Below are 55,305 nucleotides of genomic sequence, written 5' to 3' on the forward strand. Positions count from 1 at the left end.
GCATCGCCGTAAATGACATTGGTATCTGCGGGAGTCGATACAATACGCGAACCTACCACGCTCGGGGTGACCTGCATGCGGCTTTACTATCTAACTGCAGAAAAGTGGGCGCAGAAGACTATCGAAGAACGCCGGATGAAAATCTCGCTCTTCGAGGAACTCAATGATCCATTCGAGCTATTACCTCATATTCTGCCGAGCCGCCAGCATCGAAAGGTTGCCGAGGTATTGCGCATGCACCTGTCTAAGCAGCGTGGAGTGATCTGCTTTTCGACTGATTGGCAAAATCCGGTCATGTGGGCGCATTACGGCGCGAAACACTATGGCATCTGTCTCGGGTTCGACATTCCCGACGAACTCGCAATGCGGGTTGGCTATGAGCCGAACCGGCTGGACTTCAACATTGATCTTTCGGCGCACAACGCTGGCGTCACTCCCGAGATAGTGAAGACCATGCTGCTCACGAAATTCGAAGCGTGGCGATACGAGAACGAATACCGGGTGATGGCGGAACTGCAAGATAAAGACGAGGATGGACACTACTACGCCGACTTTGGCGAGCTTTTGATGCTGCGTGAAGTGGTCATTGGGGTGCGCTGCGAAACCTCACAGCGAGAAGTTGCGGAGTGGATCGGAGAACTAGGCCATAACGTTGACATCCGCAAGGCACGGCTGGCGTTCAAGCAGTTCAAGATTACCGAACAGCTCATGCAGCCCGTCCTCGTAGCGGGTCATAGCAAAGCTAAGTAACGATATACCATGTCCTCGCTATTCCATTACACCTCAAACGTGACGTAGAAACGTCCGATCGTCGCAGCTCGTTGGGGATCGTGCCGATCAATGCTGGTGGCTTTGGTGCGACCAACACGGCCGCCGAGGTGTTCGGGGCGCAATGAAATCGAGCCGTTGTAACGGCGATTCGCGCAGCTCTACGACTGGATCGGCGATGAGGTTGCGCACTTCAATCCATATTCGATCAAGACGCCGAAGACGCCGCGTAGGCGACCGACACTTCGCCCCAAGGGGACATGTCACGAACGGCAATTGTGCGCGCCAAGCGCGTTGCAATGCATGCGGTCGAATGACTTTGATCATCCACTACGGTCGTTCGTTACGAGACCATGCCAATGGTCCTTCGAGGTACAACGGCCGTCGATGTCGACGCCGAGACAGCTGGCAGTTTGGCCAACACAGACAGATAATTGAGCAAACAGGTGAGACAAATATTTCGCCAAACGCCTATATTGGCTACTTCGGGCAAAGGGACCTGCTAACCCTACCCCGTTACTTCAACCAGTAGGTGACCTTTGGAACGCGATCAACCACACTACGTCCGGCGCTACATGGCTGCTCTTGCAACGCCAGCCATCGATCGGTGGCAAAACGATGAGGCTCATCGGGAGTTGGCCAAGAAGCGCAGCATGCAGGTGATTCAGACGCCCTCGGATACCGAACTTTCACTTTCCCCAGTCGGGGTGTCTCGGGAATTTGGATTTTTGCGCGACTTTTGGAATCTGTTTTACGAGTGCATTCAGTCATGTCAGGCTCTCGATCTCATTCGAGACCTTGCATCCAACTCCGTAGACGTCATCGAGCCGAAACGACATACTGCAACGGTAACTTTTTGGATGGAGAGCTATCTAAATGAGGTATATATCTTTCAGTGCAGGTTGCTTGATCTCATCAAATTCATCCAGCGCCGCTACAAGAGTGATGCCGACTTCACGGATTTCGTCGTAACAGTAGGAGACTCTCTCGCAGAGTTCGTGCAGGAGCAATTGGCTCCCCTGATTAAGGATCGCGGTACGCACGTTCACAAGAGACGCCATCGGCGGGCGGATCCTGAACTGGCAAAGCTAACGCTCCTAGACAAGATGATCGACGTTCTTGGTCACACAGAGCTCAACGCAACGCGGGAGCAATCGCGAAAGGATACGGCGTCTTGGCTGTCCACCCAAGTGCGACATTACTCCGACTTGGCGTGGCACCTCTTCGATGAGGTGTGCCGGGGTTTCGCTGATGGAATCCTTCTTGATATCGACAGGATCATCGTGCCCCTTCATCTCAAGGACAATCCACGTGCTTTACTTGAAATACTACGACCTGACACTTAACAATCATTCCAGCGGGCTACCTTCGCCGGTCGCTGAATCCACGCTTCAATGCCCGCATCGCGTCGTGAAGCGGCAGTAGATCTCCAGGGTAGTGAGCTTCGGCTTTGGCCGATAACGAATGCACATTACCTGCGCTCAACCGGCGGCTTTCAGAGCGAAGCAGTCGCACCGATGTCCATGCGGCAAACTTGCCAAATGACGCTTCCTGGCAGAACTCGGAAGTTTGATGAAGGACCGATCCGAAGCAGACGGTTATTTGTCCGATAGACCGCCATGCGGGCGGCTTCGGACATGGGAGCACAACAACTGGCAGTATCCGCCGGATACCGAGCACGATCAGATTGATACCTACCTGTATATCTGGATGCTCGGCAGATGCTACGCCCATAGGCCATCGGCGTGGAAACGATATCCATCCGAAAAGCTGGATTTCTGCTACCGCCCAACCGTTTCGTCCGAGCTTCTCGCTTTGTTCTGGCACAGCAGTTCAATGCTGACCGGTGCAGCATCCGCCGCGTATCCAAGAGGGTAATTCCCAATACGCATGACGACTACCGGGGCCGTTAGTACGTGTTGGGCGGCGACTGTCCGAGCGGTTGTTTCAGCAGAAAAGAACAAGGCGGAGAGGCGGTATGAGAAAGATTATTGTCCTGGGGCTCGTAGCTGGACTACTTGCCGGCTGCACAACGGAAGCGCAAAAAGAAGCTCAGGAAGACCGGCAAGCCTTCTTGCAGTGCAAGAAGGCGAACCCGACTAGTTGGGGCGACAAATGCAACGCGGAAATGAATATGTATTACACCACCGCAGGAGCAGCCCAGGCCGATTCCGCCCGCCGAGCGCAGACAGCGAATGCGATTGCATCGGGTCTCCTCGCGGGCGCGGCAGCCGTAGCGGCGGGAGCGGCAGCAGCGGAAGCAAGTCGGCCTGTCTATTATGTTCAACCAGTCGTTGTTCAGCCGGTCGTAGTTTGTCGGTGGGGTTGCTACTGACACGTTACCGTAGACGCCGCACCCTGCATTCGCCATACATGACTGCAATCAATTGAAATTGACCGGATGGCCTTAACGACGAGCGCGGCGGCTTGGGTCGCGCTGGCTTGGGTCTACGCCGAGTTCCTTCAACCGCGTCCGTAGTCGCTGGTTATCGGCAAACAACCCGCCAAACGCCAAAACGAACAGCAGCAGATAGAACCACTCGCCGCTGTAGTGAATCAGCCCCCACGCGGCACCAGCACACGCGATGGCAGCGAGCAGAAGCGCCGCTTTATCGAGTAGCCAGTTCATGCCGCCGCCCGCTGGCGAGACGCCAGAAACGCGTAGTTTCCGCGTGACGGACTATCCATCAGCACTTCGGGGTGGCGCTGAATAAACGCCAGCATCGTATCGGGAATCACCAGCCCAACGCGGGCTGCTGTAGTCCGTGCAGTAGCGGCAGCAGTAGCACCGCTAGTGCATTTCATGGCGGCGTTCGCGGCGACGACAAGCGAGCCAATGCACGCGCCTACATAGAACGATGCGCTCAATGCACCGACGACCGATAGCGCCTCAAGTGCTGTTGTCGCGCCGATCAACTCTGCGACGGTTGCGCCCGGTCCCAGCGTCTTGAGTGCGCCCAGCATCGTGGCGACATTCGAAGCCGCCGCCTGAATGGAGCCAAACAGGCTAGTGGGAGCAGGCAGGCCCAACGCACTCATGTTTTCTGTAAATGTCTTGCCGAAATCGCCGCAAGTCGCCATAGCGTGCTCTGTAATTCAACTAGGGAACGCCAATTTTAACCGACAAATAAAGCGAATTATCCAGCTCGCCGTAGTTGATGCGTCATGCATGGGCGAACCGGCGCGGGCTTATGCATTTGACTGGACGACTCACCGCGCACCGCCGCCAATTGCGCGAACTCTGCTGCTATGATCGTCAGCTGCAGTCGTTTGCAGGGATATCGCTATCAGAGCGAAACTTGGCCTCCGTTAAATTTTCGACCTGACTGGAAATGTAATGCACCCTTGGGAACGCCGACTGCGGGATCTTTCCGGACTTCTAAAAAATTGCGGGGATGCCTATTTTTCTCCCGACCTCTTTCGGCGAAACACCAATCAATTTCTTCAGACTTCCCGGACAGTTACCTTCATTATTCAAAAGAATAAAAAGGAGATTCCTGATTACGCAAGCTGGTACGAAAGCAACGTAGTAGCTCCGTGGTCGGCAGATACCGCGATGAAATGGGCGAAAGACGCGAGAAATGTCATTGAGAAAGAAGGTGATCTAGATCTTGCTAGCGCCCTTCATGTCGATCTTGTGATCTCACACAATGCATCCGAAGACATAGAAATATCGACGACCAAGGCAGAATTGCTAAAGGCCGATACGGGAAAGTTGCTCCGTCATGCCTTGGCCGCGCTTCCCGCTGCTACTCTCGATGTGGCGGTGTTGAAGATCGAGCGGCGGTGGGTAGCTAACTCCTTTCCTGCTGTTGAGTTAATCTACGTGATGACCTACGTGTATAGCCGAGTTTACGAGGTGTGCCGTGATCTTGCGATTCATCTAGGTGGCGAACTGGACACGTCAATTCCTCATCCTACGGCGCTTGATCCAACTTCGAACGATGTGTCGCGCACGAGATACATCAAGATGGGGCAATCCGGGCTTGGCAAGCTGGAGACCATCCGGATGGATGCAGACCCACATTTTAAGGCTTCACCGGAATTATTGAAAATAAAAGATGAATTCGAAAAAACCGGGAATCCGGGGAATGTGCGTGAAACAGTGGAGCTAATCGCAAAATTGGCGAAGGCTACGTTCGATCAATATAGAAATCATGTTCCCATGCTCTTTCTTTTTGACGAAAAATGGAAGCAGATTGATTTTATATCCGCCGCTTTTGCCGATCAGGCAGACAAATTTATATTTTGGCGTAACGCAGCTGATCGGGCAAATTACCTAAAGGCCTTCGGTTTTGTATGGGTTTGTGAATTCTGGATTCGTGACCTTAAAGGTAGAGGGGATGTTCCGTTCCGGCAACTGCCAATTGTCGGCGAAAGGCTGCATGTAATCGGAGGCGATGTGAGAGACGAACTATCGGCAATTACTTGGAATATTCGTCGGACGACTGCCGATGCGAAGCCCATTCTGGAAGAAGTCGAGCCGGATGATGAGTTTGCTGCCGATGGCGCGTTCTTGTTTTTGCATCCGATGGTCACCGCGATGAAAGCTGCGCGGAGAACGGGAGCCTAGGACCGCCTTTCCGCGCCCCACATCGCACAGCCCGTGGGTTTGTCTAATGGTGTTGCGCCAATGCAATTGATACAACGTCGGTCCAGCCTAACCTCAATCTACTAGCATAATCTCATCGTTTAGAAATTCCGTTAGTTCGGCTGGCGTCGGATGGCGGGGTTGGTCTGCACCTTGAAATGGGCTTACCCGCTGGTACAGCCCCTCCAGATCAACCCATATCGTTGAGTCGCGGTTACGTACTTCCGCACGGTATGTCTTGGTGAGGTGGTAGTAAGGCGAAAACCATTCGTAAAAGTCATGCCACACGAATTCGGTTTCGATTACGCCCCGCCGCTCAAAAAGCGCGACCCCTTCGATAAAATCCAGTACTGCATCGATATCTGCTGTCCCTTCTCCGGGGTGGTCCTTCAATGATTTGGCAGCGAGCGCTCGTTTGGTTCGCATACGCTGGCTGTCGAAATCATCGTTGAGCTTCATCAGCACTTCTACGCCGAGCGTGATCTTGCTTTGCTGTACCTGTGAGTGAAAACTCCACACCGCGACCCATACGGCGCATGCAGCAAACAAGGCGCTGGCACAGGTAGCGAAAGACCCCCAAAGAGACCATCTTTGAACCGCGTTAGCGACCTTGAGAAAGGTTCCGGTCTGGTAGACCGTAGCCAGATAGAAACCAATCGCAGCGGCTAGGACCAGGAACACGGCGAGGGAGTATTTGTCTTTAGTCATGGCGTTGGTTTTGGCGGTAAGCCGGGTTCAAGCGCCGTGTGATCATACTTCAGTTGCTTCCAGTGGTACCCCCGTCGCCTGACAGAAACGCCCTGATCGTCCAGTATCGCCGTCCATCGTTTCCGACTGAATTCGGGATCGTCCCGGCGTTCACCCGCTGGTATGACGTAGCCCCAGTGTCGTTGTCTGCCCCGCTAATTTCAAAGCATTGCGCAAAGTTGCGCTCCCCCCACTAGGATTGGCGCGTGTTTCGACCATCTGCTCAAGCGGGTTTCGACCGTCTGCTCAAAATTGAGCCGATGGTGTTCGCGGATTTCCGCGTGCTCGCTGTCGCGCATCGCGTGGATATCGCACAAAACGTTGTCGTGACGTTTGCCGAACGCGACCGCGACCGCGACGCGCGAAGCTGGGTTGCAAGGGCGTTGCAAATTGCGCCCCCCCTTGAACAGCAAACCTCACGCAAAGGGTCCATCATTTTGATGCCCCCTTTTACGGCAACGCTCACGAAAAGGAGGGGCAGTTTGGTCACCCCCTTTGCCGTACAGCGCGACGGCAATCTCGCTAAGCGTCAAGTGCGGCTGCCCGTTTTGCGGATCGGCGTAGGAGGTGTCGCCAAAATTGGCGACACCCCGTTCGCCCGCCTCTTTGCCCGTAAAGCCCATGGCGAGGAACATAAAGCCGTCTTTGGTCATGCGGCAAAAGGGGCGCGGTTTGCCTGTTCGTCCACGTATTTCGCTGGCGCAAAATTGCGTCGGCTGAAATCGTTGGGGCATTCGAGCCGGTCAAACACCTGCAGCACTTCGGTATGACCTCTGCCGAAATGGGCCGCAAGTCGGTTACGGGCGCGTAGCCCACTCTCAAAAATTTCGGGCGACGCGTTGACCGGAAATGCCTACATGGTGCCTACACGGACTCCAGAAAGCAAAAAGCCCAGTCGCAATGACTGGGCTAAGCGCTTGATTCTTTTGGGGTGGCTGATGGGGCTCGAACCCACGACAACAGGAATCACAATCCTGGACTCTACCAACTGAGCTACAGCCACCACTGACATCTGCTTGACTTGCCGGCAACTCATTGCTGAGAAACTTGGCTCGTCGATGAAGAAACGAGATTATACGAACAAGAATCCCGTTTGCCTAGTCCTTTATTCAAAAATTTCGACGGGCTCACGCAGATGCTGTCTTGCCTCATCGAAGATGGTCAGATCGCGCGCCGCAAGACGCTTGCTATCGGACAACACGCGACGCCATCCACGTGCCCCGGCTTCACCACGATAGAGGCCAAGCGCGTGACGCGTGATGGAACCAAGGTACGTGCCGCTTGCCATTTCAGCCGCGCAATATTCGATCAGCTTTGCCTCGATCTGCTCGCGCGTGAGCGGTGCATCTGTCGAACCATAGAAGCGTGCATCTACATCTGCGAGTACATAAGGATTGTGATATGCCTCACGCCCAAGCATCACGCCATCGATATGCTGAAGATGCGTCTCTACCTCATCAAGCGTTTTGATGCCGCCATTGATGATGATCTCCAGATGCGGGAAGTCGCGCTTCAACTGATACGCGTAGTCGTACTTAAGCGGCGGAATCTCGCGGTTCTCTTTCGGGCTCAGGCCCTTGAGAATCGCATTGCGCGCGTGCACGACGAATACGTTGCAACCGGCATCCGCGATCGTGCCGACGAAGTCGCGCACGAAGCTATATTCCTCGACCGCATCGACACCGATTCTGTGCTTGACAGTCACCGGTACTGACACCGCGTCGCGCATCGCCTTCACGCAATCGGCGACGAGTTTCGGCTCGTTCATCAGGCAAGCGCCGAACGCACCGCGCTGCACGCGCTCGGACGGACAGCCGCAATTCAGATTGATCTCGTCATAGCCCCATTGCTCACCGAGCTTGGCCGAGCGCGCAAGGTCGTCAGGCTCACTGCCACCGAGTTGCAAGGCGACCGGCGCTTCTTCGGGCGTAAACGCCAGATGGCGCGGCACATCGCCGTGCAGCAACGCGCCGGTGGTGACCATTTCGGTGTAAAGCCACGTATGACGCGATATCACGCGATGCAGCGAGCGGCAGTGGCGATCGGTCCAGTCCATCATGGGCGCGACGGAAACGCGGCGTGGACTGGGAGTTTGAGCTGAAGACATGGGGCGGACGGACGGCATCAATCAAAACCCGATTTTACCGCAAGGCATAAAATCTCCCGTTCGGTCCGCAGATTGGGCAAGGCGAGGGCAGGTCAACTGCCGCTCACCGCATCAATGCCCATGCCCTCCACTATGGCCGCCGCTGCTCCACGAACTGCCCCCGCTGCCGCCGTGGGAGCCCCCGCCGCCATGCCAGCCGCCGCCGCCGTGCCAACCCCCACCATGCCAGCCTCCGCCGTGCCAGCCTCCGCCATGCCCGTGGTAGTAACAGCACGAGCCACCCCAACCACCCCAGATGTCGACCGCACCGTAAGCCGGTCCATACGCCGGCCCGTAGGCATAACCGTAGCCGGGGTAATAGGGCTGCGCATAGGCATAGTCGTATCCTGGCGCGACCACGCACCCGGTGAGACTTGCCGCCACAGCTAACATCGCGATTGATGCAATAAGCCTGCTCACGATTTTCTCCCACGTATGTGAATGAGAAAAACGGCGCACCCGGGAGTTCAGCAGGATTTGTGTCCGCAAATTACTGCCCGCATTTACCGCCTGGCTTCCGCGACGCATGCACCGCAACCCAACGCCATAGCGGTCGCCCGTTACGCGATCCTTCCAGACTATGACGGATTCATCGTGCTGTAACAGTTGGTTAAATTTTCGCAACGTAACTGTAGGGCGCGCCTGATACTTTCCCGTCAGACAATTTCCCTTTGAATCCAGACTCATGCTGCTGCTGACGCTGGACGAAGAAGAACGCACTCCACATTGCCCGGGCCGCTTGATGCGAAGCCTGCAAGAACCTGGCCGTCAATGAAGCACGATCCACAGCCTGCGACCGCATCAGCATGGCGCGCCGAAGGCGACGCCTGTGCCGCTCGCGGCGATCTTGAGGCCGCACTCCAATGTTTCGACGCAGCGCGCTCGCTCGATCCCGCTGATGTCGTCGTGCTTGAGCGTCTCGCCGCGACGCTCGCTGCGCTGAACCGTTTTCCCGAAGCCGTCGTTCGCTATCACGAAGGGATCGGGCTCGATCCGCGCAACACCGATTTGCGTCACGGCCTCGGCTGGTCGCTCGAACAGATGCATCGACTCGAGCAGGCGGTAGACGCGTATCGCGAAGCAGTCCGGCTGAATCCCAAAGCCGATGGTTCGTACAACAACATGGGCAACTGCCTGCAGTCTCTCGGTCGTTTCGACGAGTCTCACGAAGTCTATCGCCGCGCGATCGAGGCCGCTCCGCGGGTGCCGCTGTACTACCGCAACTTCGTGCAGTCCAGACGCCTTGGCGCCGACGATCCGGTGTTCGCCGCGCTGGAGCAACTCGTCGGCGATGCCGCCTCGTTGACACCCGCCAATCAGGCGGAGATCCACTTCGCGTATGGTCAGGCGCTGTCTGATTTGGGGCGCAACGATGCGTCGTTCGAACACTTCCTGAAGGGCAACGCGCTGTACCGCACCGGCGTGCGTTATGACGAAGCCGCGTCGCTCGGTCTGTTCGCGCATTTGCCGGAACTCCTGACTTCAGAGGTGCTGGCGGCGAGGCGCGGTCAGGGCGATGCGTCGGACGCACCGATCTTTATCGTCGGCATGCCACGCTCGGGGTCGACACTGATCGAACAGATTCTCGCGAGTCATCCGCAGGTTTTCGGCGCGGGTGAGCGCACGGAATTCGGCGAGGCGTTGGTGAACTGCATCGGCCGCGATTTCGACGATCCCTTGCGTATCGATATCGAAGCCTTGCAGGGCGTCGGCCCAGCGCAATTGCGCACGCTCGGCGCCGACTATTTGCGCCGCATGCGGACGTCACTGCCGGAAATGCAAAACGCAACGCAAGGCTACGCACGCTTCACCGACAAATACCCGTTCAATTTCATCAACGTCGGGCTGATTCATCTGGCGTTGCCGAATGCGCGCTTCATTCATAGCAGCCGCTCGCCATTGCAAACTTGTCTGTCGATTTTTTCTCGAATTTTTCATGACGTGCCGTTCAGCTACGATCTTGGTGAACTGGGCCGCTACTATCGTGCGCACGGCGCGTTGATGGCCCATTGGCAACGCGTGTTACCCGAGGGCACGATGATCGAAGTCAAATACGAAGAATTGATCGACGATTTCGAAGGGAATGTCCGCCGCCTGCTCGCGCATTGCGGGCTCGACTGGGACGAGCGCTGTCTGGCGTTTCACGAGACTACGCGGCAGGTGAACACGGCAAGCGCGGCACAGGTGCGCCGTCCGCTCTACAGGACGTCGCTGCAGCGCTGGCAGCCGAAGCAGGCGCTGCTGCAGCCCTTGTTCGACGGTCTGGGGCCAGAGTTGGCGCCCGCCGGCAGCGTCAGCGGGCAGGGGCGGGCGCTTCTTGCAGATGCCGGGACAGCGGCCAACGGGACGGAGCGGAAATCGTGAGCGCAACGCGTGGAGCCGTCATCTGGATGACCGGCTTGTCCGGCGCCGGTAAATCGACCGTGGCCGAGGCCTTGCATCAACGTCTCAAGGAAGCCGGACACGCCTCGATCGTGCTCGACGGTGACGTGCTGCGGCGCGGCCTGACCGCAGGCCTCGGCTTCACTCCCGAAGACCGCGCCGAAAATCTGCGGCGGATCGCGCACGTCGCGGCGCTGGTCATGCAACAGGGCTTCATCGCGATTGCCGCGGTGATTTCGCCCGAGCATGAGAATCGGCGCATGGCTCGCGAGATCGTCGGCGCTGGTTTCGTCGAAGTGTTCGTGAATGCGCCGCTGACCGTGTGCGAAGTGCGCGATGTCAAAGGCCTCTACGTGCGTGCGCGGCGCGGTGAAATACCCAATTTCACGGGTGTTTCAGGACCGTACGATGTGCCGCTCGACCCCGATGTCATGATCGAAACCGATCGGATGTCGATCGAAGAGGCAGTAGGCCGTCTGCTGATGCATCTGAGCGCCATGGGTTGCCTGCCGAGGGAAGAAAGCGGGCTCGGCAGACCTCGTCTCGCGAAATAGTCGGCGCGTGGCATGCGTCTGTATTCGGCCGCGCAAATTTTCCACCCGGCGCGGCGCATTTCGCTATACCTTTTCGCCTACTCGTAGACAGAAAGGGTGATGCGTCGATGCCGACATTGTCGATACAAAAAATAAAGCCGAAAGTCGAAACGCTCGTTCTCGCGGCCGATCTGGCCGGCACGGTTGTTTTCGCAATCGAGGGCGCGGTGAGCGCGATGCGCGGCGGTCTCGATCTGCTGGGCGTGATGGTGATCTCGTTTGTCGCGGCGCTCGGCGGCGGGGTGATCCGCGACTTGTTGATCGGCGACTCACCGCCTAACGCGATACGCGACTGGCGTTATCCGGCCTTGACGTTCGCCACCGGTCTGCTCACGTTCATTTTCCATTCGACGGTGCAGCAGTTTCCTGTCGCGCTGATTACCGTGCTGGACGCCGCCGGCCTCGCGCTCTTTGCCGTCGCGGGCGTAGAGAAAGCGCTGCTGTTCGGAATCCGTCCGTTTATCGCGATGCTGATGGGCACCGTCACCGGTGTGGGCGGCGGCGTGATCCGCGACGTGCTGATGGCGCGCGTGCCGCTGGTGCTGCATGCCGACATCTATGCGACCGCTGCTTTTGCCGGCGCATTCGTTGTGGTGGTCGCGCGGCGAGCCGGCTTGTCGCCGGGCGTCGCGGCTTTAGCAGGCGGCGCGGCGTGCTTCGTCTTGCGCGTACTGGCAGTGACCTATGGCTGGCATTTGCCGAAGGTGTCGCTCTCAGCGCTTGCGTAACGGCTCGATCAGCGACGACAGACCGTTGTGATCGATCTCGTGCATCAATGCCAGCAGACGGCCGATTTCGCCCGTCGGAAAGCCCTGGCTCGCAAACCAGTTCAGATAGTGGCCGGGTAGGTCCGCGATCAGTCGGCCTTTGTATTTTCCGTAAGGCATCACGCGCGTGACCAGCAGTTCGAGGTGTTCGGGATTCATCGCAAGTGGGTCGACGGAAAGTTCATTGAGCGAGGTGGTGCGAGCGCCCGCTGAAGCAGCATTTTAGCTGCGCTGCAGGCATTGCGCCGGCATGGTAACGTCACCGTTTTCCGTTTTCACAATCAACAGGACAGGTTCGATGGAATACCGCAGACTCGGCGACTCGGATGTGAAGGTTAGCCTGATCGGTCTCGGCACCATGACATGGGGCGAGCAGAATACCGAGCAGGAAGCGCACGCGCAGATCGATTACGCGCTCGATCATGGCGTCAATCTGATCGACGCCGCGGAAATGTACCCGGTGCCGCCACGCCCCGAGACGCAAGGCTCGACCGAGCGCTATATCGGCACGTGGATCGCACAGCATCGCAGCGCGCGCGAGAAGATCGTGCTGGCCACCAAAATCGCCGGCCCGGCGCGTCAGCCGCACAATCCGCGTCATATTCGCGGCGAGGGCAACCAGTTCGACCGCAAGAACCTGACCGAAGCGCTCAACGATAGTCTGAAGCGTCTGCAAACGGACTACGTCGATCTGTATCAGTTGCACTGGCCGGATCGCAGCACGATGACGTTCGGCCGTCCGGCTTATCCGTGGGTCGATGACGAATATACGGTGCCGATCGAAGAAACGCTGTCGGTGCTCGCCGAATTCGTCAAGGCAGGCAAGATTCGCCATATCGGCGTGTCGAACGAAACGCCCTGGGGCGTCGCGCAGTTTTTGCGCGCGGCGGAAAAGCTCGGCTTGCCGCGCATCGTCAGTATCCAGAATCCGTATAGCCTGTTGAACCGCACGTACGAAGTGGGTCTGTCCGAATACGCGCATCGCGACAACATTGGTCTGCTTGCGTATTCGCCGCTGGCCTTCGGCTGGTTGTCGGGCAAGTATGAAGGCGGCGCGCGTCCGGACGGCGCCCGTATCACGCTGTTCGAGCGCTTTCAACGCTACAGCAAGCCGCAGGCGATTCAGGCAACCACGCGCTATGTGGAACTGGCGAAGCGTCACGGTTTGTCGCCCGCGCAGTTCGCGCTGGCCTTCGTCAATAGCCGGCCGTTCCTGACGAGCAATCTGATCGGCGCCACGTCGCTCGATCAGTTGAAGGAAAACATCGCCAGCGCCGAGGTGAAACTTTCGCCGGAAGTGCTCGCGGAGATCGATAAGCTGCATGAATTGCAGCCTAATCCGGCGCCTTGATGTAGCTGCTGGGGCGGCAAGGCGAGTCGATCCGCCTTGCTTGCCTCGAACTCAATCAACGTCGCCCAAGGCTCACCCAAGCTCGCTCAACGAATCTTCAGCGTCGAGCGCACTGCATTGAGCGCCAGCAAACTCACCACCGCGCAGAACATCAGATAGAAGCCGGGCGCGAGCTTGTTGCCGCTCGCGTCGATCAGCCACGTGATCACGAAGGGCGCAAAGCCGCCGAACACCGTCACGCCGATGTTATAGCTGACCGCGAGACCGGTTGCGCGTGTCTGCGTCGGGAAAATCTCCGACATCAGCGCAGGCAGTGCGCCGAAGTACGTCGCCTTCAATACGCCGATCCAGATCAACGCCAGCAGCATCGTGGCGAACGACGGATGCGCATTCATATACACGAAGGTCGGATAGACAGTCAGCAGCATCAACGTCGCGGCGACGGCCATGATGCGGATGCGTCCCAGGCTATCGGACAGGTGGCCGGCGAACGGTGTGAGCACCGTCAGCACGATTCCCGTTGCGAGCGTCGCTGAGAAGCCGGTCGAAGCGGGCAGATGCAGTTGCTTGATCGCATAGGTCGGCATGTACAGAATCATGTAATTGGCCGCGGTCGAAATAACCAGCGAGCCGACCGCGAGCAGCATGCGCACCTTCTGCGTGCCGAACAGATCGCGCAGCGGTGTGCGGGTTTTCGGCTCCGTGTTGAACTCGGCGCCTTCGTCCACGTAGCGGCGAATATAGAAGCCGACCGGGCCGATCGCGAGGCCGAACAGAAACGGAATACGCCAGCCCCACGATTCGAGTTGCGCCGATGTGAGCTGGCTCGTCAGCAACGCGCCGAAGCCGGAGGCGAGCAGCGTCGCCATGCCCTGACTGGCGAACTGCCAGCTACCCATGAAGCCGCGCCGCTCGGGTGCATGCTCGACCAGAAACGCGGTGGAAGCGCCGAACTCGCCACCCGCCGAGAAGCCTTGAACGAGTCGCGACAGCATGATGCCGGCTGGCGCCCATAGACCGATCGCGGCGTACGGCGGCATCACGGCGATCGTCAACGTGCCGATCATCATCAAGCCGATCGACAGCAGCAGCGACACCTTGCGCCCCGCACGATCCGCGAGCGAGCCGAGCACGAGTCCGCCGAGCGGCCGGATCATGTACGAGATGCCGAAGGTGCCGAGCGTGAGCATCAACGAAATTGCTTCGGTGCTCGCCGGGAAAAACAGCTTCGCGATCGTCACCGCGAAAAATCCATAGACGACGAGGTCGAACCATTCAAGCGCATTGCCGATCGACGCCGCGAGAATGATGCGATGGACCTTTGCGGCGGACGGCCGCGCGGCGCTGGCTTGCAAGGTGGACGTGCTCATCGTGGCGTGTCTCGTGGCGGATGCGGCTAACAGTTAACTGCGGGTTGGCGGCAGGCGTACTGCGTTGATCGCTCAGGCCGCGGCTTGTGGGGTCGTTGCGGTTGAATGCGGCGAGTTCTCGCCGAGATCCCAGAAGAGCCCAGCCATGATCTGCAGACCCTCGCGCACCACCGGTCCGAGCAGATGCTCGTTCGGCGCGTGCTGCGAGCAGGCCGGGTACGAATGCGGCACCCAGATGGTCGGCAGTCCGAGCGTGTCGGCGAACACTTCGTTGGGCAGCGTGCCGCCGAGGTTCGGCAGCACGGCCGTCTTCTTGCCGGTGGTCTGTTCGAGCGAAGCGATGGCCCACGTGACCCACGGGTCGTCGGGATTCAGACGCGTTGCCGGCGCACCACGCTCGACGCTGATCTCGACGAACGAGAAGCCATTCGCATCCAGATGCTTGCGCAGGTGCTGTTCCAGGTTTTCCCAGTCGGTGCCGACCACGAAGCGCAACTGGCAATGCGCGAACGCTGATGACGGGATGGCATTGACCGGGTTCTCGGGATTGCCAGCCTTGAACGCCAGCACTTCGAAGCTGTTCCAGCCGAACACACGTTCTGGCGGCGTGAGGCCGGGTTCGCCCCAGTTATCGTCGACGGCCGGATCGTTCGGACCGCCGCCTACCGTGATATCCGCCAATGCGCGACGCACCGCTTCCGGAATCGGCGGCGGACGCAAGCCGTCGACAGCGATTACGCCACGCGCATCGACGAGGCTTGCAAGTACGTTCGCCAGCACGGTGGCCGGGTTGCGCAACAAACCGCCCCAGTTGCCCGAGTGATGCGCGCCGTCGCGCAAATTCAGCGAGAGCTTGAAGTTCACCGAGCCGCGCGAACCGAGGAACACGGTGGGGCGGCGTGCGGCGAGACGGGGGCCATCGGAGGCTATCAGCACGTCCGCGGCCAGTTCTTCTTTATGTTTGTGGCAGATCGCGTCGAGCCCTGGCGAGCCGGTTTCCTCGCCCATCTCGATCAGCAGTTTTGCGTTGAAGCCGAGCTTGCCGTCGCGCGCGGCCAGCACGCTCGCTAGCGCCGCGAGATTGATGGTGTGCTGGCCTTTGTTGTCGGCGGTGCCGCGGCCATACCAGCGTTCGCCTTCGATCGTCACGGCCCAAGGTGTCAGCGGCGCGCGCCATTGACTGTCGTAGCCGCGCACGACGTCGCCGTGGCCGTAGATCAGTACGGTGGGCAGACTGTCGTCTTCGTGACGATTGGCGAACAGGAACGGCCCGAATCCTTCCGCCGGGTTATCGACGATGCGTGTGCTGAAGCCGAGCCCTTCGACTTCGGGCGTGATCTCATCGGTCAGATACGACAGCAACGTAGCCGCGCGATCGTTTTCCTGGCTTTCCGTGCGAAATCCGACGCGCCGGTTGAGGTTCTCGAGGAAAGCGCCTGATTCGAAATGATGCGTTGCGTGTTCGATGGCCTGGTTGCGGCTCATATCTGTCTCCGATGCGGGGTGCGGGGGATAGTGGCGACGCGGCGCCGGGCGTGGCACGTCCGGTTCGCGGCCATCAACTTCGAAACGATTCTAGGAGGCCGATATTTTTGTCACAATGATCGTCTTTCGAAGCTTCCGTTGCCGAAAAGGCAAAGCTCGATACATTGGCACACGGCCACATCCGCTTGCAAAAGGCGTCGCTCATGGCACTTTCATTACACGGCATCGCATTGCGCTATTTCGTCGAAGTGGCGCGCACCGGCTCGATTAGCGACGCGTCCGCGCGGCTGCATGTGGCCGTGTCGGCGATCAGCCGGCAGATCGCGCGGCTCGAAAGCGACCTCGGCGTCGCGCTGTTCGAGCGGCGGCCACGCGGCATGTCGCTCTCCGAAGCGGGCGAGCGTCTGCTCGCCTACGCACAGCGCAGCCTGCTCGAGGCGGAGCATGTGATGAAGGAGATCGGCGGCCTCGAGGCCTTGCATGGCAGCATGATCAAGGTCGCCAGTTCGGAGGGCTTCGCCGCGGATTTCCTGCCCAGCGCGATGGCGGCGTTCCGTCGCCACTACCCCGGGATCGACTTCACGCTCTCCGTGATGCCACCGGGCGAGGCCACTCGCCGGGTGCGCGATGGCGACGCCGATCTCGCGCTGACGTTCAGTCTCGCGCCGGAAAAGGGCGTCAAGGTTGAACACACCGAGCGCGCGCCGGTGCTGGCGTTGCTGCGCGCCGATCATCCGCTGGCCGGGCGCGCGAAGGTGTCGCTCGCCGACCTGCAGCGCTATCCATTGGTACTGCCGGAGCCTGGTACGACTATCCGGCAGCTGATCGACATCACCTGCGCGCTCGAAGGCGTGCTGCTCGAGCCCGATCTCACCTGCAACAATAGCGGCGCGATGTACCGTTACGCACAGAAGTCCGGCGCGATCATGTTCACGGGGCTGCTGTCGGTGCGCGACCGTTACGCCGGCGACGGCTTCGTCGCGATGCCGCTGACGCATCCGCAGTTGCGCCAGCGCAGCATCCAGGTTCAGACGATGGCTGGGCGGGAGTTGCCGCCGTCGGTGAAGGCGTTCCGCGACCACCTGATCGCAGAAATCGGCGGTGCCAGGCCCACGAATGCTGCAGTGCCAAAGCCAGGTCGAAAGCGCGGCGAAGCGCGTTGAAAGGCAAATCTCCCTGCCGGACGGCGAATCACGACCTAAACTGTGGGGACGGGGCGGGCTGGTCGGCCTCTGCTGCACGGCTGGCGGTGCTATGGCCCATACCAGTGGTAGGATTCAGCCCGAAAAATGGAGCACGGTGCGCGATGAATGGGCGTGCCGCCCACAACAGAGCGATAGGACTCAGGACATCGAATGGCGCAACAAAAAACAAACCCAAAACTTGAGCAGGCGCTGACGCGCGGGGATCTTGCAATTCGCCAGGCCAACTCGGCACGGGCGACGGCGTTGCTGCGCGCGTTGGGCAAGATGATCGTCGAGGCATCGGCGACGATTGGCGTAGAGGCATTCACGCTGATCCCGGACGGCGACAGGATTTACGATCCGACTGATGGGTTGTGGCCACAGGAATTGCAAGTGTCGCTTGATGGTCCTGTCGAGGAGCAGGACCCGGATGAGATTCGGACGGTGCGGTTGATCGCCGATGATCCGGCGACGGTCTTTAGAGTTGAATGGCAACGGGCTGATGGGAAGATCGGGCGGCAGGATGGGGGGCCGTTTGCGACGGTGGCTTTTATTTCTGATGTGGATATTCCTTGGACGGATGATGAGGATTGATGGTTGGGTTTTTTGTCTGCGCGACGCTTGTTGTCAGTGTGCTTAGGGCGTTGGCCTTTCCTTGTTTTGTTAGTGGTCTATTAGTGTTGCCCCTGTGCGGGGCGGCACTTACTTTCTTTGCCGCCGCAAAGAAAGATAAGCAAAGAAAGCGGCTAGAAGCCCCTGCTAAGTGGGCACCGTGGTTTGCCTGGGGTAGTGGTGCGACTGGAATCTGTGTTCGTGCCGCTGCTTAGGCTTGTGACAAGGGCGTCATACTTCCGGCGGCGCTGCGCGCGCCGAAGAGCCATTCATAAAACCGATCGCTGCGTTTTGGCGCTCATGCGTTGCCATCGAGCCGCGGCTCGTCATTGCACAGCCACTGTGATTGCAACCGCAACTGTGGCTGTGACTGCGATAGTGATCGTGCCCGCGATTGCGGCACACCGACATATGATTTTAAGTAGGGGTTCCCGGCCGAGTGCAGAGGCGCCTCGCCGAGGCGAAGCCGACGGCCCCCACAAAACTCAACCGAAGCCCGTGGTTTCCCATGCAGACCCGTCCGCGACGCACGCAGTGCGGAGTGGGAGCTGATGACTCCTTTGTCACTAGCGCGGAATGTGCGAGAACACGGATTCCAGTCGCACCACTACCCGCAGCAGACCACGGTGCCCACTTAGCATTAGCGGTTTGAGCCGCTTTCTTTGCTTATCTTTCTTTGCGGCGGCAAAGAAAGTAAGTGCCGCCCCGCACAGGGGCAACGCTAATAGACCACTACCAAATCAAGGAAAGGCACAACAGCCAGAACACAGACAAAAAGCGCCGCGCAGGCAAAAACCCGGCCGCAGGCCCCAGACCTTACTTCATCATCCTCCGCCGAAACAAAACCGCCGAAACAACAAACCCCCCTACCGCATAAACCACCAGCACGGCAACATGCAAAACCACACCATCAAAAGGCCGCTCCAGCATAGCCGGCCGAATCAGATCAACAGCATGCGCCAACGGCAAAAGCCCAGTCACTACCCGCGCCGCAGCAGGCAACTGTGAAACAGGAAAAAACACCCCAGACAACAGCAACATCGGCGTCAACACCAACGTCTGATAAAACATAAAAAAGTCATACGAGGGAGCCAGCGCCGTCACCACCATCGCCACACTCGCGAACGCGAGCCCCGTGAGCACAATCACCGGCAACGCCAGCAACATCGACGGAAAACTCGCGTAGCCGAGACCCCCCGCGACCAGCATGATCGCCGCGCCCGATAGCATCGACTTGCTGCCCGCCCACATCACTTCGCCAAGCACAATGTCGCCGAGCGTGAGCGGCGTATGCATGATCGCCTCCCACGTGCGCTGCACGTGCATGCGCGAAAAGCCCGAATACATCGACTCGAAACTCGCCGACATCATCACGCTCGATGCCACCGTGCCGGCAGCAAGAAACGCGATGTACGAGACGCCGTCGACATGCCCGACCATCAGCCCAAGCCCGAAACCCAGGCCGAACAGATAGATCATCGGATCGGCAAGATTGCCGAACATCGAAGCAATCGCGAGCTTGCGCCAGACCAGATAGTTGCGGCGCCACACCGCAATCCAGTTGACGGCGTTGGCCGGGAAAGCGGCGAAGGTCTCCTGCTTCGGCGGTGTCTCGCCGTGTGGTTCGTAAGTGCGTGCGTCCATTGCGTGTCTCTTGCCGTGTCGTTATAGCTGTAGAGGATTGCGAGCTGAGCCGATGTCGAGTCGCGTCAGTCCTGCATCTCGCGCCCAGTCAGACGCAGGAACACATCTTCCAGATTCGCCGGGCGATGCAGGTAGCGCAGATCGGCGCGTTGCTTGAGGCGGGCATGCACGGGTTGCGCGTCGTTCACATAGCAGAAGAGCGTCTCGCCACTGATCTCGGTGCGCTCGACAAGCGGCGCCAGTTCGTCGCGCAACGCAACCGGATCGGGTCCGAAGATTTCGATCACATCACAGCCGATCTCCGAAGCGATCAATGCACGCGGCGCGCCTTCGGCGATCTTGCGGCCTTCCTCGATCACGCACAGGCGGTGGCACAGTCGTTCGGCTTCTTCCATGAAGTGCGTGGTCAACAGAATGGTCTTGCCGCGTGCGAGCAGCGAGCGCAGCCGTTCCCAGATCAGGTGGCGCGCTTGCGGATCGAGGCCGGTGGTCGGTTCGTCCATGATCAGCACGTCGGGGTCGTTGACGAGCGCGCGAGCCAGCGTCAAGCGCCGCTTCATGCCGCCAGACAGTTCGCTCACACGTGCATCCGCCTTGCTCTCGAGACGCGCGAATTCGAGCAGCGACGGCACCATCGCGCGGCATTGCGCGGCGCTCAGACCGAAGTAACGGCCGAACACCAGCAGGTTTTCGCGGACCGTGAAATCGGGATCGAGATTGTCGAACTGAGGCACGACGCCGACACGCGCCCGGGCCACGCGCGCGCGGCCGGGAATCGGTTCGCCGCACAGGCGGATCGTGCCGGCATCCGGTGCAGCGATGCCGAGCAGCATGCGCAACGTGGTGGTCTTGCCCGCGCCATTCGGGCCGAGCAGACCGAAACATTCGCCGGCGTTGACATGAAACGACAGTCCGTCGACGACCGTCTTATCGCCGTAGCTTTTTTTAACCTGATGGAATTCAATGGCGGCTGCAGACATGGATCGATCGAGGCTCCGGGAAAAGACGCAAATGGCCGGCAAGGCCGCTCATTCTATGGCATCGGCAGCGAGGAATTGATCGCCACCGGATGCGCCGGTGGCGTTTCTTGCGCTGCGGCAAAAGCTCAGGAGTGACCCAAACCCAGCCCAAACCCGCCACAAATCCAGCACGCACCTATTTAGGGCGCACTTAGCGTTTTCCATCCCTTGCAACCTGAATTGCGGCGCACCATGATTCATTCAGACCGCGTTCCTCGCGGATGGGAGAAAAATCATGGCGAGCTACCAGAAAATCCTGCTGTGCTACGACGGCTCGCGCGAAGGCCGCAAAGCGTTACGTTGCGGCGCCGACCTGGCGTTGGATCTAAAGGCGGAAACGCACTTACTATCAGTGGTCGACATGCGCTCGAGCATTGCGCAAAGCGCGGGCCTGCTGACCGATGTGGCATGCGGCAGCTTCGAAAAAACAGCACGCGACATCCTGCAGGAAGGGGTGGACTGGCTCACCGAGCGCGGTGTGACCGCGCAAGGGCATTTTGCGTTTGGCCATCCGATCGACGAGATCGCCAATCTCGCTAACGAATTGCATGTCGACCTCGTGGTGGTCGGCCATCGTTGCCGCACCGGCCTGTCGCGATGGTGGATGGGCGCGGGCAATACTCCGCTGCTCGACCGGGTCTCTTGCAGCATTCTGGTGGCGTGCTCTTCCGCGCAGGAGCAGCAGCAAGCAGCGGCGGCCTGACACAAGGCGGGGCAAAGCACGTGGACCGGGCTGAATGAGTTGAATGATCTTAGTGAGCCACGTGACCGAACAGTCGCCGCGTTCGCGGCGATCGCTTCGGCCAAACCGCGATTCGCTCATACGCTCAAATCGATAGCGACCGCTGGGTGATCACTCGTTCAGATTGACCGCAGCCAGCTTCCATGTGAACAAACCTTCGCGCCGCAAGATCGCCGAGTAACGCGCGTCACCAGCACCATGCTGATAGCTGACGACGAACTCATTAAGGCCGCGGTAGCCCGCCGTGGTTTGCGGCGGTTGGGGTGGCGTGGCGCTGTTTCCATTATTGCCCGCAGCAGGAGGCGCCGGTTCGGGCGCCGCCGCCGGTGCGGTCGGCGGATTTCCGGCGCCAGCCGGAACAGGAGGGCGCTCACCCGGGTTGCCGCGCGGCGGCATCCCATTCAGCAATGCCGCGACGCCGTCGGGTGTTGCATAAGCGTCGACCAGCGGGCCGATCAAGGCCACGCCGATCATCGCGCCAATCGCCGCGAGCGGATTGCCATTGCCTTGGACGTCGAGCCGGCGCGTCAACAGGCCGGTGACCTGCTGCTTCAGGCTCTCGCGCAACGCGGGAAAATCGACGTATTCATTGACGGTTTGTGCATCACGCGCATCCGCCGCGCGTTTGAGGGTATTCAGCGCCATGTAAGGCGACGCGTAACAGAACCCCAACGCGGCAATCACCACAATCACAATCAAGGTGACGATCAGTGGCCGGGCGGCGCTGCGTTTCGTGCGTGTTGAAACTGCCATCGAGTGGGACTCTCCATCAGGTGTGATCTAACGTGGACCGCGACCACGCAAAAACGATCCCAGGCGATGCGATATCCGAGAGGGCGCGGCTAGGTGAACGACCTTACGCCGGGTGTCGCGCGTCGTACAGCCGCAATGGAATGCGATGCACGCGCAATGCAGCTTATGACTCGAACACCGCGCCGTGCACGTTGGCTTCATCTGCGATACAACGATCGATCATGCGGCACACGGCGTCTACCGTGCCGACCATGATCAGCCGCGACGGTCCGTGATACACGCGCACCGGCGCACGACGCGCGGGTTCAGCCGTATTCAGCCCCGAATTCAACGACACGCGAGCAAAAGCCGGCAACGAGGACGGCAAGCCCGGTACGCCGACGGGCGCGTCGAACAGCGATAGCGATGGAGAACTGGCCGGGGACGCCTCGATCAGCGAACACGGCACCAGCTTGCGCAGATGACGCAAACGACCGAACTGGCGAAAAGGCAGCAGGCGGGCAAGGCGTTCCATGAGTCTCTCCAGGCGATTCAACGTTGGGGCAGCTTTGGGTTTGGCGTACAAGTGGGCGGTTAGAACTCGCCCGGGCGGATCAGCCCGACGGCTATGCCCTCGAGCGCAAATTCCGCGCTGCCGGTTTCAACGAAGATGTTGTCGTAATCGGGGTTCTCGGCAATCAGCTCGATACCGTTCGGGCGGCGCTTCAAGCGCTTGACCGTCACGTCGTCGCCAAGGCGCGCGATGATGATCTGGCCGTCTTTGGCTTCGCTTTTCTTCTGCACCGCGAGCAGGTCGCCGTCGAAGATGCCTGCGTCGCGCATGGACAGCCCGCGCACCTTCAGCAGGTAGTCCGGCTTGCTCGAGAACAGCGCCGGGTCGCAGGCGTAGTGCTGCGAGATATGTTCCTGCGCGAGGATCGGGCTACCCGCTGCAACCCGGCCGATCAGCGGCAACGACAGTTGCATGATGCTGGCGTGCGGCAGCGTGAACTGGTACGGCGAATCTTCGGATCCGCCCAGCAGGCGAATGCCGCGCGATGCGCCGGCTGCCAGTTCGATCACGCCCTTGCGGGCGAGGGCGCGCAGATGCTCTTCTGCCGAATTGGCCGAGCTGAAACCCAGCTCGGCGGCGATCTCCGCGCGGGTGGGCGGAAAGCCGGTGCGTTCGATGGCCCGGCGGATCAGATCGAAAACCTGCTGCTGTCGTGCGGTGAGTTTGGTCATGGCGCCACTGTATGTATGAACAGGTGCCTGTATTTTTATACAGTATTCCGCGCAATTCAAGCTTTACTTTAAGTTCGCGGCCCGGGGTGGCGTTCCAGCGTCGTAAATAGACGCTTCAACACCCGTTTTCGTGCCGCAACGCCTTATCCGGCCGTCATTACCACTTTTGCGTATTAAAGAATGAAGAAACATTATTTTTAATGATGAAAGCTCTTCGATAGACTGCCCTTCGAGTTGGCGCTCATGTGCACGTGACCGCGACGCAAAACAACACCACACGCTGTTTCAGCGGACTACAACGCGGAGAAAGTTGGCATGAACCATCAGGGCACGGGGCTGGCAGGCAAGACCAGAAAACTTATCGCGGCGCTCGCATTCGGCGCAGTCGGTACGATCGCCGCGGTCGGCGTCACGGCGCCGGCACATGCAGCCGACACGACGCTGCTGAACGTGTCGTACGACCCGACACGTGAGTTGTACCAGGACGTCAACCAGGCATTCGGCAAGGAATGGAAGGCGAAAACGGGCGAGACGGTCACCTTCAAGCAGTCGCACGGCGGCTCGGGTGCGCAAGCACGCTCGGTGCTGGACGGTTTGCAGGCGGACGTCGTGACCCTGGCGCTTGCCTATGACATCGACGCGCTGGCCAACAAGGGTCTGCTCGACAAGGGCTGGCAAAAGCGGTTGCCGGACAACGCCTCGCCGTACACGTCGACGATCGTGTTTCTGGTGCGCAAGGGCAACCCGAAGCACATCAAGGATTGGGACGATCTGATCAAACCGGGTGTGTCGATCGTCACGCCGAATCCGAAGACCTCGGGAGGCGCGCGCTGGAACTACCTGGCCGCGTGGGCCTATGCTGAACATCAGCCGGGCGGCAACGACCAGAAGGCGAAGGAATTCGTCGGCAAGCTCTATAAGAATGCCGGCGTGCTGGATTCGGGCGCGCGTGGCGCGACCACCAGCTTCGTGCAACGCGGTATCGGCGACGTGCTGATTGCGTGGGAAAACGAGGCGTTCCTCTCGCTGAAGGAATTCGGTCCGGAGAAGTTTGAAATCGTCGTGCCGTCGGTGAGCATTCTGGCCGAGCCGCCGGTTGCGGTGGTGGACAAGGTGGTCGACAAGCACGGCACACGCAAGGTGGCGGAAGCGTATCTGAACTTCCTGTACAGCGAGGAAGGTCAGGAAATCGCCGCGAAGAACTTCTACCGTCCGCGTTCGAACAAGGTGCCGGCCGAGCTGACGTCGAAGTTCCCGAAGCTGAAGTTGTACACGGTGGACGATTCGTTCGGCGGCTGGGCGAACGCGCAGAAGACGCACTTTGCCGACGGCGGTGTGTTCGATTCGATCTACTCGCCGCAGTAACGGGTAGTCAACCGGACGAGATGCGCAGTTAGACGCCGCAGTTGAACGCGTAGTCACACTTCGCCAGAAAGCGCGCCCGCGAGGCGCGCTTTTTGGCCAGCCAGGCGGACGGAAAAAGAGCCGCCGGCCTCAACCCTGAAAGAGTACTGAGCATGACGACGTTGACCTTCCGAAAACCGAGCGCGTTGCCCGGTTTTGGCCTGACACTCGGCATCACGGTGGCTTATCTGAGCCTCGTGGTGCTGATTCCGCTTGCGGCGACCTTTCTCAAGACCGCGACGCTCGACTGGCCTCAGTTCGTGCGCGCGGTCAGCTCGCCGCGCGTGCTCGCGTCGTATCGCCTGACGTTTTTCTCGGCCCTTGGCGGCGCGCTGATCAACGCGGTGTTCGGCTTTCTGGTCGCGTGGGTGCTGGTGCGTTATACCTTCCCGTTCAAGCGTATCGTCGACGCGGTGGTCGATCTGCCGTTCGCTTTGCCGACTTCCGTGGCCGGTATTTCGCTCGCGGCGGTGTATGCGGGCAACGGCTGGATCGGACAGTTTCTCGAACCGCTCGGCATCAAGATCGCTTTCACGCCGGCCGGCGTGCTGATCGCGCTGACGTTTATCGGTTTGCCGTTCGTCGTGCGGACCGTGCAGCCGGTGCTCGAAGAGTTCGAGCGTGAACAGGAAGAGGCGGCTGCGTGCCTCGGCGCGTCGCGTTGGCTGACGTTTCGGCGCGTGGTGTTGCCCGCGGTGTTCCCGGCTTTGCTCACGGGTTTCGCGCTGGCGTTCGCGCGGGCGCTCGGCGAATACGGCTCAGTGATTTTCATTGCGGGTAACGTGCCGATGAAATCGGAAATCACCTCGCTGCTGATCATTACCAAACTCGAACAATACGATTACGCTGGCGCCACCGCGATTGCGGTCGTGATGCTGGTGGTGTCGTTCCTGATGCTCTTGTTGATCAATACGCTGCAGTGGTATCTGCAGCGCCGCACGGGCCGTGGCGGCGCAGGCCCGGCGCCTGCCGCCGCGAGTGTGGCGGCGATCGGTGTCGGCGGAGGTGTGCAATGAGCCGCAACTCTCTGAATGGCGCGGATGCCACGACCGTCGCCGTGGCGCCGCGCGCGCCGCTCAATATCGCGCGCCGGCCCGATCCCGTTACCGAGCCCCCCGTCGTGCGCTGGCTTCTGACCGGGATCGCGTTGCTGTTTCTCGCCTTGTTCCTCGTCGTGCCGCTCGTCGCCGTGTTCTATCAGGCCTTGAGCAAGGGCATTGGCTTCTATCTGGAATCGCTGGTCGATCCGGACGCGTTGTCGGCCATCAAACTCACCGTGATCACAGCCGCGATTGCGGTGCCGCTGAATCTCGTGTTCGGCCTCGCGGCGTCATGGTGTATCGCCAAGTTCGAGTTCCGTGGCAAGGCATTGTTGACCACGTTGATCGATCTGCCGTTCTCGGTCTCGCCGGTGATCTCCGGTTTGATCTACGTGCTGATGTTCGGCGCGCAGGGCTGGTTCGGTCCGTGGCTGCAGGACCACAACGTGCAGATCATCTTCGCGGTGCCGGGCATCGTGCTGGCGACGATCTTCGTCACGTTCCCGTTCGTCGCGCGTGAACTGATTCCGCTGATGCAGGCGCAAGGCAACGACGAAGAAGAAGCCGCTCACGTGCTTGGCGCATCGGGTTGGCAGATCTTCCGGCGCGTTACGCTGCCGAACGTGAAATGGGGCCTGCTGTACGGCGTGATTCTGTGTAACGCGCGGGCGATGGGCGAGTTCGGCGCGGTGTCGGTGGTGTCCGGCCACATTCGCGGTCAGACCGACACGATGCCGCTGCACGTCGAAATTCTCTATAACGAATACAACTTCTCGGCGGCGTTTGCCGTGGCGTCGGTGCTGGCCTTGCTCGCACTCGTCACGCTCGGCCTGAAGCTGCTCGCCGAGCGCCATATGTCGGCGGAACTGTCGGCCGCGCGCGATGTGCCGGCGTATGCAGGGCCGGTCACGCCGCCGTCCGCTTCACAGTCTGCTTCACAGTCCGTCAATGCAACGCATGCATCGCATCAACACGCGCTCAAGCAAGGAGAGCTGTAATGGGTATCACCGTTCGTAACCTGCAAAAGCGCTTCGGCGATTTCGTCGCGCTCGACAACGTTTCGCTCGACTTTCCCCCGGGCGAACTGGTTGCGCTGCTCGGGCCGTCGGGTTGTGGCAAGACCACCTTGCTGCGTGTGATTGCCGGGCTCGAATACGCGGATGCTGGCCAGGTCGTGCTGCAAGGCCAGGACGTGGCGACGGTTGGTGCGCGCGAGCGTGAAGTCGGCTTCGTGTTCCAGCATTACGCGCTGTTCCGTCATATGACGGTGTTCGAGAATGTCGCGTTCGGCTTGCGCGTGAAGCCGCGCAAGGAACGGCCTTCGGAAGCGGTGATTCGCGAGAAGGTGCATGAACTGCTGAAGCTCGTGCAACTCGACTGGCTCGCGCAACGCTACCCGTCGGAACTGTCGGGTGGTCAACGGCAGCGGATTGCGTTGGCGCGTGCGCTCGCTGTCGAGCCGAAGGTCCTGCTGCTCGACGAACCGTTCGGCGCGCTGGACGCGAAGGTGCGCAAGGAGTTGCGCAGCTGGCTGCGTCGTTTGCATGACGATCTGCATATCTCGACGATCTTCGTCACGCACGATCAGGAAGAGGCGCTCGAAGTGGCCGACCGTATCGTCGTGTTGAATCGCGGGCATGTGGAGCAGGTGGGCAGTCCGCAGGACGTGTACGACCATCCGCAAACTTCGTTCGTCTACGAGTTTCTCGGCGCGGCGAACCGTCTGCACGGCAACGTGGATGCAAGCGGCTTCGTGGTCGACGGCGCGGCGTTGCCGGTCGCGATCACGGCCGGTTTCAGCGGACCGGCGTTCGCCTATGTACGTCCGCACGATCTGCAGTTGTATCCGCAAGCGTCCGGCCATCGCGAAGGCATTGTGGTCGACGTGCGGCGCGTGGTGACGCTCGGCGGCTCGGTGCGTGTGGAACTGGCGGGCCGCGAAGGCAATGTGCTCGAGGCGGAACTCGATCGCGAATCGTGGCGCGATCTGCAACTGTCGATAGGCGACGGCGTGACGGCAGTGCCGCGCGCCTTGCGCGTATTTCCGGCGCAATAGGCGGCGCCACGAGCATCAACACAGGCAGCAACACAGGCAGCGCAACAACACTCGGCGTTTCAATCAAACTCTAATAACTCAACTCTGGCTCAACCGGAGACATACAGATGAACTTTCAGCAATTGCGCTTTGTGCGCGAGGCCGTGCGTCAGAACATGAATCTGACTGAGGTGGCGAACGTGTTGTACACGTCGCAGTCGGGTGTGTCGAAACAGATCAAGGATCTGGAAGACGAACTCGGCGTCGATATTTTCATCCGGCGCGGCAAGCGTCTGACGGGCCTCACCGAGCCGGGCAAGGCTGTGCATCAGTTGATCGAGCGGATGTTGCTCGATGCGGAGAATCTGCGCCGCGTCGCGCGTCAATATGCCGATCAGGACAGCGGCCACCTGGTCGTGGCGACGACTCACACCCAGGCGCGTTACGCGCTGCCGAAGGTGATCCGTCAATTCACCGAGGTGTTCCCGAAGGTGCATCTGGCGCTGCGCCAGGGCAGCCCGCAGCAGATTGCGCAGATGATCATCAACGGCGAAGCGGACATCGGCATTTCGACGGAAGCGCTCGACCGCTTCCCCGATATCGTCACGTTCCCGTGCTATTCGTGGCATCACGTCGTGGTCGTGCCGAAGGGGCATCCGCTGGTGGGCCGCGAAAACCTGACGCTCGACGAGATTGCCGAATTCCCGATCGTTACCTACGACCAGGACTTCACGGGCCGCTCGCACATCGATCAGGCGTTCGCGAAAGCGGGTGCATTGCCTGATGTTGTGTTGACCGCCATCGATGCCGACGTGATCAAGACGTACGTCGAACTTGGCATGGGCATCGGCGTGGTTGCCGCGATGGCCTACGATCCGAAACGCGACACGGAACTGGTCGCGCTGGATACGCAGCATCTGTTCGAAGCGAGCACGACGCGGGTCGGCCTGCGCAAGGGCGCGTTCCTGCGCGCATACGCGTACCGGCTGATCGAAATGTTCGCGCCGCAGTTGAATGAAGCGGAAATCGCCGCACAGTTGCGCGAAGCGGTTTGAGGGATGCGCCGGATCGTTGCGGTTCGGCGCACGGCACGCAAGGCGCCGCGTGAATTCATTGCGGCGCCAAACGTGCGATCTTCAAGCGGGCTGTAGCCGGCCTTGATGTAAACGCCGCGCAAACGCGTGGCGCACGGAGCGCCGGCCTCATCCAGCTCCGAAACGAACGGGTATCCGTTTTTTCACGCATGGCGGCGCGCGGCGCATCGCTTACAATCGCCGCCATGAATACTTTGACTTCTTCCTCCGCCACGCCTTCAGGCGAAGGCGCTACGCCGCTGCTGCCGCGCATCGCCGTGCTGGCGACCGGCGGCACGATCGCCGGCGCGGCCGCGGACGCCACTAATACATCGGGCTACCAGGCCGGCGTGGTCGGCGTCGAGCAATTGCTGGCCGTGGTGCCGGCCTTGTCCACGGTGGCGCGCATCGCGCCTGAGCAGATTGCCAGCGTCGACAGTAAAGACATGGAAATGTCATTGTGGACCACGCTCGCACAACGTATCAACACGCTGCTCGCCGACGATGACGTCGACGGCGTGGTGGTCACACATGGCACCGATACACTCGAAGAAACCGCCTATCTGCTTCATCTGACGATCAAGTCGGACAAGCCGGTCGTGCTGACCGCCGCCATGCGCCCGGCGTCGGCGCTGTCCGCCGATGGTCCGCTGAATCTGCTGAACGCAGTGACGGTTGCGGCGCACGCGGGTTCGCGCGGGCAGGGCGTGCTGGTGGCGTTCAACAACAAGATTCACAGCGCACGCGACGTGGTCAAGACGAGCACGTATGCAGTCGATGCCTTCCAGTCTCCGGATATCGGCGCGCTCGGCTGGGTGCAGGACGGTCGCGTCGAATTCCAGCGCAGCGTGGTGCGTCCGCATACGCTCGCAACCGAATTCGTGATCGGCGCGAAGTGGCCGCATGTGGAGATCGTCGTGAGCTACGCGGGCGTTTCGCGCATTGCCGTGGACGCGTTGGTTGCTGCGGGTGTGCGCGGTATCGTCGTGGCGGGCACGGGTAACGGCTCGATTCACGCCTCGGTGCAGCAGGCGCTGGCCGATGCCGCTTCGCAAGGCGTCGTGGTGGTGCGTGCGTCGCGCGTGGGTTCAGGGCATGTGATGCGCAACGGAGCGGCCGCCGACGATGCACTTGGTTTCGTCAGCGCAGGTTCGCTGAATCCGTACAAGGCACGCGTGCTGCTGATGCTGGCATTGGCCGCGGGCGGCACAGGGCCGGTTGCGTTGCAGAAGACTTTCGATACGTACTGATTGATTTAACGCGCGCGGCCCGGTTCGAAGTCAGAACCGTGTCCCGCACATGAAGCTTGAATGACAACGCGGCGCCCAGGTCATTGACCGGAGCGCCGCGTTGTCGTTACAGCTTAACGTTGATCGCTATCGCCGGAAACAGGCGGCGCAGGCAAGCATTTAGGACGCCAGATCCGGAGGCAACTTCCCGCCGTTCGCCGCCAGCGCTAGCATCACCTGTTTGTGCAGCCAGATGTTCATGCTTGCCGAATCGTTCGTGTCGCCGCTGTACTTCAGTTCCTGGGCGAGTTGCTTACGATGCTCGAGGCTGCTGTCGACGCCGAGCGCTTTCAGCGTGTCGACGATCGACGTGCGCCAGTTCAACGTTTGCCCGCTCTCACTCACGAACTGGTCCATGACGACCGCGACGTCGACGTCAGTCAGCGGCGGCGGTGCCGGCGCAGCGTCTGGTGCGGCAGCTTGTGCCGCTGCCGGATCCGGTGTCGGCTCAACCGCAGGCGCAGGCTGGTCGGGCTTCGCTTTGCCGAAGAGCTTGTTTACGATGTCACCAAAAATGCTCATGCTGAATCCTTTGCAGAGGGGTTACCGGCGCAAGCACATTCCGCTCACGGGTTGAACTCTGGTTGCGAATCGGGCGAATAAAACTGAGCACATGTGCCGCGATAATCGGCGAGCCGCATGTGAACGCTGATACGCCAGCAACCAGACTCAACGAGTGTAGGAGAAAAGCGGGGAGGGATGTGTCAAAAAAGGTCGTGCCGCGGGCGCGGAGTTGCAAGCAAATGCAAGCGGACTTGCGAGCACACGTGCGAGGAGACCTGCATTGAGAGGTACTGGCAGGCGGCATGCATGATGCAGCCGCTGCGAGAGATTGGCGGAAAACGCATAAATTTGAAATCCGACAGCCGGACACCCGACGACGACGTCTGACCGACCAAGGCTTCCCCGGCGCCGCCGGGTGCCGCTGCGGACCCCACTTGCCGCTCTCAGCCCAGAGCGACACGATTTGCCCGTTCCGCCATGCACGCCGCACGACGAACCGGGCGCCCCACCTGCGGTTGCCACGACGGTCACGTTGAAACCGCAACCGTCACGGCAACCTTGTTGTTGCTTAAGCTGCCTTGGCTTCGCTACCCGGCGCTTGCGCGACTTCGTAGTTCGCCATGATTTCGAGCGCGCGCACCATGGCCGAGTGATCCCATGCCTTGCCGCCATTCGCCGCGCATACGCTGAACAGTTGCTGCGCGCTCGCCGTATGCGGCAGGGCGATGCCGAGCTTGCGTGCGCCGTCGAGTGCGAGGTTCAGATCCTTCTGATGCAGTTCGATGCGGAAGCCCGGGTCGAACTTACGCTTGGTCATACGCTCGCCATGCACTTCGAGAATGCGCGACGAAGCGAAGCCGCCCATCAATGCCTTGCGCACACGTTCCGGATCCGCGCCCGAGCGCGACGCGAACAGCAGGGCTTCAGCCACCGCTTCGATGTTCAGTGCGACGATGATCTGGTTCGCGACCTTGCACGTTTGACCCGCGCCGTTGTCGCCGATCAGCGAGATGTTCTTGCCCATCAGTTCGAACAGCGGCTTGGCGAGAGCAAAGGCTTTTTCCGGACCGCCGACCATGATCGTCAGCGACGCTTCACGCGCGCCGACTTCGCCGCCCGAGACCGGTGCATCCAGGTAGTCGACGCCCAGCGCGTTGATCTTCTTCGCAAAGGCTTGCGTGTCGAGCGGCGAGATCGAGCTCATGTCGATCACCAGCTTGCCCTGCGTGAGGCCGGCGGCGACGCCGTCGTCCGCGAACAGCACGTTAGCGACGTCAGGCGTGTCCGGCACCATGATGATGACGATGTCGGCAGCTTGGGCGACAGCGGTCGAATTGGCGACCACGGTGGTCGTCTTGCTCAGATCTTCCGGCACCGGATAAGCGCCATTCACGAACAGCGAATGACCGCCCTTGATGAGGTTGCGCGCCATGTGCGCGCCCATGATGCCGAGGCCGATGAAACCGATCTTTGCCATGTGTCTAAATCTCCAGTGTTGTTTGGGGTGATGTGCCTAGCCGATCGATGAGCCGATCAGGCAGCGGCGTGGGCTGCGCCGCGGGTTTGCCCGGCCACGCTCTGTACCCAGCCGAGGCCGGCGGCGGTGGTCGTGCGCGGCTTGTATTCGCAACCGACGTAGCCTTCGTAGCCGAGCGAGTCGAGCAGGTCGAACAGGAACGGGTAGTTGATTTCACCGGTGCCCGGTTCGTTGCGCCCCGGGTTGTCGGCGAGCTGGATGTGCGCGATCTGCGGCAGATTCTTCTTGATCGTTGCCGCGAGTTCGCCTTCCATCCGTTGCATGTGATAGATGTCGTATTGCAGGAACAGATTGTCCGAGCCCACCGCGCGAATCACGTCGAGGCCTTCGCCCGAACGGTTCAACGCGAAGCCAGGGATGTCGTACGAATTGCACGGCTCGACCAGCAGCTTGATGCCGGCTTTTTTCAGTTCGCCCGCGGCGAAGCGCAGATTGTCGACGATCGTCGCGCGCGCCTTGTCCGCATCGACGCCCGCAGTCGGAATGCCGACGAGGCAATTCAGTTGCGGCACCTTCAGGGCGCTCGCATATTCGATCGCGCGGCCGACACCTTCCTGAAACTCGCCCACACGATCCGGCAGGCATGCGATGCCGCGTTCACCCGCTTCCCAGTTGCCCGCGGGCAGGTTGTGCAACACGAGTTTCAAACGGTTTTGCTGCAGACGTTCGCTCAATTCAGCGATCTGATACGGATACGGAAACAGGAATTCGACGGCGTTGAAGCCCGCGTCCGACGCTGCCGCAAAGCGGTCGAGGAACGGGACTTCGTTGAACAGCATGGTGAGATTCGCTGCAAATTTCGGCATGGTGCTTTTTGTCTCGCTGGTCGGTCAGTGGAATAACTTCATGAGGCGATTCAGTGGCCTTGAATGGCTACGCCGCTGAATCGCGCTCATCTACTGCAAAGTCACAAAGCTCAGTCGAGCATGCTGATTGCCGTCGGCGCATCTTCGCGCTTCTCGGCCAGTTCTTCGAACTCGTTGATCGCGTCGATTTCGGTGCCCATCGAAATGTTGGTCACACGTTCGAGGATCACTTCGACGATCACCGGCACGTTGAACTCGGAGAGCATCGATTGCGCTTTCAGCAGGGCCGGCTTGAGTTCTTCCGGTTTGAACACGCGGATCGCCTTGCAACCCAGGCCTTCGGCAACCGCGACGTGGTCCACGCCGTAGCCGTTCGTCTCCGGCGAGTTGATGTTCTCGAAGCCGAGCTGCACGCAGAAGTCCATATCGAATGCGCGCTGTGCCTGGCGAATCAAGCCGAGGTACGAGTTGTTCACCACCACATGCACATACGGCAGCTTGAATTGCGCGCCGGCTGCCAGCTCTTCGATCATGAACTGGAAGTCGTAGTCGCCCGAGAGTGCGACGATCGGACGTTGCGGGTCTGCTGCACGCACGCCGAGCGCTGCCGGGATCGTCCAGCCGAGCGGGCCTGCCTGGCCGCAGTTGATCCAGTTGCGCGCCTTGTAGACGTGCAGGAATTGCGCGCCGGCGATCTGCGACAAACCGATCGTGCTCACGTAGCAGGTATCGCGGCCGAACACCTGGTTCATTTCTTCGTACACGCGCTGCGGCTTCATCGGCACGTTGTCGAAGTGCGTCTTGCGATGCATCGTCCGCTTGCGTTGCTGGCAATCGGCGACCCATGCGCTGCGGTCCTTCAGCTTGCCGGCAGCCTTCCATTCCTTCGCCACTTCAACGAACAGTTCGAGCGCGAACTTCGCGTCCGACACAATGCCGAGGTCCGGGCCGAACACGCGGCCGATCTGCGTCGGCTCGATGTCCACGTGCACGAACTTACGGCCCTTGGTGTAAACCTCGACGCTGCCCGTGTGACGGTTCGCCCAGCGGTTGCCGATGCCGAGCACGAAGTCGGAGGCGAGCATCGTCGCGTTGCCGTAGCGGTGCGAGGTTTGCAAGCCGACCATGCCGGCCATCAGCGGATGGTCGTCGGGAATCGCGCCCCACGACATCAGCGTCGGGATCACCGGCACGCCGACGGTTTCGGCGAATTCAACCAGCAGGTCTTCAGCGGCTGCGTTCAGCACGCCGCCACCCGAAACGATCAACGGCTTTTCAGCGTCATTCAAAAGCTTCAACGCGGCTTCGATCTGTTTGCGGGTCGCTTTCGGCTTGTAGACCGGCAGCGGCTCGTACGTGTCGATGTCGAATTCGATTTCGGCGAGCTGCACGTCGATCGGCAGGTCGACCAGCACCGGACCCGGACGGCCCGAGCGCATCAGATGGAAAGCCTGCTGGAACACGCGCGGCACCAGCGCCGGTTCGCGCACGGTGACGGCCCACTTGGTGACGGGCTTGGCGATCGATTCGATATCGACGGCCTGGAAGTCTTCCTTGTACAGACGCGCACGCGGCGCCTGGCCCGTGATAGCCAGAATAGGAATCGAGTCGGCCTGAGCGGAGTACAAACCGGTGATCATGTCGGTGCCGGCGGGGCCCGAGGTGCCGATACACACACCGATGTTGCCCGGCTGGGCGCGCGTATAGCCTTCGGCCATGTGCGACGCACCTTCGACGTGACGCGCCAGCACATGGCTGATGCTGCCTGCTTTGCGCATGGCCGAGTAGAACGGGTTGATTGCTGCGCCCGGAACGCCGAATGCGGTGTTGATGCCTTCTTTTTCGAGCACCAGCACGGCTGCGTCGACGGCTCTCATCTTGGCCATGAATGTCTCCTGAATGTCTTGGGTGGGCGAATAGGTCGGCTGACGAATTCGCTGACGGATATGCAAACCAAAGGTGTTGTTCGAACTGTAGGCTTCACCTAAAGGTTTGATAAGATCAGTCCGGGTCGCTTATTTCGAAACAAAAAGTATGGAATGGGCCTGGTGGTAGGAGAGGGGCACAAGGCGGTTGCAACCCGCTTGCGTGGGACCGGAGACAAAAATGGACCGCTTCAAACAAATCGAAACTTTCGTGCGCGTCGCCGATGCGGGCAGCCTCGCGGCCGCGGCGCTGGAGGAGGGGGTGTCGCCGGTGATTCTCGGGCGCCGCATCGACGCGCTTGAAAAGCGCCTCGGCGTGAAACTGATGTACCGCTCGACGCGGCGCCTCGTGGTCAGCGAAGAAGGCGCGGCGTTTCTCGAGCGCTGCCGTGGCCTGCTCACCGAGTGGGATCAGGCGGAAAACGAATTGAGCGCCGGACGGCGCGCGGTGAACGGTCATCTGATCGTGTCGGCGCCGGCCGCGTTCGGGCGCAAACATGTTGCGCCGCTTGCGCCGGCTTTTCTCGCGGATAAGCCGGAATTGCAGGTGTCGTTCAACCTGACCGATCGGGTCGTGGACCTGGTACGCGAGGGGTACGACTTGTCGATCCGGATCGGCGGCGCGGTCGATCCTAATTTCGTCGCGGTAAAGCTGGCGTCGAACCGGCGCGTGGTGTGCGGTACGCCAGAATATTTCAAGAAATACGGCAAACCCAAAACACTCGAAGATCTGCCGCAGCACAATTGCCTCGCGTTCAACTTGCAAGGCGGCCAGAACCGCGGCTGGTACTTCCGCCGCAACGGCAAACTAGCGACGGTGCGGGTAGGCGGCACGCTCGACTGCAACGACGGCGAGTTGTTGCACCGCTGGGTGTCAGAAGGGCTCGGGCTCGGCTGGCGCTCCACGTGGGAAATCCAGCAGCAACTGGCGCGCGGCGAACTGGAAACCGTGCTGGATGAATACGCGCTGCCCGACTACGACATTCTGGCGGTCTATCCGCAGCAGCGTTACGTGCCGGCCAAGGTGCGCTACTTCATCGACTACCTGAAAGAGGTGTATGCCAGCGAGGATTACTGGAATCGTCCGACTTACTGAGTGCGGGCTGACGGTAATTTTTCGCGGATTTCACGCGAAGCCGGGAATAAACTTGGTATGCAGCCGGTCATGTTGGATGACGAGTCAATAGCTTAGCCGCAATGCCCGGAGGGCCGAGGTGGGTCAACCCGATTCAAATGCCGCCCGCGCGCACGATGGCGCCGATGCAGCGAGGAACCGCCGTTTTCAGGAATTGGCGCTCCCGCATCTCGACGCCGCGTACAACCTTGCGCGCTGGCTGTGCGGTAACGCCAACGATGCCGACGACGTCGTGCAGGAAGCATTCATGCGCGCGTTTCGTTTCTTCGACACGTTCCGTGGCGACTCCGCGCGACCGTGGCTGCTGGCGATCGTGCGCCGCACCTGGTACACGGAATGGCGGCGGCGGGCGTCGTCGCACGAGGTGGTCGAGTTCGACGACACGATGGACGAGGCGACCTTCGACGGCTGGAGCACGGGCGGCGCGGATCCGCAGACGCTCCTGATCCGCGACGAAGACACGAAGCTCGTGCACGAGGCGCTGGCGCAGTTGCCGGTCGAGTATCGGGAGGTGCTGATCCTGCGGGAGCTTGAAGAAATGGGTTACCGGGAGATCGCGATGGTCGCCGATGTGCCGATCGGCACGGTGATGTCGCGACTCGCGCGGGGCAGGCGCAAGCTGGCCACGCTGCTGATGGCGAAGCAGGGTGGTGGCCTTCCGGGAGGTGGAAGTCCGCCGCGAGCAACACCGTCGGGTACCTCTGCGGCGCCCACGGCTTCTGTCACACCACTCCGGGCGGCCTCCAACGGCCGTCCATCCAACAACCCCGGCGCGAGTGCTGCCGGCTTAACTCAGGAGACGCCAGATGGACTGTAACGAAGCGCGGCCGCTCCTCGATGCGAACGCCGACCACGAATTGCCCGCGCCGGATGCACAGCGCGTCCAGCAGCATATCGAGAGCTGCGACGCCTGCCGGCGCGAAAGCGAAAACCTGCATACGTTGAGCGCCTCGCTGCGCGCACAGCCTTATTACCGGGCGCCGGATGCCCTGCGGGCGCGGATTCTTGCTGCCCTCCCGGAGGGTGACGTGGCCGCTGACGAGCCTATCGAAGCCCCGCGGGCCACGGCACAGCCGAGGCCGAAGCGCAGTTGGCTGGGCAACTGGCTGAATGGCTGGCTGCGTCCGCAAGGTGCGATGGGACGGCCGGGCGGCGGCGTAGGTTCAGGCTCAGGGGCAATGATCGGGCAGGGCTGGCTCGTCGCGCTGGTGGTCGCGCTCGGTGCGGTGGCGGTGGGCGTGACCATGAGCCAGCATCGTCCCGCGCAAGGTGGCGGGTTCTCCGATGAACTGGTCGAAAGCCATGTGCGGGCGCAAATGTCCGGCCACGACATCGACGTCATTTCGACTGACCGGCACACGGTCAAGCCATGGTTCAACGGCCGGATCGACTATTCGCCGCCGGTCGAGGACCTCGCGGCGAGCGGTTTTCCGCTTGAAGGCGGCCGGCTGGATTACATCGCGCATCAGCGGGTGGCGGTGCTGGTGTACCGCTATCAGAAGCACATCATCGACGTCTATGTGTTTCCGGAAGCGCACTCCGCCGATGCTGGACCAGAAGCCGCCGCCGGGCTTTCGATGGCGCAGACTCGCGAGGGTTACTCGCTTGCGCACTGGAACGCGCAGGGGATGACCTGGTGGGCGGTCACCGACGCCGCGCCGGACGCGCTCAGTGGGCTCGAAAAGGCGCTGAAAGCCCGTCTGGCGGGCGGCAGCGAGCAGACCGAGGGGGGCTGAGCGGGCTTCGTGTGCGCGCTCCGGGCGTGATTTTCCCGGGCGCGCACGCGTGGCGGCCTTGCGTTCCCGTTTGTTCCCCGTTTATCCGCTTCGTCCTAAACCCTTGAAAACACACCCGATTCGGGCGCCGGATTAACGGGATATCTTGCAACCCGGTCCTAATCGGGTTACACTCTTTGGCTTCTCACTTGCCACACCGGTTCAGACGCCCGGGTGGCTCTAATCCACAAGTCCACAAGGAGTGTGTATGCGTCATTATGAAATCGTCTTTATTGTGCACCCCGATCAGAGCGAGCAAGTGCCCGCCATGATCGAGCGTTACAAGAGCACGATCACCTCGCACGGTGGCCAGATCCACCGTATCGAAGACTGGGGCCGTCGCCAACTGGCCTACATGATCGAGAAACTCGCGAAGGCTCACTACGTCTGCATGAACATCGAATGCGACCAAACCACGCTCGACGAGCTGGAACACGCATTCAAGTTCAATGACGCGGTTCTGCGTCACCTGATCGTCAAGATGAAGAAGGCCGAAACCGGCCCGTCGCCGATGATGAAGGAAGTGCAGCGCGAAGAAGCCAAGAAGTCGGCTGCTACGCAACCGTCCGAAGCGCAGGCTTAAGACACACTATTTAAGCTACCAGACGAAAGCGTCGCTCTCGCCAAAGGCTACATGAATCGGCTGCAACTTACGGCCAGCGTCGTTGAACGCGAACCGGTGCGGTATACCCCCGCCGGCGTTCCGATTGCAGGCTGCACGTTGCACCACCGCACGGAAGTCGTCGAAGCCGGTATTGCCCGGCAAGTCGAACTGACCATGCAGGCGGTAGCCGCAGGTGAGGCGAGCGGTAAGCTGGAAGGCTGTCAGATGGGCGTAGAAACGCTCTTCACAGGCTTTCTGGCGAAAAAGCACCGCAACGCAAGAACTCTGGTATTTCACATCACAGAATTGCAGGACATTGGAAAGGACTGAACATGCCCCGCCCGACTGGTAAGAAATTCGACAAGCGTCGTCAGCAACAAAATCCGCTCTTCAAGCGCAAGAAGTTCTGCCGTTTCACGGCCGCTGGCGTCGATCACATCGACTACAAGGACCTCGAAACGCTGAAGGACTTCATCGGCGAAAACGGCAAGATCACGCCGGCGCGTCTCACGGGTACGAAGTCGCACTATCAACGCCAGCTGGATACAGCAATCAAGCGCGCACGTTTCCTCGCGCTGGTGCCGTACACCGACCAGCACAAGGCCTAACCCGACGACGCGATAAGGAGTATCCGAATGCAAATTATTCTTCTGGAAAAAGTCGTCAATCTGGGCAACCTGGGCGATATCGTGAAGGTCAAGGACGGTTACGCACGTAACTTCCTGATCCCGAACAAGCAAGCTCGCCGTGCAACGAAGGAAGCCCTGGCCGAATTCGAAGTTCGCCGTGCAGAACTGGAAAAGATCGCCGCTGAAAAGCTGGCTGCCGCTCAAGCTCAAGGCGAAAAGCTGGCAGGCTCGACAGTTCAGATCAATCAGAAGGCTGGCGTCGACGGCCGTCTGTTCGGTTCGGTGACGAACGCGGACATCGCTGACGCACTGGTCAAGCAAGGCTTCGCAGTGGAAAAGGCGCAAGTGCGTCTGCCGGAAGGCCCGCTGAAGCTGGTTGGCGACCACGCTGTTCAGATCTCGCTGCACACCGACGTTCTCGTCGATGTCAACGTGGCTGTGATCGGCGAACACGTCTAAGCATCAGTTAGCATCTGCCAGGTTGTTACTGGCAAAAGGCAGGGGCCGGGTGACCGGCCCCTGCCTTTTTTTGTTGCCCGTTTCCGATGTATCGAAGTATCGGTTTTGATTTCCCTCCGCGCGCATTTACCCGATAATTCCTCTCCATGAACGCACCGTCCAAAGATCCCCAAATCGAGTCGCTGAAAGTCCCGCCGCATTCGATCGAAGCCGAGCAGTCGGTGCTGGGCGGCCTGCTGCTCGACAACGCGGCATGGGACCGCATCGCCGACTTCCTGTCGCAGAGCGATTTTTACCGATACGACCACCGCATCATTTTCGAGCACATCGGCAAGCTGATCGCGGCGACGCGTCCGGCCGACGTGATTACCGTGTACGAGGCGCTCGGCACCTCGGGCAAGGCGGAAGAGGTCGGCGGTCTGGCGTACCTGAACGCGCTGGCGCAGAACACGCCGAGCGCGGCCAATATCCGCCGCTATGCGGAAATCGTGCGCGATCGCGCGGTGCTGCGCCGTCTCGTATCCGTGGCCGACGAAATTTCCGCCGACGCTTTCAACCCGCAGGGTAAGGAAGTCCGCCAGTTGCTGGACGAAGCCGAATCGAAGGTGTTTTCGATTGCTGAAGACGGCGCGCGTGGTACGCAGGGCTTCCTGGAGATCGGGCCGCTCCTGACCGAGGTGGTGGAGCGGATCGACACGCTGTATCACACCGCGAATCCGAGCGATGTGACGGGCACGCCGACTGGCTTCGTCGATCTGGATCGCATGACTTCGGGCATGCACGGTGGTGAGCTGATCATCGTGGCAGGGCGCCCGTCGATGGGTAAGACGGCGTTTTCGATGAACGTCGGCGAGTATGTGGCGGTCGAGTATGGCCTGCCGGTCGCCGTGTTCTCCATGGAAATGCCGGGCTCGCAGCTCACCATGCGTATGCTGGGCTCGGTCGGCCGGCTCGACCAGCACCGTATGCGGACTGGGCGTCTGACTGACGAGGATTGGCCGAAGCTCACGCACGCGGTGCAGAAAATGAGCGAGGCGCAGATTTTCATCGACGAAACCGGTGGTTTGAACCCGATGGAACTGCGCTCGCGCGCGCGTCGACTGTCGCGCCAGTGCGGCAAGCTGGGCCTGATCATCATCGACTATTTGCAGCTGATGAGCGGTTCGTCGTCGGGTGAAAACCGTGCGACCGAAATCTCGGAAATCTCGCGTTCGCTGAAGAGTCTCGCCAAAGAACTCGACGTACCCGTGATCGCCTTGTCGCAGCTCAACCGGGGTCTAGAACAGCGCCCGAACAAGCGGCCGATCATGTCCGACTTGCGTGAATCCGGCGCTATCGAGCAGGATGCGGACGTCATTCTGTTCATTTACCGCGATGAGGTCTACAACCCGGACAGCCCTGACAAGGGCACGGCGGAGATTATCATCGGTAAACAGCGGAATGGTCCGATCGGCCCTGTTCGGCTCACGTTCCACGGCCAATTCACGAAGTTCGACAATTTTGCCGGCGCGCAGAATTTCTACAGCGAGTAGAGACACAACTGCGGAGATAACTGTTGGGACTGTTGTAACGGTGCTTTCAAAAGTGCGGCATCGATCCCGGAACGGTACAATGTGGCGGTTTTATGTCAGCCATAATGTGACCAATTTTCGGGATCCCAATGTTCGGTCGATTCATGCCCACCGAGGGCAAGTTCTTTGAAATTTTCAATGCGCACGCAACGTGCATCGTCTCAGCAAGCCGCGAACTCGAACTGCTGATCGACAACCTGCAGGACGCCGAGACCCACAAGCAAAACGTGCAGAAGGCCGAAAAGGCCGCTGACAAGCTCACGCACGAAACCATCGACCTGCTGCACAAGACCTTCATCACGCCGCTCGACCGCGACGAGATCCACAAGCTGATCACCACGATGGACGACATCCTCGATCTGATGGAGGACGTCGCCACCGCTATCTCGCTGTACGACGTGCAGGCGGTGACCTCCGAGGCGAGCCAGTTGGCGCATATCTGCACGGCCACCTCCGAGCGTGTGCAGTTCGCCGTCAGCCTGCTGTCGGACATGAAGCAGGCGAGCCAGATCCTGAAGGCGTGCGAGGACATCGACCGTCTGGAATCGGAAGCCGACCGCGTGCTGCGCTCGGCAATGTCGAAGCTTTTCCGCGAAGAAGACAACGTCAAGACGCTGATCAAGCTGAAGGCCATTTACGAACTGCTCGAAACGATCACCGACAAGTGTGAGGACGTGGCGAACATCATCGAAGGCATCGTGCTGGAAAACGCATAATGCAATCGATACAACTCGCTATCTGGGTCGTTGCCGGCCTGGTCGCCGTCGCGCTGATTTTCGACTTCATGAACGGCTTCCACGACGCGGCGAATTCGATCGCCACGGTCGTGTCGACCGGCGTGCTGAAGCCGCAGCAGGCCGTGGCCTTCGCGGCGGCATTCAACGTTATCGCCTATTTCGTGTTCCACCTGAAGGTGGCGCAGACGGTCGGCAAGGGCACGATCGATCCGAATATCGTTGACCACTACGTCATTTTCGGCGCGCTGGTCGGGGCGATCGGCTGGAACATCATCACGTGGCATTACGGTATTCCGTCCAGCTCGTCGCATGCGCTGATCGGCGGCCTGGTGGGCGCGGCGCTCGCCAAGTCGGGCTGGGGTTCGCTCAACATCGACGGGTTGATGAAGACGGTTGCCTTCATTTTCGTCTCGCCGCTGCTCGGTTTTGTGCTTGGCTCGTTCTTCATGCTGGCGGTGTCGTGGATGTACTTCCGCACACCACCGAGCAAGGTCGACCGACGCTTCCGGCGTCTGCAACTGGTGTCCGCAGGCTTGTACAGCCTCGGCCACGGCGGTAACGACGCACAGAAGACCATCGGCATCATCTGGATGTTGCTGATCGCGACCGGCTACGCGTCGTCGATCGCGGATGCACCGCCGCTGTGGGTGATTGGTGGCTGCTATCTGTCGATGGGCGTTGGTACGTTGTTCGGCGGCTGGCGGATTGTCCGTACGATGGGCCAGAAGATCACCAAGCTGAAGCCTGTCGGCGGTTTCTGCGCCGAGGCGGGTGGGGCGATTACGCTCTTCACCGCGTCGTGGCTCGGCATTCCGGTGTCCACCACGCATACGATTACCGGCGCGATCGTCGGTGTCGGCGCGACGCAGAAGTTGAGCGCGGTGCGTTGGGGAGTAGCGGGCAACATAGTCTGGGCGTGGATTCTGACGATTCCGGCTTCCGCAGCGCTCTCCGCGGCTGCCTGGTGGCTCGGCCATCGCTTCCTGTAAATGCAGTGCGGACGACAAAGGCCGTCCGCGCGTTTTCAGGCTTCAAAGCTCTGTCTCGGAGCCCGGCGCCAAAAGCACCGGGCCTCACACCCCTAAAGCTGCAAATAAAGCGCGCCGCTCAGATCAGCGGTGTGCTGCCTCCATCCATCGGGACGATTGCGCCCGTCACATAGCTCGCGCGGCGGCTCGCCAGAAACAGCGCGACGTCAGCGATTTCCTCCGGTTTTGCATAGCGTCCGAGCGGCACCTTGGCCTGCCCGCGCGCCAGCGCGTCCGCGTTTTCGATGCCTTGCTGCGACGCTTCCAGCCTGACCGCTTCTTCGACGCGTTCGGTCAGTGTTGAACCCGGATTGATTGCGTTGATGCGGATGCCGTAGCGCGCGTAGTAGTGGGCGAGGCCGACGGTGGCCAGCATCAGCGCGGCGTTGGCGGCGCCGCCGGCGATATGGATGTCGCTAGCGATTTTGCCGCCCATGCCGATGATGTTGACGATCGTGCCGGGTGCGGCGCCGTCGCCGGCCTTGACGCGCTCGGCCATGCGCCGCAGCACTTCCTGCTGCGGGTAGATGTAGGGGAAATACTTGGCTTCCATGGTCGCGCGGAACGCGTCGGCGTCCAGCGTTTCTGGATCATAGCGGCGGGCTGCGCCGGCGCTGTTGATCAAGATGTCGATGGGTCCGACGGCGGTGCTGACTTCCTCGACGATGTCCGCAGCACTGTGCGGTTCGTGCAGGTCGGCACGGGTGCGATGCACGTGCAGACCCTCCTGCTTTAACTGTTCGTAAGCGCGCGCGAGGTTGGCGGGGTCGCGCGAAACGATCGCGACTTTTGCGCCCTCGAGGGCGAACGCCCGGGCGCAGGCGAACCCGATCCCTTTGCTGCCGCCCGTGATTAACACCACCTTGTCATTCAGCCCGAGATCCATCTTTATCACCCGCTGTCGGAAGAATATCGATGACGATAGCAGATCGGCAGCGCAGCGGGGATGGGCAGAGTCGAGGTGAGGAGTGTGCGCGCTACCGGGAGACTGAATTCGGGCGGCACGGTCATCGCTATGAGTGACGAGCCGTGCGTCACGCGCCACTGACTGAATCGTTAGTAACTGCCGTTGGCGAAGCGCGCGATCGGGTCGTCGGTGGTTTGCGTCGGGGCAGGGATGCCACGCGCTGCTGTCGAGGCGCGCATGATCTGCACGCCCGCATTCCCATCGGCTTGCTGCGCTTGCCGAGCCTGGCGCACGGCGACGGAAGCGGGAGGAGGCGGCTCGAACGCATCGGCAGCGGCGTCGATCGGATCAGGCGTACGAGCTGTAACCGTTGGCGGTTCAGTACGCGCAGCCGCCGTCTGCTGATTCGCTGAGCCGGCAGCAGCGTCATACGTATTCGCCTGAGCGGCCGACACAGACCCGGGAGACACCGCGCCTGCCGCACGCGCTTGCATCTGCGCGGCGCTCATACCAGGCGGCGGGGGTTCGAACGGATCAGCTAGCGGTGCCGCAGCCGCGGCCACCGTAGGTTGACCGCTTGCAGTCAGCGGCGGACGAGTGGTTGCCGCGACACGCGCCGTTTGCTGTGGCGCCACAGGGTCCGCGGTATAACTCGAAGCTTCCGCCGCAACAGGAGCTCCCGCATAGCCCGAAGGTCGCGTCGCCGCAGAATTCGCGGAGTAGCCCGAAGCTTGCGCCGCCACCGCGACACCTGCATAAGCCGGTGCCGACTGAGTCTGAGCCACCGGCGCGACACGCTCGGGTTGAGGCGCCGCAGCCTGATAGCTCGGCGTATCGAACGGCGCCGGTGTCGCAGCCGGCGCTGCTACCCGACGAATACCGTCGAAGCGCTTGGCCCAATAGGGATTGGTCAGGTAGTCGAGCCGCACGGTGCCACCTGTCGACGGCGCGTTGACGAAGCGCAGCTTGCCCACATAAATGCCGACGTGCGAATGCGCGCGTCCGGTGGTGTTGAAGAAAATCAGATCGCCCGGCGCAATTTCATCCGGTTCGATGGATTCGCCGCGGCCGCTCATATCCGCCGTAGTCCGAGGCAGATTCACGGAAGCGGCGCGCGATACCACATAGCGAACCAATCCGCTGCAATCGAAGCCGCTATCAGGCGTATTACCACCCCAGCGGTATGGAATGCCGACCAGACTCATCGCCTGGATCGAGATTTCCTCGCGCCCGATGCTGTGGTCGACGAAATTCGGGAAGCCCGGCGGCGGCGCATGATAAGCGCCGTTCGTAACCACGACAGATGAACCCGGCCCGCGCGACGTCTTTTGCGGCGCACCGGCGCAAGCGGCGAGCAGCAAAACGGTCAGCAGCGAAAAGGCGAGTCGGCGCATGAAGACGAAGGGAGCGGTAAACGCTCGTTTAATGGCGGACGATTTCCGGATGGTAGCCCGTCGAACCTGGCTCAGGCAAGAATTCTTGATAACTTACTTGAAGTTTGTGCGCTAAGTGTTGCCCAGCGGGAACGCGTGCCCAATAAAAAAGCCGCGTCCGGGCTGACCCGGACGCGGCTTCTAGCCGAAGCTAAAGCATTGAAACTTAAAGGATCTCCGACGCGTAATCCGCCAGGCGCGAACGCTCGCCGCGCGCCAGCGTCACATGCCCGCTGTGCGCCCAGCCCTTGAAGCGGTCGACCACGTACGTCAAGCCCGAACTGCCTTCTGTCAGGTAAGGCGTATCGATTTGCGCGATATTGCCGAGACAAATGATCTTCGTGCCCGGACCCGCTCGCGTGACCAGCGTCTTCATCTGCTTCGGCGTCAGGTTTTGCGCCTCGTCGATGATCAGATACTTGTCAACGAACGTACGGCCGCGCATGAAGTTCATGCTCTTGACCTTCAGGCGCGAGCGGATCAGCTCCTGAGTCGCGGCGCGGCCCCATTCGCCGGCGGCATCGTCGGTTTTCTGCAGGACTTCGAGGTTGTCGTCGAATGCACCCATCCAAGGCTGCATTTTTTCCTCTTCCGTACCCGGCAGAAAGCCGATGTCTTCACCGACCGGCACCGTGGCGCGCGTCACGATGATCTCGTTGTAGCGCTTGTCGTCGAGCACCTGGGCAAGACCAGCCGCGAGCGCGACCAGCGTCTTGCCGGTACCGGCCTGACCCAGCAGCGTAACGAAGTCGATCTCCGGATTCATCAACAGGTTCAGCGCGAAGTTCTGCTCGCGATTGCGCGCCGTGATGCCCCACACGTTGTTCTTGTGGTGGCCGTAGTCGCGCAAGGTCTGCAGCAGCGCCGTCTTGCCGTTCAGCTCGCGTACTAGCGCATGAAACGTCGGCTCGCCGTTCTGCGGCTCCAGATAGACGAATTCGTTGACCAGCATCGAGGCGCAGAGCGGTCCCGTCACGCGGTAATACGTGGTGCCAGTTTTGGTGTCCTGCCAGCTCTCCATGCCCTTCGCGTGCTTGGTCCAGAAATCCTGGGGCAGCGCGCGGATGCCCGAGTACAGCAGATCGCTGTCTTCGAGCACCTGGTCGTTGAAGTAGTCTTCCGCGGGCAGGCCGAGTGCATGCGCCTTGATCCGCATGTTGATGTCTTTCGACACCAGCACGACCTGGCGATCCATCCGGTCGCGCTGCAACGCCCGCACCACGCCGAGAATCTGGTTGTCGGCCTTGCCATCCGGCAGGCCTTCGACCGGCTCGATGGCGTTGAGCTTGGTCTGGAAGTACAGGCGTCCGGACGCCTCACGGCTGCCGAGACGCGCCAGCGAAATGCCGTCAGAGATGTTGCCGGCGTTCGCCACCAACGCGTCCAGCGTACGACTCACCTGGCGAGCGTTACGCGCGACTTCGGACATGCCCTTCTTGTGGTTGTCGAGTTCTTCCAACGTCATCATCGGCAGATAGACGTCGTGTTCCTCGAAACGGAACAGGCAGCTTGGATCGTGCATCAGCACGTTCGTGTCGAGCACGAAAAGCTTCTGCATTTCGAGCGGGTCGGTGGACGCGCCGCGCTTCTTGCTGGTGCCGCGCGTGCTGGGTGCCACGGCTGCGGGCGTGCTGGCGGCCGGGTCTTTCGCGCTTGGCGCGCGCGCGACGACCGGCTGCGATTTGGCCGCAGGCGTAGGAACGACTGCCGGCTCGGCTTGCGGACGGGCAGCGGGAACCGGTTGCAGCAATGCGGCGGTCTGCTTCGATTTGCGTCCACGCGCCGGTGCAGCTTGCTCGGCGGATGCAGACGCAGCAGGGGAGGCCGACGATGCCGGCACGGGCCGCAACGTGGTCGCGGCATTGGCGGCGTGCGCCATCGGTGTGGCGACGTTCGCGCGGCCGTAATCGGCCGACTCTGCTGATTCCCCTCCGACTGCCTGTTTCTTCGCGGCGGAGCGCGCCGGCGTGGCGGCTTTGGCCTTGTATTCGTCAGGCGGCAGGAGATTGCCGAGCTTGCTGGGGGGGGTAGGCAAAGGCATGGTTTCCCTCGAATTAATCGGGTCACATTTCGTGCGCCGCCTGTCGCATTCTGCCGGTGCCAGTGAGTGCGCACGCAGTTTGCGCCCGGAGGCGCGCATTCGGTCTAGAGATGCCGGTTCGCCTGGTTTTCGATCGGCTCCTTAACGGAAGCGCGTGGCCGAGTGAACGCACGGCTTAGCGCAATTAAAAAAGCCGCCGCCCCGGCGTACGGGACAAGCGGCTCGCCTTCGGTTATCGCGTTGCGCCTCATGACTTCGACGGAGCCGATAAAACGGCCGTCAAGTCCGGCGCAGCGACGAAAAGTGTGGGGTGGACAGGCACTCATTGGAAACCAATATAACGCGCCTCAAAGCGCTTGTACAGCCTCCAGAATGTCATCGACATGCCCTGGCACTTTCACGCCACGCCACTCCTGGCGCAGCACGCCTTCGGCGTCGATCAGGAACGTGGAGCGTTCGATCCCACGCACTTCTTTGCCATACATTTTCTTCAATTTCATGACGCCGAAGAGCGCACACAAGGTTTCTTCGGGGTCCGAGATCAACGGAAACGGCAGTTCGAGCTTTGCCTTGAAATTGTCATGGGAGCGCAGGCTATCGCGTGACACGCCGAGAATTTCCGCGCCGGCTTTCTTGAACTTTGGATACAGATCGCGGAATTGCAGACCTTCGGTCGTGCAGCCCGGCGTGTTGTCCTTCGGGTAGAAATACAGCACCACCTTCTTGCCCCGCAGCTTGGACAGCGTGATCTCGCCACCGGTTGCGGGGGCGGTAAAGTCGGGGATGGGTTGGTCGACTGCGATGGGCACGAGGTTCTCCGGTTGTTATGGCCGACGCCGCAGCATTTGCACTTGCAACTGCTGCGGCGTCGGCCTGGCATCGAGGCTTTCGGGGAGGGCGACTGGCGCGTGTGGTGGTCGCTCGCGCGGCCTGGTCGTCAGTGCCGGCGAGAGATTGGCCAGTCAGGGCTGGACAATCAACTCGCCGGAGCGACCTGGAATTTCGCCCCACGTAACAGGGTACGATGGCAGCGTGCTGCGGTCTAGCGTGGCGTAGTAATCACCCATGGTCGCGAAGGTATGACCTTGCGCCCGCCAGCCTTCCAGCAGCTGTTCGAAAATCGGCGCGAGCTTTTGTCCTTCGAGCTCCGCGTGCAGCGTAAACACCTGATCGTGCGGATTGTTTTCGGTGTGCTTCAACATCCATGCGGCGACGGTGTGCTCGTCGACCCCATCCACACCCAGCACTTCGTCGAGCGTGGGCAGCGTGGTGGGCATCTGTACGTGCGACAGTTGCCGGCCGTCGACCATCGGCAGATACGGCGAGTGGCCGCGCCCGTCGGACGCGTAGCGCATGCCCCACGCGTCGATCTGCTCGAACGCATGTCCGTTCATCTGCCAGCCCGCCGCACCGTGCGTGACGGGCGGCGCGCCGAAGATCGCGACGAAGCGGTTGAAGCTCTTCTGCATCTGCTTCTCGGTCCACTCCTGATCTTGCGAACGCACGTTGTCCTGCCAGTACACGTGGTCCCAGGTGTGGATGCCGCATTCGAAACCGGCCTCGTGAATCGCGCGCATTTCCGCGGCAGTTTTCACGCCGATATCCGGACCCGGCAGCAGCACGCCGTACATCAATTGCCTGATGCCGTAATGTTCGACCACCGAGGTACGCGACACCTTCTTCAGAAAGCCCGGCCGCAACACGCGGCGCATCGCCCAACCGGTGTGGTCGGGCCCGAGGCTGAAGAGGAAAGTGGCGCGCGCCTTGAAGCGGTCGAAGATGCGCGCGAGATTCGGCACGCCTTCGCGGGTGCCGCGCAGCGTGTCGACGTCGATCTTCAGGACGATACGAGCCAAGGATCAGGCCTTATTGTTGTTCGACGAGGGCGCGCGCTTCGGCGACATGGCCACGATACGCTTCGAAAATCTTGCGCAGCGCTTCGTCGAAGGTCGACTTCGGCGCCCAGCCGAGTTCCTGCATCGTGTTGTCGATCTTCGGCACGCGGTTCTGCACGTCCTGGTAGCCCGCACCGTAGTAGGCGCCCGAGGACGTTTCGACCAGCTGCACCTTCTTGGCCAGTTCGGCGTATTCCGGGAATTCGGCGGCCAGCGTCAACATCTTGTGCGCGAGCTCGCGCACCGAGAAGTTGTTGGTCGGGTTGCCGATGTTGTAGATCTTGCCCGTGGCGACGCCGTCCTTGTTCTCGATGATCTTCATCAGCGCGCCGATGCCGTCGTCGATATCCGTGAACGCACGCTTTTGTGCGCCGCCGTCCACGAGGCTGATGTTCTCGCCGCGCACAATGTGGCCGAGGAACTGCGTGACCACGCGCGAGCTGCCTTCCTTCGGCGTGTAGATCGAATCGAGGCCCGGGCCGATCCAGTTGAACGGACGGAACAGCGTGAAGTTCAGGCCTTCCATGCCGTAACCCCAGATCACGCGGTCCATCAACTGCTTCGAGCACGCGTAGATCCAGCGCGGCTTGTTGATCGGGCCGTACGACAGTTGCGACTCTTCCGGATCGAACTGCTCGTCCGTGCACATGCCGTAGACCTCGGAGGTCGACGGGAACACGAGGTGCTTACCGTACTTGACGGCCGAACGCACGATCGGCAGGTTCGCTTCGAAGTCGAGTTCGAACACGCGCAGCGGTTGCTTCACGTACGTGGCGGGCGTGGCGATCGCGACCAGCGGCAGGATCACATCGCACTTCTTGATGTGATATTCCACCCACTCCTTGTTGATCGTGATGTCGCCTTCGAAGAAGTGCATCCGCTCATGGTTGATCAGGTCACCCAGACGTTCGGTCTGCATGTCCATCCCGAAGACTTCCCAATCGGTCGTTTCGAGAATGCGTTTGGACAGGTGATGGCCAATGAAGCCGTTCACACCCAGAATCAGGACTTTTTTCATGAGTAACGGGGAGTTTCGAGGGGAGTTTGGATGAGCCGGGCGAATTCGGACGGGGTAACGACGGTTTCGCTGCCGTCGTGCAGGTGCCGCAATTCGTGGATGGCGATCGAGCGACCGTCGCCGCATATCGCAAAAACGGCATTATCGCTTACGTGCAGGCCCGGGGGCAAATCCGAGCGAAGCGCGCCGGGCGCGGCCAGACGCGCACGGGCGATGATGAAACGGCGGCCTTCGAGATCCGTAAACGCGCCGGGATAGGGCGGCGCGACCGCGCGGATCAGGTTGTAGACCTGCTGCGCGGCTTGCGTCCAGTCGATCCGGCCGTCTTCGGGCTTGCGCCCGCCATAGTAGCTGCCGTGCGTCAGATCGTTCGGCAGATGCGGCGCTTCGCCCGCGAGCAGCGCCGGGAGCACGCGCCACAAAGTCTGTTCCGCGGCCACCGTGACCTTGTCGAACACTTGCGCGGCGGTGTCGTCGGGCAGGATCGGCACCGGCGTTTGCGCGATGATCGCGCCCGCGTCGGGTTTGGCGGCCATTTCGTGCAGCGTCGCGCCGGTTTCGGTTTCGCCGTGGATCACCGCCCAGTTGGTCGGCACGCGGCCGCGGTACTTCGGCAGAAGCGAGCCGTGCATGTTGTAAGCGCCCCGAGCGGCGAGCGCCAGCAGGTCGACCGGCAACATGTGGCGGTAGTAGAACGAGAAGATGAAGTCCGGGCGCGCGGCGCTCACCGCGGCGCGCAGTTCCGGGTTCTTCGGATCGGCCGGCGTGACGACGGGAATGCCGTGCTCGGCCGCAACCGAGGCGACACTGCCGAACCAGATGTTTTCGGTCGGGCTGTCCTCATGCGTGACGACCAGCGCCACGTCGACGCCACGCGCGAGCAGCACCTGCAGGCAGCGCACGCCGACGTTGTGATACGCGAAAACGACGGCGCGCGGCTTCATGGATTTGGGTCCTGATCGATCAGCGGCGCGGCCTGCACGGCTTGCACAACCGCCTGACGCGGCGCTTCGGTCACGGTGGTGCCGTCGCGCTGCTCGAGAATCGTCTGCACCAGATAACGCGGACGCGCGCGCACCTGCTGATAAATCCGGCCGATGTATTCACCCAGCAGGCCCAACGCGAAGATGATCACGCCAAGCAGGAAGAAGATGACAGCGAACAGCGTGAACACACCTTGCACTTCCGCGCCGATGATAAAGCGCCGAATCAGCAGCAGCACGAACAGCGCCGCGGATCCGAGCGACAGGATCACGCCAATGAACGATAGCCATTGCAGCGGCACTACCGAGAAACCGGTGACGAGGTCGAAATTCAAACGGATCAGCGAATACAGTGAGTACTTCGACTCGCCGGCAAAACGCTCTTCGTGCGCGACTTCGATCTCGACCGGATTCTGCGAGAACGTGTACGCGAGTGCCGGAATGAAGGTGTTGATTTCACCGCAGCGATTGATCGTGTCGATGATGTGCCGGCTGTACGCGCGCAGCATGCAGCCCTGGTCGGTCATCTTGATGCGGGTGATGCGCTCGCGCAGACGGTTCATTGCGCGCGACGCCTTGCGGCGCCACAAGCTGTCCTGGCGTTGCAGTCGGATCGTGCCGACGTAGTCGTAGCCTTCGCGCATCTTGTTGACCAGCTTGCCGATTTCTTCCGGCGGATTCTGCAGGTCGGCGTCGAGCGTGATCACGATCTCGCCGCGCGATTGCTCGAAGCCCGCCAGAATCGCCATGTGCTGGCCGTAGTTGCCGTTCAGCAGAATCACACGGGTCGTGTCGGGCCGGGCGCGGAACTGATCGGCGAGCAGCGCGGGGGATTTGTCGCGGCTGCCGTCGTTGATGAAGATCACTTCATAACCGGTGCCGAGCGCGTCAAGCGCCGGGTAGAGTCGCGCGAACAGCGCGGCCAGCCCGGCCTCTTCGTTGTACACCGGGATGATGATCGACACTTCCGGTGCGACGGCGCGATGTTCCGAATAAATCATTTCCGCTTATTTTCCGTATTGTTCGCAAATTTCATTGACCGCGCGGCAGACCCGCTCCACGTCGCCCTCGTTCATCAGCGTGAACAGCGGCAGCGTGACCGTGCTGGCGCCATAGCGCTCCGCGTGCGGGAACATGCCCTCCTTGAAGCCCTTTGCGCGATACAGCGAGAACAGATGGATCGCCGGGTAGTGCACGCCCGAACCGATGCCGCGTTCCTTCAACTGACCCATGAAGCCGGCGCGGTCGATCGAGAGTTTTTCGAGCGGCAGCGTGATCAGGAACATGTGCCAGTTGCTGTTTTCAAAATCCGCCAGCGGCAGGCCGACGCCCAGTTTGGCCGCCGCGCCGCCTTCGAAGCCCGCGAAGTACGCGCGCGCCAGTTTCTTGCGCTGCGCAATGAAGCGTTCGAGATGCGGCATCTGGCCAAGGCCGACGCGCGCGGCAACGTCCGTCAGGTTGTACTTGCCGCCGAGCAAGTCGCAGTCCATGCCGTCAAAGCCGGTGCGGGTGATGCCTTGCAGGCGGTACTTCTGCGCGAGGATGGCTTCTTCCTCATTGTTCAGCACCAGTGCGCCGCCTTCGATCGAGGTCAGATTCTTGTTCGCGTGAAAGCTGAACGAGACGATATCGCCGAGCTTGCCGATGCGCTCGCCTTTCCACGTCGAGCCGAACGCCTGCGCTGCGTCTTCGATCACGCGCAGCTTGTGGGCGCGGGCAATCTCGTACAGCCGGTCCATGTCGACCGGCAGGCCCGACAGGTACACCGGAATGATCGCTTTGGTGCGCGGCGTGATGGCCTTTTCCAGCAGATCCAGGTCGATGTTGCGAGTCACCGGATCGATGTCGACGAACACTGGCGTCGCGCCGACTTCGTAGACCACATTGCTGGTCGCAACCCACGAGGCGGGGGTGGTGATGACTTCGTCGCCTTCGCCCACACCGGCGATGCGCAATCCGATTTCGAGCGTCGCAGTGCCGGAGTTGAAGGTGCGCACCGGACGGCCGCCGCAGAACTCGGACAACGCCGCTTCGAACTTCTGGTTCTGCGGGCCGGTGGTGATCCAACCGGAGCGGAGCACGTCGGCGACGCCCTGAATCGTTTCTTCATCGATCTCAGGTTTGACAAACGGCAAAAACGGGACTGTTGACTGGCTCATGAATGCTTCGCTCGATTGAAAGGGGCGCAACCCGAAGGGCGCGAAGTAGATCACAAACTACGCGCAAACCCAAGGCCACGACTAAAAAGGGCGCAACCGCCAAGCTTACCGCGGCCAAGCTTACGTTTTACTTAGCCGGCGGCGGTGCCCGGCTTACCGCATCTTTTTCCGCCGGCATTTTCGCGGCGCGTGCATCGGTGCAGCGCAATAAACGGTAATAAATCGTGCCCGGCACAGCGCTGCCGGGGCCGTGCCGCCTAGCTGCGCGCCAGGACGACCACGCCGATCAGGATGACGCCGATCCCCACCAGCTTCTGCACCGACATCACTTCGCCGAATAGATACCACGCCGCGAACGCGTTGACGACGTATCCGAGCGACAGCATCGGATAGGCGATCGACACGTCCACCCGCGAGAGTCCGATCACCCATACGCCCACGCTGATCACATAACAGGCTAGCCCGCCGATGATCGGCGGTTGGGTCGCGAGGCGAAAGGCGATGGGCAGGATGTTCGCACGGGTGAATTCGAAGTGTCCAACGGCATTCGTTCCGGCTTTGAGCAGCAACTGCGCACCGGCGTTCAACGTGACGCCTGCGAGGATACAAAAGAGCGAAATCGGGTTCATCGAACGGTCAGTTCCTGAGATGGGGTCATTGTTGTGGTTTTTCCACTGGCGCGGGTGCGTCGGGCGCCGGTGCGTTCTGCGTCGCCCCGCCGGATGCGGGCGCGGCCACCGCCGCGGGCTTCGCCACCACCACCCGGCGGGAGTCGCGAGCGATCACCTGCATCGGCAGCCCCTCTTTGAGCAGCCTGTCGTAAGTCGACGGCGGGATCAGCGCGAGCGCATAGCGATCGGCCTTCCAGCGCTCGACCCACGCGTCGACCGTCGGCACCCATTTCTGCGGTTCGACGGATATGCCGAACGCCAGTTCGTCCGGATGTTCGACCATGATCATCGTGTGGTCGACGTAGAACGGCATCGTATGATCGAGCACGCCGACCGAATAGAACGGCGTATCGGCCGGCAACTTCGCGATCTCGGCCTTGATCGCGGGCGCGAGCGGCGCGCCGGAACTCAGGCGGCCGAACACGTCGTGACCTGTGCCTGCGATTGTGCCGAGCAGTAGCCATGCCGCGCCAAAGCTCGCGACAGCGCCAAGCGTGCCGGCGCGGCTGCGGCGGTTCAGCCACAGCGCGAACAGCGTGACCACGAAGGCAGCGCCGAGGGCGGCCAGCACCCAGGTGCGGTATTCGACGTACAGCTCGGTCGGGTTGCGCGCGTTGCCGAAGCGCGCCATGAACAGCGCGGCAAACGCGGCCACGACGAGAAATAGCGCATAGCCGGCCAGATGGCGGCGCAACTGGTCACGGGTGACGAGCGGCAGGTACATACCGATCACCAGGGCAATCGACGGCGCGATCGGCAGCGTGTACGAGAGCAGCTTGGAGTGCGATGCGCTGAAGAACAGAAAGATGAACGCGGTCCACACCAGCATCAGCGTGACCGGCGCGAAGCCGTTCGGCTGGCGCGGCAGGCGCCACGCATGGCGCACGCTCTGGAAGGTCACCGACAACCACGGCAGGAAGCCGACCAGCAGCACCGGCACGAAATAGTAGAACGGCCCCGGGCGGTTCTGTTCAGGCGTCAGATAGCGCTTGAATTGTTGAACGATGAAGAAGAAGTTCAGGAATTCCGGGTTGCGCTGCTGCACCAGCACGAACCATGGCGTGACGATCGCGAAGAAGACGATCAGGCCGCCGATCAGATGCAGGCGCTTCCATACGGCCCAGTCGCGTGCGACGAGGGTGTACAGCACCAGCACCGCACCTGGCAGGATCACGCCGACGAGGCCCTTGGACAGTACCGCCAGCGCCATCGCCCCCCAGCACACCCACATCCATGCCCGCACGTTGGCCGTCGGCAGGTTGGCGCGCT

At 60.9% G+C, this 55,305-nt stretch carries 56 protein-coding genes and 1 tRNA gene (1 of these 57 running past the window's edge); 28 read left to right on the plus strand and 29 right to left on the minus strand.

Features of this window, described 5'->3' with window-relative positions; all coding sequences use genetic code 11:
* Nucleotides 1-75 precede the first annotated feature (75 nt).
* From BM438_RS01530 to BM438_RS01540, 3 genes are all read left to right on the plus strand, one after another.
* The gene (locus tag BM438_RS01530; RefSeq protein WP_167378281.1) at nt 76-750 is read left to right on the plus strand and encodes a DUF2971 domain-containing protein; all 675 of its coding nucleotides are present in this window, start codon (nt 76-78) and stop codon (nt 748-750) included.
* A gap of 593 nt (nt 751-1,343) precedes the next feature.
* Complete coding sequence (locus BM438_RS01535; RefSeq protein ID WP_093632587.1) at nt 1,344-2,114, plus strand: hypothetical protein; 771 nt, start codon at nt 1,344-1,346, stop codon at nt 2,112-2,114.
* A 632-nt stretch (nt 2,115-2,746) separates the two neighbouring features.
* Entirely contained in the window at nt 2,747-3,103 is a 357-nt protein-coding gene (locus BM438_RS01540) for a hypothetical protein (RefSeq protein ID WP_093632588.1), read from the plus strand.
* Between the two features lie 72 nt (nt 3,104-3,175).
* On the opposite strand, the gene BM438_RS01545 is transcribed toward BM438_RS01540, so the two are convergent.
* Both BM438_RS01545 and BM438_RS01550 read right to left on the minus strand, forming a co-directional pair.
* Nucleotides 3,176-3,397, minus strand: coding sequence for a hypothetical protein (locus BM438_RS01545; RefSeq protein WP_093632589.1), 222 nt, complete (start codon nt 3,395-3,397; stop codon nt 3,176-3,178).
* Complete coding sequence (locus BM438_RS01550) at nt 3,394-3,807, minus strand: hypothetical protein (protein WP_208620593.1); 414 nt, start codon at nt 3,805-3,807, stop codon at nt 3,394-3,396. Before BM438_RS01550 ends, BM438_RS01545 begins: the two co-directional genes overlap by 4 nt.
* A gap of 298 nt (nt 3,808-4,105) precedes the next feature.
* Here BM438_RS01550 and BM438_RS01555 point away from each other — a divergent pair, with 298 nt between their 5' ends.
* Complete coding sequence (locus BM438_RS01555) at nt 4,106-5,341, plus strand: hypothetical protein (RefSeq protein ID WP_093632590.1); 1,236 nt, start codon at nt 4,106-4,108, stop codon at nt 5,339-5,341.
* Nucleotides 5,342-5,434: 93 nt separating this feature from the next.
* On the opposite strand, the gene BM438_RS01560 is transcribed toward BM438_RS01555, so the two are convergent.
* Complete coding sequence (locus BM438_RS01560; protein ID WP_093632591.1) at nt 5,435-6,067, minus strand: DUF4760 domain-containing protein; 633 nt, start codon at nt 6,065-6,067, stop codon at nt 5,435-5,437.
* A gap of 245 nt (nt 6,068-6,312) precedes the next feature.
* Between BM438_RS01560 and BM438_RS46060 the strand changes: the two genes are divergently transcribed.
* Nucleotides 6,313-6,876 carry a hypothetical protein gene (locus BM438_RS46060; protein WP_244179217.1) on the plus strand — a complete coding sequence of 188 codons (564 nt, stop codon included), beginning with the start codon at nt 6,313-6,315 and terminating at the stop codon, nt 6,874-6,876.
* Between the two features lie 157 nt (nt 6,877-7,033).
* On the opposite strand, the gene BM438_RS01570 is transcribed toward BM438_RS46060, so the two are convergent.
* The 3 genes from BM438_RS01570 to BM438_RS01580 all read right to left on the minus strand — a co-directional run bounded on the left by BM438_RS01570 (nt 7,034) and on the right by BM438_RS01580 (nt 8,672).
* A tRNA-His gene (locus BM438_RS01570) sits at nt 7,034-7,109 on the minus strand.
* A 102-nt stretch (nt 7,110-7,211) separates the two neighbouring features.
* Nucleotides 7,212-8,213, minus strand: a complete 1,002-nt coding sequence (dusA, locus tag BM438_RS01575) for a tRNA dihydrouridine(20/20a) synthase DusA (protein ID WP_093632593.1) — start codon at nt 8,211-8,213, stop codon at nt 7,212-7,214.
* A 111-nt stretch (nt 8,214-8,324) separates the two neighbouring features.
* Complete coding sequence (locus BM438_RS01580) at nt 8,325-8,672, minus strand: hypothetical protein (RefSeq protein ID WP_093632773.1); 348 nt, start codon at nt 8,670-8,672, stop codon at nt 8,325-8,327.
* 351 nt (nt 8,673-9,023) lie between these two features.
* On the opposite strand from BM438_RS01580, the gene BM438_RS01585 reads away from it, so the two are divergent.
* From BM438_RS01585 to BM438_RS01595, 3 genes are all read left to right on the plus strand, one after another.
* On the plus strand, nt 9,024-10,616 hold the full coding sequence (locus tag BM438_RS01585; RefSeq protein ID WP_093632594.1) for a tetratricopeptide repeat-containing sulfotransferase family protein: 1,593 nt from the start codon (nt 9,024-9,026) through the stop codon (nt 10,614-10,616).
* Nucleotides 10,613-11,188, plus strand: coding sequence for an adenylyl-sulfate kinase (cysC, locus tag BM438_RS01590; protein ID WP_093632595.1), 576 nt, complete (start codon nt 10,613-10,615; stop codon nt 11,186-11,188). The genes BM438_RS01585 and cysC overlap by 4 nt, the downstream gene beginning before the upstream one ends.
* Before the next feature lie 107 nt (nt 11,189-11,295).
* A complete protein-coding gene (locus tag BM438_RS01595) occupies nt 11,296-11,955 on the plus strand; it encodes a trimeric intracellular cation channel family protein (protein ID WP_208620594.1) in 660 nt (219 codons plus the stop codon).
* Here the strand turns inward: BM438_RS01595 and BM438_RS01600 are convergent.
* A complete protein-coding gene (locus BM438_RS01600; RefSeq protein ID WP_093632596.1) occupies nt 11,941-12,153 on the minus strand; it encodes a DUF3820 family protein in 213 nt (70 codons plus the stop codon). The two genes, BM438_RS01595 and BM438_RS01600, sit on opposite strands and share 15 nt — an antisense overlap.
* A 139-nt stretch (nt 12,154-12,292) precedes the next feature.
* Here BM438_RS01600 and BM438_RS01605 point away from each other — a divergent pair, with 139 nt between their 5' ends.
* The gene (locus tag BM438_RS01605) at nt 12,293-13,345 is read left to right on the plus strand and encodes an NADP(H)-dependent aldo-keto reductase (RefSeq protein WP_093632597.1); all 1,053 of its coding nucleotides are present in this window, start codon (nt 12,293-12,295) and stop codon (nt 13,343-13,345) included.
* An 86-nt stretch (nt 13,346-13,431) separates the two neighbouring features.
* On the opposite strand, the gene BM438_RS01610 is transcribed toward BM438_RS01605, so the two are convergent.
* Both BM438_RS01610 and BM438_RS01615 read right to left on the minus strand, forming a co-directional pair.
* Nucleotides 13,432-14,715: an MFS transporter gene (locus BM438_RS01610; RefSeq protein ID WP_093632598.1), complete on the minus strand. Its 1,284-nt coding sequence runs from the start codon at nt 14,713-14,715 to the stop codon at nt 13,432-13,434.
* Nucleotides 14,716-14,787: 72 nt separating this feature from the next.
* Nucleotides 14,788-16,200 carry a M20 family metallopeptidase gene (locus BM438_RS01615; RefSeq protein ID WP_093632599.1) on the minus strand — a complete coding sequence of 471 codons (1,413 nt, stop codon included), beginning with the start codon at nt 16,198-16,200 and terminating at the stop codon, nt 14,788-14,790.
* Between the two features lie 203 nt (nt 16,201-16,403).
* On the opposite strand from BM438_RS01615, the gene BM438_RS01620 reads away from it, so the two are divergent.
* Entirely contained in the window at nt 16,404-17,363 is a 960-nt protein-coding gene (locus tag BM438_RS01620) for a LysR family transcriptional regulator (RefSeq protein WP_093632600.1), read from the plus strand.
* Nucleotides 17,364-17,555: 192 nt separating this feature from the next.
* The gene (locus BM438_RS01625; protein WP_093632601.1) at nt 17,556-17,978 is read left to right on the plus strand and encodes a hypothetical protein; all 423 of its coding nucleotides are present in this window, start codon (nt 17,556-17,558) and stop codon (nt 17,976-17,978) included.
* An 834-nt stretch (nt 17,979-18,812) separates the two neighbouring features.
* Here the strand turns inward: BM438_RS01625 and BM438_RS01630 are convergent.
* Complete coding sequence (locus BM438_RS01630) at nt 18,813-19,640, minus strand: ABC transporter permease (RefSeq protein ID WP_093632602.1); 828 nt, start codon at nt 19,638-19,640, stop codon at nt 18,813-18,815.
* Between the two features lie 65 nt (nt 19,641-19,705).
* Complete coding sequence (gene nodI, locus BM438_RS01635) at nt 19,706-20,620, minus strand: nodulation factor ABC transporter ATP-binding protein NodI (protein ID WP_093632603.1); 915 nt, start codon at nt 20,618-20,620, stop codon at nt 19,706-19,708.
* A 274-nt stretch (nt 20,621-20,894) separates the two neighbouring features.
* Here nodI and BM438_RS01640 point away from each other — a divergent pair, with 274 nt between their 5' ends.
* Nucleotides 20,895-21,362 (plus strand): universal stress protein, encoded by a 468-nt coding sequence (locus BM438_RS01640; RefSeq protein WP_054034575.1) that lies wholly within the window; start codon nt 20,895-20,897, stop codon nt 21,360-21,362.
* Between the two features lie 150 nt (nt 21,363-21,512).
* Here BM438_RS01640 and BM438_RS01645 read toward each other — a convergent pair whose 3' ends face one another.
* The 3 genes from BM438_RS01645 to lexA form a co-directional block, all read right to left on the minus strand.
* Nucleotides 21,513-22,154, minus strand: a complete 642-nt coding sequence (locus tag BM438_RS01645; RefSeq protein WP_093632604.1) for a DUF2939 domain-containing protein — start codon at nt 22,152-22,154, stop codon at nt 21,513-21,515.
* Between the two features lie 163 nt (nt 22,155-22,317).
* Nucleotides 22,318-22,668, minus strand: coding sequence for a hypothetical protein (locus BM438_RS01650; protein ID WP_093632605.1), 351 nt, complete (start codon nt 22,666-22,668; stop codon nt 22,318-22,320).
* Between the two features lie 59 nt (nt 22,669-22,727).
* The gene (gene lexA / locus BM438_RS01655; protein WP_054034573.1) at nt 22,728-23,378 is read right to left on the minus strand and encodes a transcriptional repressor LexA; all 651 of its coding nucleotides are present in this window, start codon (nt 23,376-23,378) and stop codon (nt 22,728-22,730) included.
* A 315-nt stretch (nt 23,379-23,693) separates the two neighbouring features.
* On the opposite strand from lexA, the gene BM438_RS01660 reads away from it, so the two are divergent.
* From BM438_RS01660 to BM438_RS01685, 6 genes are all read left to right on the plus strand, one after another.
* Complete coding sequence (locus tag BM438_RS01660; RefSeq protein WP_093632606.1) at nt 23,694-24,743, plus strand: sulfate ABC transporter substrate-binding protein; 1,050 nt, start codon at nt 23,694-23,696, stop codon at nt 24,741-24,743.
* A gap of 152 nt (nt 24,744-24,895) precedes the next feature.
* Nucleotides 24,896-25,798, plus strand: coding sequence for a sulfate ABC transporter permease subunit CysT (cysT, locus tag BM438_RS01665; RefSeq protein ID WP_093632607.1), 903 nt, complete (start codon nt 24,896-24,898; stop codon nt 25,796-25,798).
* A complete protein-coding gene (gene cysW, locus BM438_RS01670; protein ID WP_093632608.1) occupies nt 25,795-26,820 on the plus strand; it encodes a sulfate ABC transporter permease subunit CysW in 1,026 nt (341 codons plus the stop codon). Before cysT ends, cysW begins: the two co-directional genes overlap by 4 nt.
* Complete coding sequence (locus BM438_RS01675; protein ID WP_054034571.1) at nt 26,820-27,878, plus strand: sulfate/molybdate ABC transporter ATP-binding protein; 1,059 nt, start codon at nt 26,820-26,822, stop codon at nt 27,876-27,878. Before cysW ends, BM438_RS01675 begins: the two co-directional genes overlap by 1 nt.
* 107 nt (nt 27,879-27,985) lie before the next feature.
* The gene (locus BM438_RS01680; protein ID WP_093632609.1) at nt 27,986-28,912 is read left to right on the plus strand and encodes a CysB family HTH-type transcriptional regulator; all 927 of its coding nucleotides are present in this window, start codon (nt 27,986-27,988) and stop codon (nt 28,910-28,912) included.
* Nucleotides 28,913-29,136: 224 nt separating this feature from the next.
* Nucleotides 29,137-30,180, plus strand: coding sequence for an asparaginase (locus BM438_RS01685; protein WP_093632775.1), 1,044 nt, complete (start codon nt 29,137-29,139; stop codon nt 30,178-30,180).
* Nucleotides 30,181-30,339: 159 nt separating this feature from the next.
* Here the strand turns inward: BM438_RS01685 and BM438_RS01690 are convergent, their stop codons facing one another.
* The 4 genes from BM438_RS01690 to gcl form a co-directional block, all read right to left on the minus strand.
* Nucleotides 30,340-30,741, minus strand: a complete 402-nt coding sequence (locus tag BM438_RS01690) for a DUF3597 domain-containing protein (protein WP_093632610.1) — start codon at nt 30,739-30,741, stop codon at nt 30,340-30,342.
* A gap of 550 nt (nt 30,742-31,291) precedes the next feature.
* Nucleotides 31,292-32,200, minus strand: coding sequence for a 2-hydroxy-3-oxopropionate reductase (locus BM438_RS01700; RefSeq protein WP_054034569.1), 909 nt, complete (start codon nt 32,198-32,200; stop codon nt 31,292-31,294).
* A gap of 56 nt (nt 32,201-32,256) precedes the next feature.
* Nucleotides 32,257-33,066 carry a hydroxypyruvate isomerase gene (gene hyi, locus BM438_RS01705; RefSeq protein ID WP_093632612.1) on the minus strand — a complete coding sequence of 270 codons (810 nt, stop codon included), beginning with the start codon at nt 33,064-33,066 and terminating at the stop codon, nt 32,257-32,259.
* 110 nt (nt 33,067-33,176) lie between these two features.
* Nucleotides 33,177-34,952 (minus strand): glyoxylate carboligase, encoded by a 1,776-nt coding sequence (gene gcl / locus BM438_RS01710; RefSeq protein WP_093632613.1) that lies wholly within the window; start codon nt 34,950-34,952, stop codon nt 33,177-33,179.
* 220 nt (nt 34,953-35,172) lie between these two features.
* Between gcl and BM438_RS01715 the strand changes: the two genes are divergently transcribed.
* The 10 genes from BM438_RS01715 to BM438_RS01760 all read left to right on the plus strand — a co-directional run bounded on the left by BM438_RS01715 (nt 35,173) and on the right by BM438_RS01760 (nt 42,890).
* Nucleotides 35,173-36,087, plus strand: coding sequence for a LysR family transcriptional regulator (locus BM438_RS01715; protein ID WP_093632614.1), 915 nt, complete (start codon nt 35,173-35,175; stop codon nt 36,085-36,087).
* 118 nt (nt 36,088-36,205) lie between these two features.
* Nucleotides 36,206-36,943, plus strand: coding sequence for an RNA polymerase sigma factor (locus tag BM438_RS01720; RefSeq protein ID WP_093632615.1), 738 nt, complete (start codon nt 36,206-36,208; stop codon nt 36,941-36,943).
* The gene (locus BM438_RS01725) at nt 36,933-37,862 is read left to right on the plus strand and encodes an anti-sigma factor family protein (RefSeq protein ID WP_093632616.1); all 930 of its coding nucleotides are present in this window, start codon (nt 36,933-36,935) and stop codon (nt 37,860-37,862) included. Before BM438_RS01720 ends, BM438_RS01725 begins: the two co-directional genes overlap by 11 nt.
* Before the next feature lie 247 nt (nt 37,863-38,109).
* A complete protein-coding gene (rpsF, locus tag BM438_RS01730; protein WP_006048823.1) occupies nt 38,110-38,484 on the plus strand; it encodes a 30S ribosomal protein S6 in 375 nt (124 codons plus the stop codon).
* Nucleotides 38,485-38,535: 51 nt separating this feature from the next.
* Nucleotides 38,536-38,835 carry a primosomal replication protein N gene (gene priB / locus BM438_RS01735; protein WP_028196682.1) on the plus strand — a complete coding sequence of 100 codons (300 nt, stop codon included), beginning with the start codon at nt 38,536-38,538 and terminating at the stop codon, nt 38,833-38,835.
* Nucleotides 38,836-38,837: 2 nt separating this feature from the next.
* Nucleotides 38,838-39,113: a 30S ribosomal protein S18 gene (rpsR, locus tag BM438_RS01740; RefSeq protein ID WP_007182109.1), complete on the plus strand. Its 276-nt coding sequence runs from the start codon at nt 38,838-38,840 to the stop codon at nt 39,111-39,113.
* Between the two features lie 27 nt (nt 39,114-39,140).
* Entirely contained in the window at nt 39,141-39,593 is a 453-nt protein-coding gene (gene rplI, locus BM438_RS01745; RefSeq protein ID WP_054034563.1) for a 50S ribosomal protein L9, read from the plus strand.
* 146 nt (nt 39,594-39,739) lie between these two features.
* Nucleotides 39,740-41,125: a replicative DNA helicase gene (locus tag BM438_RS01750; protein ID WP_063495982.1), complete on the plus strand. Its 1,386-nt coding sequence runs from the start codon at nt 39,740-39,742 to the stop codon at nt 41,123-41,125.
* Between the two features lie 128 nt (nt 41,126-41,253).
* Entirely contained in the window at nt 41,254-41,880 is a 627-nt protein-coding gene (locus BM438_RS01755) for a DUF47 domain-containing protein (protein WP_012432805.1), read from the plus strand.
* Nucleotides 41,880-42,890, plus strand: coding sequence for an inorganic phosphate transporter (locus BM438_RS01760; RefSeq protein WP_093632617.1), 1,011 nt, complete (start codon nt 41,880-41,882; stop codon nt 42,888-42,890). Before BM438_RS01755 ends, BM438_RS01760 begins: the two co-directional genes overlap by 1 nt.
* 118 nt (nt 42,891-43,008) lie before the next feature.
* On the opposite strand, the gene BM438_RS01765 is transcribed toward BM438_RS01760, so the two are convergent.
* The 11 genes from BM438_RS01765 to BM438_RS01820 form a co-directional block, all read right to left on the minus strand.
* Nucleotides 43,009-43,815, minus strand: a complete 807-nt coding sequence (locus BM438_RS01765) for an SDR family oxidoreductase (protein WP_093632618.1) — start codon at nt 43,813-43,815, stop codon at nt 43,009-43,011.
* Between the two features lie 170 nt (nt 43,816-43,985).
* Nucleotides 43,986-45,230 (minus strand): C40 family peptidase, encoded by a 1,245-nt coding sequence (locus tag BM438_RS01770; RefSeq protein WP_093632619.1) that lies wholly within the window; start codon nt 45,228-45,230, stop codon nt 43,986-43,988.
* A 205-nt stretch (nt 45,231-45,435) separates the two neighbouring features.
* Nucleotides 45,436-47,310, minus strand: coding sequence for a PhoH family protein (locus BM438_RS01775; RefSeq protein ID WP_093632620.1), 1,875 nt, complete (start codon nt 47,308-47,310; stop codon nt 45,436-45,438).
* A 347-nt stretch (nt 47,311-47,657) separates the two neighbouring features.
* Nucleotides 47,658-48,119, minus strand: coding sequence for a peroxiredoxin (locus BM438_RS01785; RefSeq protein ID WP_054034536.1), 462 nt, complete (start codon nt 48,117-48,119; stop codon nt 47,658-47,660).
* Nucleotides 48,120-48,272: 153 nt separating this feature from the next.
* Nucleotides 48,273-49,166, minus strand: a complete 894-nt coding sequence (locus tag BM438_RS01790) for a polysaccharide deacetylase family protein (RefSeq protein WP_093632621.1) — start codon at nt 49,164-49,166, stop codon at nt 48,273-48,275.
* A 10-nt stretch (nt 49,167-49,176) separates the two neighbouring features.
* A complete protein-coding gene (locus BM438_RS01795; RefSeq protein WP_093632622.1) occupies nt 49,177-50,223 on the minus strand; it encodes a bifunctional UDP-4-keto-pentose/UDP-xylose synthase in 1,047 nt (348 codons plus the stop codon).
* Nucleotides 50,220-51,167: a formyltransferase gene (locus BM438_RS01800; RefSeq protein ID WP_093632623.1), complete on the minus strand. Its 948-nt coding sequence runs from the start codon at nt 51,165-51,167 to the stop codon at nt 50,220-50,222. Before BM438_RS01800 ends, BM438_RS01795 begins: the two co-directional genes overlap by 4 nt.
* Complete coding sequence (locus BM438_RS01805; RefSeq protein WP_093632624.1) at nt 51,164-52,207, minus strand: glycosyltransferase; 1,044 nt, start codon at nt 52,205-52,207, stop codon at nt 51,164-51,166. Before BM438_RS01805 ends, BM438_RS01800 begins: the two co-directional genes overlap by 4 nt.
* Before the next feature lie 6 nt (nt 52,208-52,213).
* Entirely contained in the window at nt 52,214-53,365 is a 1,152-nt protein-coding gene (locus BM438_RS01810) for a DegT/DnrJ/EryC1/StrS family aminotransferase (protein ID WP_093632625.1), read from the minus strand.
* A gap of 257 nt (nt 53,366-53,622) precedes the next feature.
* Entirely contained in the window at nt 53,623-53,994 is a 372-nt protein-coding gene (locus BM438_RS01815; RefSeq protein ID WP_054034531.1) for an SMR family transporter, read from the minus strand.
* A 25-nt stretch (nt 53,995-54,019) separates the two neighbouring features.
* On the minus strand, nt 54,020-55,305 hold the 3' portion of the coding sequence (locus BM438_RS01820) for a glycosyltransferase family 39 protein (RefSeq protein WP_093632626.1). Its footprint extends 478 nt past the window's final position; the window shows 1,286 of its 1,764 coding nt (coding positions 479-1,764); the start codon falls outside the window, past its right edge; its stop codon occupies nt 54,020-54,022.

The organism is Paraburkholderia aspalathi (genome assembly GCF_900116445.1).
GTDB classification, from domain to species: Bacteria; Pseudomonadota; Gammaproteobacteria; order Burkholderiales; family Burkholderiaceae; genus Paraburkholderia; species Paraburkholderia aspalathi.

What these genes read in the sequence shown, in the direction of transcription:
- BM438_RS01530 (WP_167378281.1), top strand. Translation starts at nt 76, where the DNA reads ATGCGGCTTTACTATCTAACTGCAGAAAAGTGGGCGCAGAAGACTATC.
- BM438_RS01535 (WP_093632587.1), top strand. Translation starts at nt 1,344, where the DNA reads ATGGCTGCTCTTGCAACGCCAGCCATCGATCGGTGGCAAAACGATGAG.
- BM438_RS01540 (WP_093632588.1), top strand. Translation starts at nt 2,747, where the DNA reads ATGAGAAAGATTATTGTCCTGGGGCTCGTAGCTGGACTACTTGCCGGC.
- BM438_RS01545 (WP_093632589.1), bottom strand. Translation starts at nt 3,397, where the DNA reads ATGAACTGGCTACTCGATAAAGCGGCGCTTCTGCTCGCTGCCATCGCG.
- BM438_RS01550 (WP_208620593.1), bottom strand. Translation starts at nt 3,807, where the DNA reads ATGAGTGCGTTGGGCCTGCCTGCTCCCACTAGCCTGTTTGGCTCCATT.
- BM438_RS01555 (WP_093632590.1), top strand. Translation starts at nt 4,106, where the DNA reads ATGCACCCTTGGGAACGCCGACTGCGGGATCTTTCCGGACTTCTAAAA.
- BM438_RS01560 (WP_093632591.1), bottom strand. Translation starts at nt 6,067, where the DNA reads ATGACTAAAGACAAATACTCCCTCGCCGTGTTCCTGGTCCTAGCCGCT.
- dusA (WP_093632593.1), bottom strand. Translation starts at nt 8,213, where the DNA reads ATGTCTTCAGCTCAAACTCCCAGTCCACGCCGCGTTTCCGTCGCGCCC.
- BM438_RS01585 (WP_093632594.1), top strand. Translation starts at nt 9,024, where the DNA reads ATGAAGCACGATCCACAGCCTGCGACCGCATCAGCATGGCGCGCCGAA.
- BM438_RS01595 (WP_208620594.1), top strand. Translation starts at nt 11,296, where the DNA reads ATGCCGACATTGTCGATACAAAAAATAAAGCCGAAAGTCGAAACGCTC.
- BM438_RS01600 (WP_093632596.1), bottom strand. Translation starts at nt 12,153, where the DNA reads ATGAATCCCGAACACCTCGAACTGCTGGTCACGCGCGTGATGCCTTAC.
- BM438_RS01605 (WP_093632597.1), top strand. Translation starts at nt 12,293, where the DNA reads ATGGAATACCGCAGACTCGGCGACTCGGATGTGAAGGTTAGCCTGATC.
- BM438_RS01610 (WP_093632598.1), bottom strand. Translation starts at nt 14,715, where the DNA reads ATGAGCACGTCCACCTTGCAAGCCAGCGCCGCGCGGCCGTCCGCCGCA.
- BM438_RS01615 (WP_093632599.1), bottom strand. Translation starts at nt 16,200, where the DNA reads ATGAGCCGCAACCAGGCCATCGAACACGCAACGCATCATTTCGAATCA.
- BM438_RS01620 (WP_093632600.1), top strand. Translation starts at nt 16,404, where the DNA reads ATGGCACTTTCATTACACGGCATCGCATTGCGCTATTTCGTCGAAGTG.
- BM438_RS01625 (WP_093632601.1), top strand. Translation starts at nt 17,556, where the DNA reads ATGGCGCAACAAAAAACAAACCCAAAACTTGAGCAGGCGCTGACGCGC.
- BM438_RS01630 (WP_093632602.1), bottom strand. Translation starts at nt 19,640, where the DNA reads ATGGACGCACGCACTTACGAACCACACGGCGAGACACCGCCGAAGCAG.
- nodI (WP_093632603.1), bottom strand. Translation starts at nt 20,620, where the DNA reads ATGTCTGCAGCCGCCATTGAATTCCATCAGGTTAAAAAAAGCTACGGC.
- BM438_RS01640 (WP_054034575.1), top strand. Translation starts at nt 20,895, where the DNA reads ATGGCGAGCTACCAGAAAATCCTGCTGTGCTACGACGGCTCGCGCGAA.
- BM438_RS01645 (WP_093632604.1), bottom strand. Translation starts at nt 22,154, where the DNA reads ATGGCAGTTTCAACACGCACGAAACGCAGCGCCGCCCGGCCACTGATC.
- BM438_RS01650 (WP_093632605.1), bottom strand. Translation starts at nt 22,668, where the DNA reads ATGGAACGCCTTGCCCGCCTGCTGCCTTTTCGCCAGTTCGGTCGTTTG.
- lexA (WP_054034573.1), bottom strand. Translation starts at nt 23,378, where the DNA reads ATGACCAAACTCACCGCACGACAGCAGCAGGTTTTCGATCTGATCCGC.
- BM438_RS01660 (WP_093632606.1), top strand. Translation starts at nt 23,694, where the DNA reads ATGAACCATCAGGGCACGGGGCTGGCAGGCAAGACCAGAAAACTTATC.
- cysT (WP_093632607.1), top strand. Translation starts at nt 24,896, where the DNA reads ATGACGACGTTGACCTTCCGAAAACCGAGCGCGTTGCCCGGTTTTGGC.
- cysW (WP_093632608.1), top strand. Translation starts at nt 25,795, where the DNA reads ATGAGCCGCAACTCTCTGAATGGCGCGGATGCCACGACCGTCGCCGTG.
- BM438_RS01675 (WP_054034571.1), top strand. Translation starts at nt 26,820, where the DNA reads ATGGGTATCACCGTTCGTAACCTGCAAAAGCGCTTCGGCGATTTCGTC.
- BM438_RS01680 (WP_093632609.1), top strand. Translation starts at nt 27,986, where the DNA reads ATGAACTTTCAGCAATTGCGCTTTGTGCGCGAGGCCGTGCGTCAGAAC.
- BM438_RS01685 (WP_093632775.1), top strand. Translation starts at nt 29,137, where the DNA reads ATGAATACTTTGACTTCTTCCTCCGCCACGCCTTCAGGCGAAGGCGCT.
- BM438_RS01690 (WP_093632610.1), bottom strand. Translation starts at nt 30,741, where the DNA reads ATGAGCATTTTTGGTGACATCGTAAACAAGCTCTTCGGCAAAGCGAAG.
- BM438_RS01700 (WP_054034569.1), bottom strand. Translation starts at nt 32,200, where the DNA reads ATGGCAAAGATCGGTTTCATCGGCCTCGGCATCATGGGCGCGCACATG.
- hyi (WP_093632612.1), bottom strand. Translation starts at nt 33,066, where the DNA reads ATGCCGAAATTTGCAGCGAATCTCACCATGCTGTTCAACGAAGTCCCG.
- gcl (WP_093632613.1), bottom strand. Translation starts at nt 34,952, where the DNA reads ATGGCCAAGATGAGAGCCGTCGACGCAGCCGTGCTGGTGCTCGAAAAA.
- BM438_RS01715 (WP_093632614.1), top strand. Translation starts at nt 35,173, where the DNA reads ATGGACCGCTTCAAACAAATCGAAACTTTCGTGCGCGTCGCCGATGCG.
- BM438_RS01725 (WP_093632616.1), top strand. Translation starts at nt 36,933, where the DNA reads ATGGACTGTAACGAAGCGCGGCCGCTCCTCGATGCGAACGCCGACCAC.
- rpsF (WP_006048823.1), top strand. Translation starts at nt 38,110, where the DNA reads ATGCGTCATTATGAAATCGTCTTTATTGTGCACCCCGATCAGAGCGAG.
- priB (WP_028196682.1), top strand. Translation starts at nt 38,536, where the DNA reads ATGAATCGGCTGCAACTTACGGCCAGCGTCGTTGAACGCGAACCGGTG.
- rpsR (WP_007182109.1), top strand. Translation starts at nt 38,838, where the DNA reads ATGCCCCGCCCGACTGGTAAGAAATTCGACAAGCGTCGTCAGCAACAA.
- rplI (WP_054034563.1), top strand. Translation starts at nt 39,141, where the DNA reads ATGCAAATTATTCTTCTGGAAAAAGTCGTCAATCTGGGCAACCTGGGC.
- BM438_RS01750 (WP_063495982.1), top strand. Translation starts at nt 39,740, where the DNA reads ATGAACGCACCGTCCAAAGATCCCCAAATCGAGTCGCTGAAAGTCCCG.
- BM438_RS01755 (WP_012432805.1), top strand. Translation starts at nt 41,254, where the DNA reads ATGTTCGGTCGATTCATGCCCACCGAGGGCAAGTTCTTTGAAATTTTC.
- BM438_RS01760 (WP_093632617.1), top strand. Translation starts at nt 41,880, where the DNA reads ATGCAATCGATACAACTCGCTATCTGGGTCGTTGCCGGCCTGGTCGCC.
- BM438_RS01765 (WP_093632618.1), bottom strand. Translation starts at nt 43,815, where the DNA reads ATGGATCTCGGGCTGAATGACAAGGTGGTGTTAATCACGGGCGGCAGC.
- BM438_RS01770 (WP_093632619.1), bottom strand. Translation starts at nt 45,230, where the DNA reads ATGCGCCGACTCGCCTTTTCGCTGCTGACCGTTTTGCTGCTCGCCGCT.
- BM438_RS01775 (WP_093632620.1), bottom strand. Translation starts at nt 47,310, where the DNA reads ATGCCTTTGCCTACCCCCCCCAGCAAGCTCGGCAATCTCCTGCCGCCT.
- BM438_RS01795 (WP_093632622.1), bottom strand. Translation starts at nt 50,223, where the DNA reads ATGAAAAAAGTCCTGATTCTGGGTGTGAACGGCTTCATTGGCCATCAC.
- BM438_RS01800 (WP_093632623.1), bottom strand. Translation starts at nt 51,167, where the DNA reads ATGAAGCCGCGCGCCGTCGTTTTCGCGTATCACAACGTCGGCGTGCGC.
- BM438_RS01805 (WP_093632624.1), bottom strand. Translation starts at nt 52,207, where the DNA reads ATGATTTATTCGGAACATCGCGCCGTCGCACCGGAAGTGTCGATCATC.
- BM438_RS01810 (WP_093632625.1), bottom strand. Translation starts at nt 53,365, where the DNA reads ATGAGCCAGTCAACAGTCCCGTTTTTGCCGTTTGTCAAACCTGAGATC.
- BM438_RS01815 (WP_054034531.1), bottom strand. Translation starts at nt 53,994, where the DNA reads ATGAACCCGATTTCGCTCTTTTGTATCCTCGCAGGCGTCACGTTGAAC.